Below are 54,673 nucleotides of genomic sequence, written 5' to 3' on the forward strand. Positions count from 1 at the left end.
CATCCTCCCTGTCAGCGTGAGAACGAAGACATTCATCAAAAAATTTTGAAGAAATATCACGTCCAGGTACAGCGTATATTCTGCTGCCAGCCGCCTCACCTCCCGTCTGACACAACCTATTATAAAAACTTTCCCCTTCGTAATTTGTCAAAGTGTGCAGGATAATCCTCTTTTTTTATCGCCATATTTCGGCTGGATTCCCCCCGGATTTTTTCCCTTCTCCGGCCAATGACCTCTCACCTATTCAGGGTCCGTCGGAGTATGCCTCCTGCTTTCCTTCACCCAGAGAGTTCTGTACTTTGTTTCTGATTTTGTCGGATTTGCTCAGATTATATAAATAAATAGAACAAAAAGAATTATATAGAAAATTATTTTTCTGTCCGCCGCGCGGCGTACGCATCCCGCCCGGCAGGGCTTTTTGTATTACAGGAAATTGAGAGGAATTTCCTATAATTATGAAAAAAGAGCCTCCATCTCACTGCGAAATGAAAGCTCTTTCCTGATTTTTTCTCTATTTTACTGCCTTATGCCGGCTTTATCTCTTATGCTTTAAGAAATCCGGAATATTGATCTGTGTCTGTCCCATAGGTCTGTAGGAAGGAGTCGGGGCAGGATTCTGCGCCGGAGCCTGCTGGCCTGCCTGATTCACAGATGTGGGAGCCTTATATCCGGCTGCTGGCTGGTGAAAGCTCTGGGAAGCCGGCTGTGCTGTCGTGGCAGCCTCTCTTCCTGCTCCTGCCGGCTGAACAGGCGCCTGCTTTTTCTGGAACGGGTTCGTTCCGAAGCTGGTCATAGCCTTGGCAACAGGAGTCGCTGCATTCTGATCATTTAATCCTGTGGCGATAACTGTAATTGTGGCCTCGTCCTGAGCGTTCTCATCGTACATGGCGCCGAAAATAATGTTGGCGTCATCGCCTGCAAGTTCCTGAACATAGGAAGCAGCCTCATTTGCCTCAATAAGGCTGATATCGCCGGAAATATTGATGATCACGTGGGATGCATTCTCGATGGTAGTCTCGAGAAGCGGGCTGGAAACTGCCTGCTTCACAGCCTCGATAGCCTTGTCGTCTCCCTTGGCATGTCCGATTCCGATGTGAGCGATTCCCTTGTCAACCATAACAGTCTGTACATCCGCAAAGTCCAGATTGATAAGGCCTGGAATATTGATCAGATCCGTGATTCCCTGTACCGCCTGCTGAAGCACCTCGTCTGCCTTCTTTAATGCATCCGGCATGGTTGTCCTTCTGTCAACAATCTCAAGCAGCTTGTCATTTGGAATGACAATCAGGGTATCCACGCAGCTCTTTAACTTTTCAATGCCCTGAATCGCATTGTTCATACGTGTCTTTGCCTCGAAGCGGAATGGCTTTGTGACAACTCCGACTGTCAGGATTCCCATATCTTTCGCAATCTTTGCCACAACGGGAGCCGCGCCTGTACCTGTGCCGCCGCCCATACCGCAGGTGACAAATACCATATCTGCACCCTTTAACGCCTGGGCTAACTCCTCCTGATTCTCCTCGGCAGCCTTCTCCCCGATCTCAGGTCTTGCGCCTGCTCCAAGTCCCTTGGTCAGCTTCTCTCCGATCTGCATGGCTGTGGAGGCCTTGCAGAACTGAAGCGCCTGTTTGTCTGTATTGATTCCAATAAACTCAACACCTGCGATATTTTCCTCGATCATACGGTTCACTGCGTTGTTTCCTGCTCCGCCTACGCCAACTACAATGATTCTGGCTGCATTCTCTGACTCATTTATCTTAATCTCTAACAAGAAAACTTCCTCCTTCACTCACATCTCTATCGGGTTTTAGCTTATGTTTTGCTCATTCCTGCGCTTATCTGATTCTAGCCTATCTAATACTATATTTTATTTTACCAAAAATATCAACTGTTATTTTGCCAAATTTATAACTTTCTTGGACCAATCAGTCTTTTTGGAAGCGGTACATGGGGTTGGTATTCGTCTCGTCATAGGTATCCAGGTAGAGAGTTCCGTCCAAATCCGGATACTCCTCGATAATGTCATGCAGTTCGGAAATTTTTCCGTTTATTTCCGACTCGCTTCCCAGCTCCACGCGGAGATTCTTGACTGTGAGAACCGCTTCCCCGTTTTCCCGGTAGCGGATTCCGTCGGTCGGTATCTCATAGAGGGACAGCACCTGCGTCAGATTCAGAATATCCTCGAAAATATTCTGGTTCTCCACGGGGAGAGGCTTGTGAAGCACCACATGGCCGAATTTCAGTCCCTGGATTTTCGGTATGCCGGGAAGCGTTTCGCTGGTACTCTCCACGATAATTCCGTCCTTGTCAAAGTACATATTGCTGTTCATATAGGAAACGTATCCGACCAGGCTCTTCTCATATACGATGATTTCCACCTCATTGGGACTTCTGAATACTATTTTATAGTCTTCCACAAAAGGGATGGTCTTATGAGGCCGGAACCTGTACTGGAAATAACAGTAAGCTGTATTTCTGCTCAGTGACGAGTCAAAAATCGTCTGTTCGATCTGCTCCGGCGTATACCTTGTCGTTCCGCTGACAGTCACATCTGTAATGCGCAGAGAAACAGCCGTGATCACCAGAACTGCAAGCACCGCAAGGGCGGCGATCAGGCCTGTTTTTTTTCTGCGTCTGAAATATGTTCTCACCTTTGTACCTCCTGCTGTCCCTTTTTACTTCACTTCCCTGTCTTCCTTTGACGGCTGCTCTTTTCTGCCAGGTGCCGTGATGTCCCTTTCCATATATCTGAGCCGTCCGCCCAGCTGACTCAAGTCGCGGCAGATATTTTCATAACCCCTTTTAATATACTCCGCATCCTCCACCACCGTTATCCCTGAAGCGGTCAGCCCGGCCGTCACCAGGGCAGCCCCTCCTCGCAGATCGCAGGCCTTTACCCGGCATCCGAAGAGCCTTCTGCCTCCGCGCACAAAGGCCCTGTCACCTTCCAGGCGAATGGAAGCTCCCATTTTATTCAGCTCTCCGGCAGTTTTAAAGCGGCTCTCAAATACCGTTTCCCTGATTTCTCCTCCCTTTGATACGCATAAGAGAGTCATAAGAGGAGACTGCAGATCCGTTGGAAAAGCAGGATACGGTCCTGTCACTGTGCGCATCTGTCCGAGGGGCCTTGGAGAACGGAGGAAAATCCGATCTTTCTCTGTGTAGATGAAGGCTCCTGCTTCCTTCAGAAGCTCTGTCACACCTTTCAGTTCCTCCGAGCGAATTCCATTAATCTGAATCTCTCCCATGGAAGCAGCAGCTGCCATCAGGTAGGTTCCCGCCACAATCCGGTCGCCGTCTGCCCGCACCGTACAGCCGTGGAGAGGCAGGCCTCCTGAAATCCGCAGATGGCTGGTTCCCACCCCCAGGATCCTGGCTCCCATCCGGTTCAGCATGTGGCACAGAGCAGTAATTTCCGGCTCTCTGGCGCAGCCGGAAAGAAAACTCTCACCGTCTGCCGCCACTGCCGCAAATATGGCATTTTCCGTAGCGCCGACGCTGGGATAGGGAAACTCCACAAAGGCTCCCCTCAGGCAGGCAGAGCGCCCGCTTACCTTCGCTTTCACTCTCCCCGTCTCCCTGTCCTCCATAATCTCTGCTCCAAACCGGCCCAGGGCGAACAGATGCAGGTCAATGGGCCTTTTCCCGATCATGCAGCCTCCCGGATAATAGATGCAGGCCTCCCCCTGCCTTGCCAGAAGCGGAGCCAGAAGTATGACAGAGGAACGCATTTTTTCCATGTCCTCTTTTCTGATACATGTCCCTGAAGCTCCTGACGAATCCACCGTCAGCCTGTTTTCTTTCAGAGAGCAGACACAGCCCAGAGAATTAAGAATCCCCATCATACAGCAGACATCCTGTATTTTGGGGACATTTTCAATTACCGTAATTCCGTTTCCCAGAACCGCTGCCGCCATCATAGGCAGAACGGCATTTTTAGAACCCTGTACCTCTATTTCACCACTCAGCGGGCCATTGCCCAGAATTTCTATCGCAGACAAGCCAAACCTCCCGTATGCCTTCTATATAATATTTTATGGCATAGAGAGTGTCCCTGTGACTAAAGGCGGCTTTGCTACGTTTCCAGCTTGATCTGGTTGGATACGCTTAACACCAGTCCCATCTCGCACATCAGGAACAGAACCGATGTGCCTCCGTAGCTGATAAAGGGCAGTGTAACTCCGGTGTTCGGGATCGTGTTGGTAACAACCGCCACGTTTAAGATAACCTGGATTCCGATATGGGCCATGACTCCCACCACGAGCAGTGCCCCCATCAGATCCGGAGCGTTTCCGGCAATTACCATAAAGCGGTAAATGACAAACATGAACATGAGAATCAAAAGGACTGCTCCAAAAAGGCCCAGCTCCTCACAGATAACCGAGAAAATCATATCGTTCTGCGCCTCGGGGATAAAGCCCAGCTTCTGGAGACTCTGCCCCAGCCCTCTCCCGAAGAAGCCTCCGGAACCGATGGCGTAAAGCCCCTGAAGGGTCTGATAGCCGGTGTCTGTCGCCGTTGGATCCACCCAGGCGGTGATTCGGTCGAGCTGATAGGGCTTCAGAAGGCGGAGAGCCACCAGGGCGTTTCCTATATAGGGAGAAATAGCAATCAGGCCTACGCCCGCTCCTGCGCAGGCAAAAAACGGCCATTTAATTTTGCAGGCCACAAAGAGAACTACAAACACAATTCCGCAGGTGATGATACCGGAGCTTAAGTTGTTCTCTGTTATCAGAAGAGCCGGGATACCGCACCAGATAATAATCGCCCGCACCTTCTTGAACTCGTTGATTTTTAACCCCAGACGTGAAATCACCACTGCCAGAAACAGGATAAGCGAAATCTTTACCATCTCTGTCGGCTGGAACTGGATCGGTCCAACCTGCAGCCATCTCTTTTTTCCGTGGGATTCCACGCCGAACAGCATGGTGGCAACCATACAGAGCAGGGAAACAAAGTAAGCCGGATAGGCAAACTTCGCAAACCAGTGATAGTCAATCTTTGAGATAAGCAGCATTCCCACGGCGCTGCATGCCGCAATCATCCCCTGCCTTTTTACGAAGTAAGCTGCGTCACCCTGCACCAGCTGTGCCCGGTAAGAACTGGCACTGTAGATCATGATCAGTCCGAACACAGTCAGGAACACTACAGCCAGAAGAAGACTGTAATCATAAAACCGGTGGGGCTTTTTTTTCTTTTTTTTCGGTGTAGTCGGCGCATCGGCCATCGTATCACTCCTCACTTGCCAGCCAGGCCCGGCGCCTCCTTTCAGGAGGCAGCAGCCGGAGCCCGCCGGAAACAGCGTTCAGATTCATTTAGAGGTTTCTCACATACTCCTTGAACATGCGGCCTCTCTCCTCATAGTTTTTAAACATTCCCCAGCTTGCGCAGGCCGGTGAGAGCAGCACATTGTCCCCCGCATTCGCGTAGGAAGCGCAGACCTGAACAGCTTCTTTCAAGTCCTCTGCGTACATAATATCCGTAAAGCCGTGACGCTTTGCGCACTCTGCGATTTTATCCCTGGTCTGTCCGATTAATACCAGGTAGCGCACCTTGCCACCGAAGCTCTCGATCCACTCGTCATACTCAGAGTGCTTGTCATAGCCTCCGGCGATGAGAAGCGTCGGGCCCGGCATGGCCTTGATGGCCTGCATGGCTGCATCCGGGTTCGTTCCCTTAGAGTCGTTGTAATATTTTACACCGAACCGCTCTGTCACGAATTCAATGCGGTGCTCCACCGCCTCAAACCGTTTTACCACCCGTCGGATGGTGTCCATGGGAACATCCATGTTCATGGCAATGGCCACTGCTGCCATGACGTTCTCGTGGTTGTGGCGTCCAAGGAGCTTGAGCTCATGGATGTTTACAATCTCCGTCACTGTCTCGCCGTCCTTGTATACGATCTGATCTCCGTCCAGGAACAGGCCTTTTTTCAGCTTCTCGCGGCTGGAAAAATAGACAACCTTACACTTTAAGGTTTCCCCGAACTCTCTAAGCACCGGATCATCGTAATTTAAGACGCACACATCGTTTTCCTTCTGGTTCTTTGTGATTCCCTCCTTAATCTCGATGTAGCGCTCCATGGTTTTATGCCTGTCTAAGTGATCCGGGGTGATATTTAAGATGGCGCTGACATTCGGTCTGAAATCCATGATGGTTTCAAGCTGGAAGCTGGAAACCTCCGCTACTGTCACCGACTTCTCTGTGGTTTCCAGAGCGTGAGCTGTATAGGGATCTCCGATATTTCCCACCACGAATACGCTGTCATAGTGGGCCTTCATAATCTCTCCCGTCAGCGCTGTCGTCGTCGTCTTTCCGTTGGTTCCCGTGATGGCCGCCAGCCTTCCCTTCGCACAGTGGTAGGCCAGCTGGATCTCGCTCCAGATGGGGATTCCCGCCTGATCAATGACGGACACGAAAGGAGCCTCCAGGGAGATTCCCGGGCTGATAATCGAAAGCTCCACGCCCAGCAGATCCGTGCGTGTCAGCTCACCCAGCACAAAGCTCACCTTTGCATTTTCATCAAATTTCTTTCTCAGATCCTCTTCTCTCAGCTTTTCGTTTCCGTCATAGAGAACTACCTCTCCTCCCATGTCGAGAAGGAGCTTCGCCGCTGCAATTCCGCTGATTCCGCTTCCTGCTACCAATACTTTCTGACTCATTGTCCATTTCCTCCTATAATCCTAAGTACGCAATCAGGCAAAGGATTGCCGTTATAATTGAAAATACTGCCACTACTCTCGTCTCCGACCATCCGCACAGCTCAAAGTGGTGATGGATCGGCGCCATCTTGAAAATCCGCTTTCCCCCTGTACTCTTAAAGTAGGTTACCTGGATAATGACTGACAACACCTCTACCAGATAAATCAGTCCCACCAGAGCGATGAAAATCGGCATCTGCATCATAAATGCGCTGGACGCCACAAAGCCTCCCAGAGCCAGAGAGCCGGTATCTCCCATAAACACCTTGGCCGGATACACATTAAACAGAAGAAAGCCGAGAAGACTTCCCACCACAGCCCCGGTAATGGGACTGATGCCCGTGTTCTCGCCGATGGCCACAATCGTAAAGAAGGTCGCCACCAGAATCGTCACACTGGTGCAGAGGCCGTCAAGGCCGTCTGTGAAATTTACTCCATTGTCCGTACCCAGCACGATAAAAAACAGAGCCGGTATAAACAGAACCGGCGGAAGTTCCAGGAAAAAGCCGTCGTCAAAGCCGCCGGTGAACGGAATCAGCATGGAGGTACCCACCTCCCTGCTGCTGATCAGGTAATAGGCGAAAATGCCTGTAATCACAAACTGTCCGATGAGCTTCTGCTTCGGGTTTAACCCCTCTGACCGCTTCATCACAATCTTAATATAGTCATCCAGAAAACCGATAATGCCAAAGCCCACTGTCACAAACAGAATCGGGATAATTTTCGGATAATCCCTGATATAGAGAAGGGAGGTAATCACAATCGCTCCCAGAATCACCACTCCGCCCATGGTCGGAGTTCCCTGCTTTTTCAGATGGGCCTGCGGGCCGTCCTCCCTGACCTGCTGGCCAAATTTCAGCTTGTGCAGAAACGGTATCACGATCGGGCACATGACTGCGCTGATAATGAATGCCGTAATAACTGCCAGAATTGTTTCGTTTACCATGTCACACCTCAGATTCTTATGTAGTCTTTTGTGATACTGCGGCCACAGCTCCGAAAGGACGCGGCTTATCTGTTTTACACGATCCCAAGACTCCTGATTAGTATACGTCTTTTTCCTGGAATAATCAACTGTTAGTTGACTCCTCCTCCGCCCTTGGAATTCCCAGATACGGCAGGATGTTTTCAAAAATATCTCCCACCACCGGGGCTGCTATGGTTCCTCCATAATAGACTCCCTCCGGCTCGTCGATAGTGATAAGGGCAATCACCTGCGGATCATCCGCCGGGGCAAAGCCCAGAAAGGAGGAAATATACTTTTTTCTGCTTCTGGGCAGCTTTTCCGAGGTGGCCGTCTTTCCGCCGATGCGGTAGCCCTCTATCTTCGCGTTTTTTCCGCTCCCCTCTGCCACCACCTGCTCTAAAATATAGCGCATGGCGGCGCTTGTTTCCTCTGAGAGAATTCTTCCCTTTTCTTTGTACTCAAATTCATGGACAATACCGGTAGACGGATTTTCAGCCCGCAGGGCAAAATGCGGTGTCACCCTGTTTCCCCCATTAATGATGGAGGAAGCTGTGGTGATGAGCTGAAGGGGGGTGATCTGGAAGGACTGCCCAAAAGAAACAGTGGCCAGCTCCACAGCGCCCATATTTTCCTTCCGGTGCATGATCGTGGCCGCCTCCCCGGGCAGATCCACCCCTGTCTTTCCCATCAGACCGAACTGTTCAAAGTACCTGTAATAATTGTCCACCCCCAGCCTCTGTCCCACATCGATGAGCACCGGATTGCAGGAATTCATCATACCCTGAAGGAAGGTTTCACCTCCATGGCCGCCGACCTTGTGGCAGCGGATCTTCCGATCCTCCACAATCCGAAAACCAGGGCAGGAAAAGGTGTCGTCCAGATCCACCACGCCTGCCTCCAGCCCTGCGGCGGCTGTGATAATCTTAAAGGTAGAGCCGGGCTCATAGGTATCGTTAATGCACTTGTTTCTCCACATTTGGTTCAGGAGATCCTGTCTCTTTTTCGCCTCGCCTCCGCCGGCCTCTTCCGGGGGCTCATCTGTCTTTTCCTCTCCCTGGGCTTCGGCAGACGCAGGCAGCCATACAGTCTGTCCCTCCTCCTTATGTTCAGCCTCCATCCCTGCAGTCAGGTTAAATGGCTCATTCAGGTTAAACTCCGGCACATTCACCATAGCGAGAATCTCCCCGTTTTTCGGATTCATGACAATGACGGAAACACTGTTTGCCGATTTTTTCTCCATCACCTGGTAGGCGGCCTGTTCCGCATACTTCTGGATATTCACGTCCAGGCTTACCGTCAGATCATGTCCCGGTATCGGCTCTATGCGATCCTCGGCTGCGTTCTCAATCTCCACCCCGGCCGCATCCGCCAGTGTCAGGATCAAGCCGTTCTCTCCCTTGAGCCAGGATTCATACTGCACCTCCAGTCCTATGATCCCCTGATTGTCCCCGCCTGTAAAACCAAGCACCCTGGATGCCAGGCTGTCATAGGGGTAATACCGCTTGTAGTCCTCATCCACCTTGACGCCCGGAAGAGCCATTTCCCGGATCCTGTCCCCGATTTCCTTGTCCACATTCGTCTTTATGATTTCCCTGGCCGTGTATTTCTCCACCTTCTTTTTCACATCCTCAAGGGGGATGGACAGTTCCCGGCTCAGAACCTCCGCCGTCCGCTCCGGCTCTGTTATCTGATTGTGCACCACAGAAACGGTACATACTGTCCTGTTGTCGGCAATGACCGTTCCGTTTCTGTCCAGAATTCTCCCTCTGGCAGCCTTGATTGACCGCTCCCTCTGGTGGAGATCCTCTGCCATGGCGCTGTACTCCTCTGCCCGAAAGGTCATAAGAAAAAATAGCCGTCCTGTCAGACCAGCCATACAGAGGCATAAGAGTCCGCACAGGAGAGCTATTCTTTCTCTGTGTCGCGTTCTTCTCCGCTCCATACCGCATCCCTTCACCGCCCTGTCCCCTTACGGCAGAGGGCGTCTTTCTCTCTGCTTGGTACAGTATATTGGAAAAAAAACATTTTATGTGTTTGTAATCGCAGGCTTACGGATTCACTTCCGTCCCGCCCGTCTCTCTACGCGCCGGCTTCTCCCTGGGCGCCTGATACCGGTGAAACCGGCTCTTCCCCTTCAGGCGATGCCGCGCCGCCCTCTGACTCCTGATTTTCGTCCACTGTCTGGTCTGCCGCGCTTTCCGCTCCCTGACTCTGACTTTCACCTGTTTCCGAATCTGAGGGCTGCTCTGCGGAAGCTTCGCTTCCTGACGTCTCTCCCGGATCGGCAGCGCTCTGTTCCGGACTGCCCGGCAGTCTTTCCGGGTAGCTTACGCCGTCATCGATAAATTCCTCATCATAGACAGGATAGGTTTCGCCGTCTGCGTTCGTCGGCGCTTCCGTGCTCTCCTCCTCGCCTTCCTCCGGCTCCTGGCTGGTAATTCCCTCCGGAAGCTCTGCCATCTCCTCATCGGCAGGTGCTGCCTCGGAATCCGGAAATACATTCATATAAGGAAGCACCTCTGCCATAATCTTGCTGAAAATCTCGCTGGCGAAGGTGGAATGAGCCTGTTCTGTTCCTTCCAGATGCGGTGTGTCAAGCACCACATAGCAGAGCACCTGAGGATCATGGGCCGGTGCATGCCCGATGAAGGAAACCAGATAGTTCTTGGCGCTTCTCGGATACTTCTCAGCCGTTCCCGTTTTTCCGGCTATCTCGTATCCTGCCACGGCAGCCGCTTTGGCAGTTCCGCCCTCGCCTGAGACGGTCTGGTAGAGGGCCTCATTGATAAAGTCTGAGGTTTCCTGGGAGATCGTCTCTCTCACAAGCAGAGGCTCCCTTTTTTCCACCACTGAGCCCTGTTCATTGAGAATCTGCTTCATCACATGGGGCTCGTAGTAGGAGCCTCCGTTGATCAGGGAGGCATATGCTGCAGCCATCTGTATCATGGTGCAGTTGTAGTTCTGTCCGAAGGAGTTGGTGGCCAAATCGGCAGGGCCCATGTTTTCAGCCGTATAAATCAGTGTCGCCGCATCGGCCTCTCCCGGAAGGTCGATTCCCGTTTTTTGCCCGAAGCCAAAAATACTCTGATACTTGGCAAAAATATCCGTTCCCTCCATCCGGGAAATATTCATCATGACCACGTTGCAGGATTTCATCAGACCCTGCACAACTGTCGTCGGGCCGTGTCCAAACCTGGAAACACAGTGAATATCGTGTCCTCCGATGGAGAGAAAACCTCCGCAGTCAAAGCTCTCATTTCCGTTGATGATATTCTCCTCCAGGGCTCCGGCCACAGTGAAGGCCTTCTGGGGAGAGCCCGGCTCATAGGTGTCATTGACGCAGAAGTTTCTCCACAGCTTGTACCATGCATCTGACTTTGCCTTCTCGTCCATGGCGTCTATTTCTTCCTGGGAATAGTAAGCGCTCAAATCATAGGGATTGTTCAAATCATACCGCGTGCTGGTATCCATGGCCAGAATCTCTCCGCTCTTGGGATCCATCACAATGACTGCCGCCACGTTGCTTCCGATTCCCGCCTGCCACTCGTCAATGTATTTTTCACAGATTTTCTGAATGTTAAGGTCAATGGTGGAAACTACTGTATTTCCGTTCTCTGCAGGCTTAATTACCCGCTCCAGGTTGGAATCGTCGGTCAGATATCCGTATTCGCGGCCATTGTTTCCAATCAGCTCACTGTTATAGTACTGTTCAATTCCTCCTGAACCGGTGCTTCCATCCTTCTGGGCAAAGCCGATCACATTGCAGGCAGTGGCGCCGTTTGGGTACACCCTTCGGTACTCATCCTCAAACCAGACGCCCAGGATTTTCTTTGCCTCATTGTTTTTTTTGAATGCCTCGTTCCTCTCCCTGGAAGCTGTCTCAAACTGTTCCTTTTCCTCAAAGGTCATCTGCTTCCTGTAGCGAATGTAGGAGCTGTCTTTTCTGCCTGTGATAGTTTCCCTCAATTCCGCAGTGTCAAATCCGAAGCACTCGTTTAAAAGCTGAATGGTCGGTTCCACACACTCATTTCTCTCATCAGAGTACATCTGCCTCGGATCCAGAATCAGAGTGTAGACTTTCTCGCTGGTGGCCAGGTAGGAGCCGTTCCGATCCACAATGTCTCCGCGTCTGTAGGGAATGGTTCTGCTCTCATAATCCTGGTGCCCCAACACCACCTGTGTATATTCCTCGTTCTTTTCCTGGACAATCGTGTAAAGAATGACGACAAGAGCAATTAAAGCCAGCATCATTACCAGTACGGTAATTGCCAGCTTCTCCTGCATGTATCTTCTGAACGGCTGCCTGTTATTCGTGTTCTGGGACGTCTTCATACTGTCTTACATACTCGCTTTCTGTTTTATCGTACAAAAGAATCTGATTCTTATTTGCATAGACCATGCCCAGCTCTTTTGTAGCGACATCATAGATATGATCCAGATCCACGTATGTATTGATGCTTGTTTCGAGGGCGTCATTCTCAGCCTTCAGCGCCTCCACGTCCTGTTCCAGGCTCTCGATATTTCCGATTCTCGTGGTGATGGATGACCGGAGCTGAAGGTACTGCATACAGATAGCCAGCGTGACAATCGCTGCCACAGTTAATGCCAGCACGTAAGGTGCATCCATCCTGAGAGCCTTTTCTCTATTCCTTCTTACCATTTGGCTGCGTCTGATCTCTGACTGCAGCTGCCGCCTGCGCTGTTCTTCTTCCTGCCGTCTCTCACGCTCCTGCGGCGCCCGTCTGACCTTTCTAACCGTATTTCCATCCGTATACGTCTCATATACAGTCCGTTTTCTTGCAGCCATGGTTTCTCCTCCTCACATTTCAAAACCCGGAAAGCCTCCGGTTTACTGCTTCTGATCGCCTGCTTTTTCGAACACTCTCAGCTTGGCGCTCTTTGATCTCTTATTTGCCGAGAGTTCTTCATCAGAAGGTAAAATGGGCTTTCGCGTCACCACGCGTCCCCTGCTCTTCTTTCCGCACATACACACCGGAAATTCCGGCGGGCAGGTACAGGGATTTTCATTGATGCGGAATCTGTTTTTTATAATCCGGTCCTCCAGGGAGTGGAAGGTAATGACAGAAAGCCTTCCTCCCGGATTCAGAAGCTCGATCATCGTGTCGATGGAGTTTTCCAGCACCTGCAGCTCCCGGTTCAGCTCTATCCTGATTGCCTGAAACGTCCGCTTTGCCGGATGTCCTCCCGTAGCCCTGATTTTTGCCGGAATCGCTGCCCTGATGATCTCTGTCAGCTCCCCTGCCGTCTCAATCTCCTTTTCCTGTCTGGCTTTAACGATATGCTTTGCAATATTTTTGGCAAACCGGTCTTCCCCGTAATCCCGGATAATCCGGTAAAGCTCCATCTCGCTGTAGCCGTTTACAATATCCTTTGCCGTTTCTGACCTTCTCTGATCCATCCGCATGTCAAGAGGAGCGTCGTCTTCCCTGTACGTGAAGCCTCTCTCAGCCGTATCAAGCTGGTAGGAGGAAACTCCCAAATCCAGGTAAATGCCGTCCACCTTTGCAATTCCCAGAGAGGCCAGGGCCTCCTTGATATTTTCATAGTTTGTCCGGATCACAGTTACCCGGTCCCCGTAGGGCTTCAGCCTCTCTGTCGCCGCCGCGATGGCATCTGCATCCTGATCAAGTCCAATCAGCCTTCCGCCCTCTCCCAGCCGGCTGAGCACCAGGGAGGCATGTCCTCCCCCGCCGAGGGTTCCGTCCACGTAAATTCCGTCCGGCCTGATATTCAGGCTGTCCACCGTTTCGTACAAAAGGACAGATGTGTGTGAAAATGTCATATTCCCAGTCCCTCCATATTTTCGGCAATGTCCTCCATGTCGTCATAGACATTCTTCTCTTCCCAGAGCGCCCGGTTCCAAATCTCAATTCTGCTTCCCACTCCCACCAGAGTCACCTCTTTTTCCAGATGGGCAAACTCCCTGAGCACAGCCGGAATCAGAATCCTTCCCTGCCTGTCCACCTCACAGTCCGAAGCTCCGGCAAGGAAAAATCTCGTAAACTTTCTGGCATTCTGGTTCGTCAGCGGCAGCGCCCGCAGCTTCTCCTCAAAGGCGGTCCACTCAGAATTGTCATACACAAATAAACAGCCGTCGAGTCCCTTTGTTACGACAAATTCATCTCCGAGCTGTTCTCTGAATTTCGATGGCATAATCAGACGCCCCTTGGCATCTATTGTATGACTGTACTCTCCTTTGAACATAAAACCACCTGCTGGCCGAAGCTGCCACTCGGCCTCCATAGCGCCCCACCGGGCCCCACTTTCCGCCACTTTCTACCACTTTGTATTTATAATAGTAGTACATACGAAAAAAAATAGCAAGGAATTTTTCAAAAAAAATTATGTAAATTGCAAAGATCGGGCCGGCAATTTTTTCCATTTGGAAAATTAGCTGAATTTTCATCTCGTTTTCACGTTTTTCCGGCAGGCAGGCATCTTTTCAGGCCCCCTCTTTTCCGGTCAAAAAAGGGCTGTCTTTCTGCGCCGGCCGCCGGATATGCAAAACAGGCGCTGCCATAACGACAGCGCCTGCATGCGGCTTTGTTGCAATATGTGTTTAAGAATCTCTGAGAATTATCCCATTCTAATAGCCGGCCACAATATACTGATTCAGCAGTTCGTCAAGTTCCACGCTGTACTCGTATATCTTCCGGTATTCTTCCCTGCGCTCGATGCAGAGATCCATTTTTTTTCTCACCCTCTCGATTTTCTCCACTAACTCTTCTTTTGCATTTGCCATTTCTATTCTCCTTTTATCCCTGTTTTTAACCGCAATCGTTTCCAGATGATAACGGCTGCTGAGGCAGCCACCAGAATCATCGACAATGCCTGGGATACAGGAATACCCGTGCCAAAGAACAGAAGCTGATCGGTGCGAAGCCCTTCTATCCATGCGCGACCGAGTCCATATCCCAAAAGATACACCCACAGCACCTCTCCATCGAACCTTTTTCTCTTTCGGTACCACAGCAGAAAAATCAGGACTCCTACATTCCAGAGCGATTCATAGAGGAAGGTCGGGTGAACCTGTATATACTCCACCCCGTTTTCCACTATTCTATGTTCGAGAAGCCCCTGTGAAATCATAGAAGGATTTACCAGTGACATTTTAATTCTCATTGCGAACAGATTATCTGTGTAGCCGCCGAAGGCCTCGCAGTTGAAAAAATTACCCCACCGTCCGATAATCTGCCCTGTCACCAGTCCGATACATCCGCTGTCTGCCATCGAAAAGAACGAAGTCTTCTTGATCCTTGAAAATACAATCAACGTCAGGACGGCCCCGATAATTCCTCCGTAGATAGCCAGCCCGCCTCCCCGCAGATTGAAAATCTGGATTGGATCATTCTTATAAAGGTCCCAGTTAAAAATGACATAGTACAGTCTGGCTCCTATGATGGAAAAGATGATCGCATACAGGGCAAAATCCAGATAGATTTCAGGATTCTGTCCTCTCCTGCGCGCATCCCTCTGCGCCATATAAATCCCGGCAAGCATACCGCATCCTATGATAATTCCATAATAGGCAATTTCAAATCCTCCGATAGAAATACTGTTCCTCAGATGCTCGATCGTTATACCGAGATGGACAAAACTTATGTCTGCACCTTCCGTCATACACGTTCTCCTTTCGATGCGATTTTTATTTTAAGTCACGAATCCCCAAAAATCAAACACATTCGCTCGACATTGTATCCTCTTTTTCGACAAACAGGGCTCGGAAACCGCCGTTTTTCTACCCAATTCCCTTATAGATAATTCCCAGAATAAATACCACAACCGTCAGCGGTACATACAGATATCTGGCCACTCCTCCAAACCAGCCGGGAACAGGTGTCTTTCTGCCGGTTTCCAGCTCTTTCCTGATTTTCCTGTATCCGAATACATAGTAAACCGATACGGCTCCCAGCACAGCGCCGAGAGGGGTGACAATAATGGTGATAAAATCCATCCAGCTTCCCACGTATGCCTCCGGTTCCAGGAACACGCCGATGCCCAGGCAGATGATTCCGCAGAGCGCCACAGCCAGGCGGCGCGGTATGTCGAATTTGTGCTGCCAGCTCTCAATGACTGCCTCGAACATATTAATTAAAGAGGTAATCCCTGCAAACACCACGGACAGGAAGAAGATAGCAGAAAAAAACTGTCCCATGGGCATCTGCGAAAAAATCTTCGGGATTGTGATAAACATCAGGGACGGTCCGGAATTCGGCTCGATTCCAAAGGCAAACACAGCGGGCATGATGGCAAGAGCCGAAAGCATGGCTGCTACTGTGTCAAAGCCCACGGTCCTCATGGATGCTCCGATAATGTCTGTATCCTTATTGAGATAGGAGCCGTAAACGATCATGCCGGAGCCTGTGATGGAGAGGGAGAAAAACGCCTGTCCCATAGCCATAACCCAGGTATCCACATTTTTCAGCTGTTCCCACTTCGGCACAAAGAGAAAGCGATAGCCTGCCCCTGCACCGTCCAGGAAGCACACCCGCACAGCCAGCACGGCAAACAGTACAAAAAATACCGGCATCATGATACGGTTGGCCTTCTCAATCTGGGTAACTGAGCCTGTGAGCAGGATCAGCACGGTAATGAGAACTACGGCAATATGCCAGGGCAGGCTTCCGAAGCTGCCTGTAACCTGAGAAAAATATTCTGCAGAATCTGTGTTCAGAATGCTTCCTGTCAGGGAGCCTGCAAATGAGCGCAGCACCCATCCGATGATAATGGAGTAGCCGATCGCAATTCCCAGAGACCCGATAAGCGGAATCCAGCCGATTGCCTTTCCCACCGTCTTTCTGAAGCCGTCTTTCTGTCCGTCTCCCCAGCACAGCTCATAGGAGCCGAGGGTTCCCGTCCTGGCGCGCCTGCCGATGGCGAACTCCGCTGACAGGCCGGTCAAACCGAACAGCACCACAAAGAATATATAGGGGACCAGAAAGGCCGCCCCTCCATACTGCCCCAGGCGGTAGGGAAACATCCAGATATTTCCAAGCCCCACCGCTGAGCCCACACAGGCAAGTACAAAGCCCAGCGAGCTGCTGAAGCTTCCGTTTTTGTGACTCATCCAATTTCCTCCTTCACTATGCCGCTTTAAATTCAAAAAGCAGCAGTTTCCTTATACCTCAATCTCTTATCTTAATATATCGCAGGCAGAAAAGCAAACATTTTTCTCTTTTCTTTCCCCCCATTCTATGCTATTCTTATAAAAGACTATCAGCCGATAAAAAAACAGGGCTTCTGCCGCAGGTATTCTGCCGCGTGCCGTGCCTGAAGCAGCCCTGAAGAATAGAAAGGATACGTATTATGAAATTAGGTATCGTAGGTTTACCAAACGTAGGAAAAAGTACATTATTCAACTCTCTGACAAAGGCCGGCGCCGAGTCCGCCAACTATCCCTTCTGCACCATCGACCCGAATGTGGGCGTCGTTCCCGTTCCCGACGAGAGACTCCAGAAGCTGGCAGCGCTCTATAATTCTGCCAAGATTACCCCGGCTGTCATCGAATTTGTGGACATTGCCGGTCTGGTAAAGGGAGCTTCCAAGGGCGAGGGACTCGGAAACCAGTTTCTCTCCAACATCCGCGAAGTAGACGCTATCGTCCATGTAGTTCGCTGCTTCGATGATCCCAACGTTGTACATGTAGACGGAAGCGTAAACCCCTTAAGAGATATTGAAACCATTGATCTGGAGCTGATTTTCTCTGATATGGAGATTCTGGAGCGCCGCATCGCAAAGACTACAAAGAGCGCCATGGGAAACAAGGCTCTCGCAAAGGAGCTTGAAATCCTGAAAGCCATGTACGCCCATCTGGAGGAAGGAAAGCTGGCCAGAAGCTATGAGACAGAGGATGAGGACGAGCTGGCCTTTATCTCCTCCTTAAATCTCTTAACCTGGAAGCCTGTGATTTTCGCCGCCAATGTAGCCGAGGATGATCTGGCGGATGACGCGGCCGGCAATGCCTATGTCCAGGAAGTCAGAAAATTTGCAGCTGAAAACGGCAGCGAGGTATTTGTCATCTGCGCCCAGATTGAGCAGGAGATTGCAGAACTGGACGAAGATGAGAAAAAGATGTTCCTGGAGGATCTGGGGCTGAAGGAATCCGGGCTCGACAAGCTGATCGCCGCAAGCTACCGCCTTCTTGGCCTCATCAGCTATCTGACCGCCGGAGAGACGGAGACGAGAGCCTGGACCATCAAGGTCGGCACAAAAGCTCCCCAGGCAGCCGGAAAGATTCACTCCGACTTCGAGAGAGGCTTCATCAAGGCCGAGGTTGTCAACTACCAGGATCTTCTGGACTGCGGAACGTACACCGCAGCAAAGGAAAAGGGCCTTGTCCGCATGGAGGGCAAGGAATACGTGGTAAAGGACGGAGATGTAATCCTGTTCCGCTTCAATGTATAGTATGTAGAAAAAAACGAGGATATTTTGTTCCAGCGAAGTCACAAAATATCCTCGTTTTTTTTCTTGGGAGGGAAGAGACACCCCCGTTTCCCTTCCCCCAGGAAAACCCCCATGTTTTTTTGTGACTTTTCTAGAACAAAAAAACATGGGGGTTTTCCACACCTCTTATTCTTCTAACTCGTCCTCGCCGACCAGCTCGTCGTACTCCTGCTCGTCAAGGAGCTCGTCGAAGGCGTCAGCGACGATCTCATACTCATCGTCGTCCTCGATGTTCTCAAGGTTCGGCTCTCCGTTCTCGTCCTCTGTATAGCGGTACAGGTAAACCTCTCCCTCTTCACTGTCCTCATCATCCATGGGAAGCAGGGCAATATACTCCTTCTCACCGGCCGGGAAAATAGTGAGAACTACACATTCCAGTTCTCTTCCGTCATCCAGTGTCAGGGTCACTGTCATCTCTTCCTCATTCTCTGCTGCCGGATTTACATTCTTGTTTTCAGCCATAGATTTTCTTACCTTTCTGTTTTATCTTTCACTGTGAAGCCCCGGACCTCTCTCTGCATGGTCCGCCTTTCGGGCCTTTCTCCTGCGCGGCAGGACAGGGCGTCCTTCTTTTTAAACTTTATCAGAGAAAAGGCGAAAAATCAAGCAGCTTTTCACCTGCTTTTCCTGTGAATTCCTGCATTCTCCGGGAAGACCTGCGGCGGGTCTGAAAATAGCTGCAGGCCGTCTCTATTCCTCCCGCTCTGAACCGGAGGGGGTTCTCCCCTGGTCATCCCCTTTTTCTGCGCAGTCTGCATCCTGAGTCCTCTCCCTGCCGCCGCTTTCTTCGCTTTCCTCGCTTTCCTCGCTTTCCTCCCTGTCCCCTATGCTGTCCTGGGCTTCATTTTTATATCCGGCCATGCGCTCAAGCGTATCCCTCGACACCTGGTTCGTCATAAACCAGGATCCCATCTGGCGGTTCAGCCTGACTGTCATGGCCGCCTTTGGCTCAAAGACTACATAGATACAGAATACCGCCTCTATGAACTGTAAAACCATCCCCGCTGTCATAATGAAAATGGCGGGAAGGGCTGTTAATCCCGGCAGACCCATGACCAGCACCGGAGCGCTGTTTAAGAGGGAGGTTCCTCCCATAACCAGACCGATTCCCCTGGCCGCTATCATCAGCGCCGCCACGGCCCACCCGGAGGTCAAAAGCAGGGTATACCAGAAATAGAATACTGCTGTGCCGAACAGACTGACAAACCCGCTGGACAGGCTGATCCCGCTCGGCACGAGAGTCTGATAAAACAAGATCAGCATGATATAGAGCAGGCTGTATACCAGCCTGACTCCCGTAAAAGTGTAGACGAGCATGTAAAGCTTGTCCCTCTCATAGATGTATCCCGGATGTTTCTTCTCCATCTCGTTTAAGTATCTCAGCCGCATTTCCTTCGTGATCAGGCTCATCTGCGGCTTTTTTGCTCTGTTCATTCTCACTGTCCTTTCCATTCTCTCCTGAGAGTTCTTCCTCCTGTGCGGCCGCCGGATTGATACACTTCTCATGGGGCCGGCAGAGGTTCAGTATTCAATCCCCCGGCGGGCTGTCATCCCCTTCTCAAAGGGATGTCTCCTGCACACAATCTCTGAGATATAGTCCGCCTCTCCCAGAAGTTCTTCTGACGGATTTCTGCCTGTCATGACCACCTCAAGGTTATGAGGCCTCTTTCGCAGAAAATCCACCACTTTCTTCTCCTGCACAAATCCGCCGCTGCAGGCTGCGAAGATCTCGTCAAGGATCAAAAGCGCCCGGCAGTCTCTGTCCGGGACGGCATTCTTTTTCTCCTCCCGCTCTTTTTCCTCCAGCCTATCGCAGAGCTCCAGAGCCCTTTCGCGCGCCCGCTCAAACATGGCTCCATAGTAACCGGACGCTTCCTCCCTCTGGGCATCTGTCATCTGCCAGGTAAACCCGAAGCTTCTGTCGCACGGCAAAAGCTCGATGCCGGGAAGGCTTTTCAAAGCCCCCACTTCCCCCGACTCATCTGTCTTTAAAAAGCGGGCAGCTATCACATATCCCCCGCATCCCTGCATCCGCACAGCCAGCCCGACGGCGGCAGTGGTCTTTCCCTTTCCGTCGCCGCAGTAAATATGCACACAGCCCATCCGGTTCCACCTCTCTTTCCATTTTTCCATCCCCCGGTTTCAGAAACCGCTTCAGCTCTTATCCCGGTTTTCTTTCCATCACAATACCGTCTGCTCTTCCTCCCCGTCCAGATACTCCTCCACAAACCTGGAAACCTCCGCCGGCTTATGGTATCTCTCCTTTACGCTGTACACGTGGAGCCTCTGCTTTGCCCTGGTCATGGCCACATAGAACAGCCGTCTCTCCTCCTCGATATCTGCGTCCAGGACAGCCTTGCTGTGAGGCGTCACTCCCTCATTGGCATCCAGAATATAGACCACCCTGTACTCCAGCCCCTTGGAGCTGTGCATGGTAGACAGGGTCACAGCATCTGCCGTCTGCTCCCTCTCCCTGGCCTGGCGTTTCAGCTCCTCCCCATATTCGCTGATATGGGAAAACCAGACGTCGAAGGTTTTGTAGCGGGCAGCGCTCGCCTTAAGCTGGTCTGCCGTTTCCAGCAATTCATCTGCCTTCATCCGGTGGGCGGCCGCGTACTCGTAAAGCCAGGCATCGTATCCCACGGACTTCCTGATATAATTGACGGCCGCAAGAGGCGACATGCGGCTGATTGCCGTCAGGTCAAATTCCAGGCTTTCGATCCGCTCCACCATCCAGTCCTTGTCCCGGTAATAGCCCTTGACCTCGTCAAAGGAGATCTGCGGCGCCTGAAGGGCATCCCTGCTGATATACCGGGCCGGACGGTTGATCATCTGAAGCACTTCTCCCCTCTCCCTGCTTCCCAGAGCCACCCGGATGTAGGCCAGAATATTTTTTGAGATCCAGTGCTCATAGAGATTCGGGACCACATCCCTGGCTTTAAAGGGCAGGTTGTACTCCATCAGCTTTTCTATAAGCCTGCGGGGGCCTGAATTGGTGCGGTAGAGAACGGCGATGTCCCGGTAGGCACAGCCTGCCTCGCTGTACATCCGGATCTCCTCGGCGATGCGGCTGTTCTCCTCCTCCTCATCCTTCCAGACACGGGTGATCACCTTTCTGCCTCTGCTTCCAGCCGTCCTCAGGGACTTTTTAAAGCGTTTTTCATTGTTTCCGATCAGACGCAGGGACGCGTCCACAATCTCCTTCGTGGAGCGGTAGTTGACATCGAGAAGAACTCTCCCGGCATCTGGATAGTCCCGCTCGAAACCCAGCATAATCTCCGGCCTCGCTCCCCGAAACCGGTAGATGGACTGATCATCGTCCCCCACAATAAACAGATTGTTCCGGGGGGCTGCAAGCATCCGCACAATCTCATACTGCAGCCGGTTAATGTCCTGAAACTCGTCCACCAAAATATAGGCATACTTTTTCTGCCAGGCCCCCAGAATATCCGGCCGCTGCCGGAACAGCTCATAGCACATTACAAGCATGTCATCAAAGTCGATCTTTCTGTTTCTTCTGAGTCTCTCCTCATAGCCTGCATAGATTCGCTTGAAGGCCTCCTCCGAGCAGCTCTTTGCATAATAGTGGTCAAGATCAATCAGCTCTCCCTTCACAGAGCTTATCTCTGAAAGAAGGGAGGCGATCAGCTCATTTTCGTCCTCCGGCTCCAGCTGCTCCTTTGCCACCAGTTCCCGCATAAAGCGAAGCCGCTGATCCTCCCTGATAATATCGGCTGCCTCATAGCCGTAGGCCAGCTTGAGGATCCTGAAAAAAACGGCATGGAAGGTTCCAAAGCTCACCTGCCCCCGCAGGCACCGCCCCTCCATCAGACGCTCAAACCGCTCCTTCATTTCTCTGGCTGCGGCCCTCGTAAATGTGATGACAAGAATCGATGAGGGGTTGACTCCATGCCTCTCAATCAGGCTCTGCACCCTGTGTGTCACCACTGTCGTCTTTCCCGAGCCCGGCCCGGCAAGGACCATCATGGGGCCTTCCCCGTGGTTTACCGCCGCCTCCTGCGCTTTATTAAATGGCATACCTGTCCACTCGCTCCCTCCAACAGACTTCCTGCAGCGCTGCGGCCTGCGCGTCGCTGCCTCATACATCAAAGAAGGATGCCGCGGAACCCACCCGCAAGGCATCCCTCTTTATATTTAAGCATCTCTTCTATTTCTCGAGAAGCTCGATTCCTTTTCTGATTCTCTTTAAGGATTCCTCTTTTCCGAGAACCTCCATAATCTCCGTAGCCCCCGCAGGCGTCATCTGCTTGCCTGAGACAGCTGTACGGATAGGCCACATAACAAAGCCTGTCTTTACCCCTGTTTCAGAAATGTAGGCAGACAGTCTCTCATAGAGAGCGTCATTGGAGAAATCCTCCTGGGCCTCCAGAATCGGCAGCACGTCCTTTAACACCTTTAAGGAAGTCTCCTCTGTGGATTTCATCTTCTTGTGGACGTACATCTGCGGATCGTACTCCGGAAGCTCCTCAAAGAAGTCAATATGTCCCGCAATGTCCGGGAACACCTCAATCCTCGTCTTCACCATGGCTGCAATCTTCTTCAGATCCAGATCCTTTTTGATCACGGCTTTGATATAGGGTTCTGCCATCTCATAGAACCGGTCAAAGTCCATAGCCTTCATATACTCGCCGTTCATCCATCTGAGCTTAACCATATCAAACACTGCCGGCGACTTGCTGATGTGTCTGTAATCAAACTGCTTAATCAGCTCGTCCAGCGTAAAGATTTCCTGGTTGCTCTCCGGAGACCAGCCTAACAGCGCCACGAAGTTCACCACAGCCTCTGAGAGGAAGCCCTGGTCGATGAGATCCTGGTAGGAAGAGTGACCGCTTCTCTTGCTCAGCTTCTTGTGCTCCTCATTTGTGATGGTCGGGCAGTGTACGTACACGGGAACCTCCCAGCCAAACGCCTCATAAAGGCGGTTGTACTTCGGGGAGGAGGAAAGATACTCATTTCCCCTCACCACATGGGTGATTTTCTGTAAATGGTCGTCGACCACGTTGGCAAAATTATAGGTGGGATAGCCGTCGGACTTAATAAGAACCATGTCGTCCAGCTCCGAGTTGTCCACGCTGATGTCACCGTAAATCTCGTCGTGGAAGGTTGTCCTTCCCTCCTGTGGATTGTTCTGGCGGATGACGAAAGGCTTTCCGGCAGCCAGGTTTGCCTCAACCTCCTCCTTGGACAGGTGCAGACAGTGCTTGTCATAGACCATAATTTCCTCGCCGTTTACGGTCTTTCTCAGGCTGTTTAAGCGCTCCTGATCACAGAAGCAGTAGTATGCTTCCCCCTTGTCAATGAGCTTTTTCGCATACTCCATATAGATGCCTGCCTTCTGGCGGTCGCTCTGGACATAAGGACCTACCGGTCCTCCCACGTCCGGGCCCTCATCGTGAATCAGGCCCGTATCCTTTAAGGTATTATAAATAATCTCAGTGGCGCCCTCCACGTAGCGCTCCTGATCCGTATCCTCAATTCTTAAAATATAGTCGCCGCCCTCATGCTTGGCAATCAGGTAAGCGTACAGTGCAGTCCTTAAATTTCCGACATGCATCTTCCCAGTCGGGCTTGGGGCATATCTCGTTCTGATCTTTTCCATAGCTCCACACTCCTCACTTTGATAATTCAGTCCAGTCAGATAACTGAACTGCTGCTAAAGATACTTAATTATATCGCCTTATCTGAAAAAATACAAGCCTGGAGTGGGACTGAAATCCTGCCCTCTGGCATAGCCCCGGAAACTCCTTTATCCTCACAGAGGCAGCCTGAATGATTTCTGATGCTTGCTAAACCGCCATATCCAGCAGGTGGCAGGCAAAATTAAAGTAGATGACAAGACTGCAGGCATCCAGGATCGTGGAAATCATCGGGGATGCCATCAGGGCCGGATCCAGGTGCAGCACCTTTGCGATAATGGGCAGCGTGCATCCGATCGTCTTGGCAATAATGACGATACAGAAAATGCTCAGCACTACAGTCAGGCAGATCATCTCCTGTCCCGGATAGGACAGGCTCAGACGGATGAAGTTTGCCACAGCCAGGCAGAATCCCACTAAAACGCCGACTCTCAGCTCCTTCCACACCACCTTCACAATGTCTGCCGGGCTGATCTCTCCCACCGCCATACCTCGGATAATCATGGTGCTGGCCTGGCTTCCCGAGTTTCCTCCCGTGTTCATCAGCATGGGGATAAAGGTAACAAGCAGAGGGATCGCAGAGAACGCCTCCTCATACTGGGTCAGGATCTCTCCCGTGACCATACTGCTGAACATCAGCACTAACAGCCACACGATCCTGTTTTTGGCGAGCTGGAACACACTCGTTTTCAGGTAGGGCTTCTCGCTGGGGTTCATGGCCGCCATCTTCTCAAAGTCCTCGGTAGCCTCCTGCTCCATGACATCCATAATGTCGTCAACCGTGATAATTCCCACCAGCCGGTTTTCCCCGTCCACAACAGGAAGGCTTAAAAGGGCATACTCATTGAACATGGCCGCCACGGCCTCCTGATCCTCTGTGGTGACAGCCTTCAGCACATGGGTGTCCATGATCTCCTCGATGGTTGTGGTGTAGGGGCTCATGAGAAGATCCTTTACTGTGACGACTCCCTCCAGATGGCGGGCCGCATCCATGACATAGCAGGTGTAGATGGTTTCCTTGTCCACCCCGTATTTTCTGATGTAGGCAAAGGCCTCCTCCACCGTCATGGCCTTTTTCAGTCCCACATATTCGGCTGTCATCACGCTTCCCGCACTGTTCTCAGGATATTTTAAAAACTGGTTGATCAGCGCTCTGGTGTCAGGGCTTGAATTTTTCAGCACCCTTTTTACAATGGTAGCCGGAAGCTCCTCCAGCATATCCACCGCATCATCCACAAACAGATCATCCATGATATACTGAAGCTCTGTATCCGTGATGCTGGTAATAATGTGCTGCTGCTTCTCCACCGGAAGGCAGGCAAACACATCTGTGGCAATCTCCTTAGGGAGCGTTCTGAACACCACCACCGTCTTTTCAGAATCCAGCTCCTCGATAAACGAGGCAATGTCCACCTCATTCATCTCTATCAGTTTTTCCTTCAGGCTCCTGTATTTTTTTTCATCTGCCAGAAGGTGCAGCTCATCGAAATTCATCTCTTCCATGCCAGATTCCTTCCCCCTCATCAATCCTTGGTCCTATATACAGAGACGGCAAAAAGCGGAGCACCCGCGCCGCAGCCACACAGGGCCCGACGGCAGAAACGCCGTCCTTTACGGTATCGGGATGCTCCGCTTCTCCGGGCATCGCGTACTCTTTTTTTATTATAGTCAGAATCCTGTTAAATTTCAATGTGTTTAAGGAGAGTTTTCCAAAATCTGACACAGTCTTTTAAAAGACTTTACAGTCAGACCTGTATCTTCTTTTCCTCCCTGCCGGAGACCGGAGCCTATCCTGGGGCCTGCAGAAGGCGGGACTCTCCAGCCGGCAGAACTCCTACAGAAACGCAGCTGCTTTCAGATAATACCAGGGCAAAAACAGCTTTCCCGCAGTTTTCAAAGCCGGAAGGAACAGGGACAGATCCACAAAAACAGGGCAGAAGACAAGGCTTCCGATAATAAAAAAAGGAATCAGGCAGGCGATGGCCAGAGGATTTCTGATCAGGCGGCAGAGAACCCAGGAAAAGACTGTGCAGCTGCAGCCATAGAGCAGAAGAAGACCTGCTTCCCCGGCTGGGCTCATGAGCACTCCCGCCGCTCCCAGACCTGCAAACCCGCTGAGACAGGCAAGAGATACAGGCGCTGCCAGGCAGGCCATAATGGCCGCCTCCCGCCGCAGACCGGACATGGTCCCGAACAGGCCTTTTTTTATATCCTCGCAGACAGTCACCGCCGCTGCAAGTCCCATGACAAAGATAAACACCGCCGCGATCCCTCTGGCAGGGGGAGAAGTTTTAAGCGTCGGCTCCTCCAGGGCGCTTCCCCCTGAGGTGACATACTGAAAAGCAAAGGTGCTCCCGTTGTTCAGATACCTGTCATAGAGGGGTTCCAGCTGCTCCCAGACGTCCTTCTGTCCGCAAAAGGCTTCTCCCTCACCGGCATATGCCTCAAGGAGCTCCCTTCCCCAGACGGTAAACAAACCGGAAAATACAATCTCCGTAGAAAGTCTTCCCGCTGTGGTTGACGGGGAGGAGACCAGCGCAATGCACCTTTTATAGTCTCCTGTCTCCAGCCTCTCCTTAAGATCCTCCGGAAAAATATAACCGCACTCGGCCCGCCCCGCTTTCACATCTTCCCTGAGCGCTTCCTCAGAGCTGCTCACATAAAAGCCAAAAGATCCTGTGTCCGAAAGAAGCTCCTTTGCCACTTTCCGGTTCCACGCGCTTTCCCCGGCATAGAGAGCTACTTTCACCTGCTCACTCTCCCCCTCTCCGGCTGCCCTGAAGCACCACAGCCCAGCGGGAAGGAAAAAAAGAAGAACCAGAAAAAAGATCCTCTTCACCTGTCTTTTCAGGGACAGAAAAAACCAAAGTCCCGTCTTATTCATAATTCCTCCTTACTGCCGCCGCAAGCAGAAAAGCGGCTGCTCCCAGGACTGTAAGCCTGAGTACAGGAAAGGCCTCCCCTCCCGACACCATCCACTGTACTGCGTCCATCAGAATCGCTGCCGGTGTCACGCTTCCCGCCCGCTGTACAGCCTCCGGGAGAAAGACAGAAGGAATCAGGCCACCCGCCATGAAAACAGAGGCCGCTGCAGTAAGAAACAGCGCACAGATCCCCGCAAATGCGTTCCTGGCCAGCTCATAAATGAGTATCGTCCACATGGCTGCCGCCATGCAAACCATAAGCCACACGGGAATACTGAATCCTCCGCTCTCCATGAATCCCATTCCAAAGCACAGAAAAAACGGCGCAGCCGTCACGGCCGCAAATGCCAGCCACAGGCACACGGCCCTGGCTATAAGTCTTTTTGTCCGTGAAAGACCGATTAAGAACAGCTTTCTCTCCATGATTTCCGAGTAGGGCTTTAAGAAACCGGCCGCCGGAATTCCCAGGAGCAAAAGCACCATCACAGAAGCTGAAATTCCATAAAAAGCGGCCGTTCCCACCTCTCCCACGGCACTTACCTCCTCTGTCCTGAAATAAACGGAGCGGTTCAGTGCGTATTTCAGATACATGGAATTTATATCTGCCTCAGCGCTTGGAATCTGTGTCTCTCTTCCCATTCTGCTGCACAGCTCATCCGCTGCATAGACAGCCGCCTGAGCCGTTTTCAGGATCTGTGTTCCTGCATCGGCAAGCTCCCTGAATACCGCCGCCTCCAACCCTGCATTTTCCGGAAATACGATGGTCACCGGCGTATTGGTGCCGTCCATAATCCCCCTCAAAAGCCCCTCCGGAAGCAGCATCAGGGCATAGAGTTTTCCCTGCCTCATCTGCTCCCGCCCTTCTTTTTCATCCACATAGGAGAATTCACACAGACTGGACACGCTTTCCAGGGAGGAGACCATGGAAATCAGTTTCTCAGACGCAGGATCCTGTTGCGGCAGCACGACTCCCACCCGGATATTCCCAACTGCACGTTCCGAGTAAAGCACCCTTCCCGCCGCAAAGGCAATCAGGCCCACAAGAACTGCCAGCACCGCTGTTCCCGCAAGAAAATATGGGGCGCTCTTGAGCGCCCGTTTCAGCTCCAGTTTCAGATACACTAAAAATGTACGCATCCGTCAACCTCTTTGTCCATGTTTCGTCTGCGCCTGCTGACTCAAGGCGCTCCTCTCATTCTTTACAGAAATCCGGCGCAGACTGTCTTTTTCCATTCATCTGAGCAAGCAGAGCCTGCCTGGGCCTTCGCCCCGGCAGGCTCTGCTCCGGTCATTTAGTATATGCTGCTCGTCAGCTCATTGAGTTTTAAGTACATTTCCGCGATTACCTGATTCCATTCCTCCTCAGTAGCCGCAAGAATGTCAAAGCTCTCTCCCTCCGGCTTGGCCGGGCTCTCTGTCATCGGGCCCATCCCAAAGGAACCGGACAGCTCCAGCAGATCCATATCTGTCGCCTGCTCTGCAGGAACTCCAAGGAGTATCTGGTTCACTGTAAGCTTAATAGAATCAGCCGCTGCCTTAAAGGACTCTCCCGGAACCAGCGTTTCCATGATTCCGTCCACAGTCAGGCTTCCCATCTCCGTTCCGTTGCTCTCCAGAGCTCCCTTCAGAGAGTAGGTTTTGTCCGCTATGTTATAGCTTCCCGCCAGGCTGAGGGCTCCCTTCTCTCCTTCTGACTCCAGGCCGATGACAAGTCCTTCACTGTAGGACTGCTCCTTCTGGTAGTCGCCTGTCTTATTCAGGGTAACTGTCACCGGGGATGAGCCTGGGGCCGTAAGCACAAGGCTTGCATCTACATTGGCCATGCGGTTGTAGCCTCCCTTAAAGGTAACCGTTCCTGAGAGGGTAAGAGTTTCTGCCCCCTGCGCTGCGCCGCCTGCCTCGGAGCCTGCCTCTGCTGCTTTTGTCTCTTCCTCTGAAGCGCCGGAGGTCTCTGCGCTTTCCCCACCGGCCGCCTGGCCGTCCTCCATTTCCTCCGAAATTCCGGTAAGGACTGCACTGTAGTCAAAGGAGGCCAGCTTTCCATCATCTGTCACATAAACTGCCAGGTTCAAATCTCCCATGCTGTTCTGGAACTGGGTCAGAGCTTCATCCAGGCTGCTGTCCACCTCAGTCCAGAGCTCTTCCTGCTGCTCCTGGGGTGTCAGTTCCTCCGCCTGGGCGCCGTCCCCGCCGACCACACTGTCCAGGCTGTAGGCGCCTGAAACGGAGTCATTGAGATCCTTCACAAGCTCCAGATAGGTGACAACGTCCTTCTTTAAGGTTTCATCCTCCAGAAAGAAGTCCTTCGTATCTGTGAAAAACTGAACAAGTGAATCGCTGCTTAAAACCACATCGTATCCGGTGCACTCCTGCTCCTGGCCGTCTACGGTAAAGCTCCTTTTCTCTCCCTTTTCCACGGTCATGGCAGCCTTCAGGTTGTCGATTGCCTCACTTCCCGTCTTATATCTCTCCCAGAGCGCCTCCAGGTCAAACATCGGCGTTTCGGACTTGGAAATCTCGTTGGCTTTTTTCATATAATCTACATATCCCTGAAGATTAAATCCCATATCGGAAAGATTTTTTCCCAGATACGGGGAATTGGCAATCTGGGTCTCCAGATCCTCTGCCAAATTCAGGCTGAATACCTTTCCCGTCAGCTCGGGAAGCGCTACCGCAAGCTCTGCATCGTCCAGATAAATCTGCGCACCTGCAAGATCCATCCCTCCATACTGAATCCCGAAATCCATGTCCATGGCTCCGGTATCGCGATCCTGCACTGCGGCCATATTGAATCCGGCGCCTGCAAGCTCTGTGATTCCCAGCAGGCTCTCCAGCTGAAGGCCCATATCCATCTGATAGGAGCCCTGATACAGCTTGTCATACATGGCATCCCAGCCAAAAATCTCCTCAGCCGGATTGGTCTGTCCATCTGCCACCACTCCCTCGAAGGCCTTGATGACAATATCCTTGGGATCCTCTTTGTTCATCTGCCAGAATGCCAGGCCGGCCACAGCGACAACTGCAGCTGCCGCCACGGCTATGATCGGGCCGCGTCCCTGCTTCTTTTCAGGCACAGCAGGAACTCCCGCCGCTTCCTGGCCTGTAGCTGCTCCCTCCTCTGTGCTGTCCGCCGTTCTGCCGGCCGTATCTGTGCCGGATGACGCTTCTTCTGCAGGTTCTTCAGCAGACTTCTCTTCTATCGGGGCCTCGCTGCCTTCACGGCTGCCGTCCTCCTGGCTCGGTATCAATTCCTTCATACAGACAGGACATACAGAGCTGCCGTCTGGAATTTCCTGATCACAATACGGGCATTTCATACTCATTCCTCCTCTTTTTCTTCTTCACAGACTGACTGATAATTTTGCTGTCAGGGTATGATTGCGTCCTCACTGCCTTTTTAGCAGGCTGCTTGCAATTTTTATACCATCTCGACTAGCGTCTCGATGGACTGCTCGTCAAATGCATGCTCATGCAAGCATGGCATGCGCTTTCCTCGCCATTATACCATATCCTTCGGATATGCTATACTCTCCGAGGGGTGCGCACTCGCCGCAGTAGTGTTTTGGCTCCCTTCGGGCGCCAGCGGCTCGGCGCAGGTATAATGCCTGCTTGTAGCCATTATACCATAGCTTTTCGTTTTCGTCAGCAGATGACTGATTTTTGTAAACATTTTTAAGATTTCTGACGGTTTTTGTCAGAATCTTCTGATCAGTTCCTCCGGCTTTATGCCGCTGTCCGCCTGTGTAAGGACTCCGTCCCTGAGAATATAGAGCTTTTGGCACATGTTCAGCTCCGGCAGCTCATGGGAGGTTAAAATCACCGTTTTTCCGCTTTTTACAAAACCGTCGATATAGTGAAGGATCTCCTCCTTCGCAGCCAGATCCAGGGCGGCTCCCGGCTCATCCATAATCAGAACAGAGGCATGATTGGACAGGGCAGACGCAATGCTCAGTCTCTTTTTCTGGCCGCCTGACAGCTTCCCGGCCGGAATAGAAAGAAACCCGGGAAGTCCCAGGGCTGCGGCCACCCCCTGTCTCAGGTCCTCCTCCATTCTCTTTTTGTCCCCCTTGTACCAGAGGGCAAAATTGTCCCTGGCCGGCAGCTCCGGAATCAGCGGATTTTCCTGGGGAACGTAGGCTGCCTTTTTTTCAAAAATTTTCCGTTTTCCCACTGCTTCCTCGCCGTCAAACCGGATGCTTCCCGCATCCGGCCTGCTCACACCTGCCAGTATGGAGAGAAGCGTCGTCTTTCCGCATCCATTTCCCCCTGCAATTCCCACGCACATCCCTGGTTCTGCCTGAAAGGATACTCCCTTTAAAATCTGCCTGTTTCTGAACTTTTTATAAATTCCCGTTACCTCCAGCATATGTCCTCCTGCGTGCTTTCATACTTCTGCCTGTTTTTCCGCTGCCGATTTTTCCCGGCAGCCCGGTTTTCTGGCCGTCTGCAGTCCGGAAGGGTCCCTGCACAGCAAAGGGCTGCCGTAAAACGGTCCTTCGTCTTACAGCAGCCCTGTCAGGCTGTATCCAGCCTCTGTTTCGATTTTAATTCAGCGCAGAGCGCCGAATGATTGATGTCTTCCCGCGGTTTATTCTCCTTTGGAAGCCTTCGGAGCCAGATCGCCCGGCTTCATGCTCAGGTTGATGCGGCCCATCTTGTCCACCTCGATTACCTTTACGGTAACCTCATCGCCGATGTTTACCACATCCTCCACCTTTGCCACTCTCTTGTCGGAGAGCTTGGAAATGTGGATCATTCCGTCCTTGTTTGGAGCCAGCTCAACGAAAGCTCCGAAATTCATAATGCGCACAACCGTTCCCGTAAGCACCTGTCCCGGCTCAATATCTGTGACAATGCTTCTGATAATGCTGATAGCCTTATCGATCATAGCCTTATCTGTTCCGCACACAGAAACATTTCCGTCGTCGTTGATATCAATCTTCACGCCTGTCTGCTCGATAATCTTGTTGATCACCTTGCCCTGCTTGCCCACAACATCTCCGATCTTCTGAGGATCAATGGTAATCTGCTCAATCTTCGGAGCATACTTGCCTACCTCTTTTCTGGGCTCTGCGATAACAGGCTTCATGATCTCGTCGAGAATGTAGAGCCTTGCCTCTCTTGTCTTGGCAATAGCCTCCTCGATAATCGGCCTTGTCAGTCCGTGAATCTTAATATCCATCTGAATGGATGTGATTCCCTTGTGAGTTCCGCCTACCTTGAAGTCCATATCTCCGAAGAAGTCCTCAAGTCCCTGAATATCAGTCAGAACAATATAATCGTCATCTGTGTCGCCTGTCACCAGACCGCAGGAGATTCCCGCTACCGGAGCCTTGATCGGCACGCCTGCTGCCATCAGGGACAGAGTGGATGCACAGATGCTGGCCTGGGAAGTAGAGCCATTGGACTCCATGGTCTCAGATACCGTGCGGATGGCGTAAGGGAATTCCTCCTCGCTTGGAAGCACCGGAATCAGAGCTCTCTCTGCCAGAGCACCGTGTCCGATCTCGCGGCGTCCCGGGCCTCTGGACGGCTTGGTCTCTCCTACAGAGTAGGACGGGAAGTTATAATGGTGCATATATCTCTTGCTTGTCTCATTCTCATCGAGTCCGTCTAACTTCTGAGCCTCAGACAGCGGAGCCAGCGTACAGATATTTAAGATCTGGGTCTGTCCGCGGGTGAACATACCGGAGCCGTGAACTCTGGGAAGCAGATCGATCTCGGCAGCCAGCGGGCGGATCTCCGTGATGCCGCGGCCGTCAGGACGCTTGTGATCCTTTAAGATCATCTTTCTCACCGTCTTTTTCTCATACTGGTAGATGGCCTCTCCCAGTACAGAAAGCCACTCTTCATTCTCAGCAAAAGCCTCCTCCAGGCGCTCTGTGATAACGCGGATGTTCTCCTCACGCTTCTGCTTCTCATCTGTGAAGACAGCTTCCTCCATCTCCTCCTGAGGCACGATCTCCCTGATGGCTGCAAAGAGCTCCTCCGGAACAGCGCAGCTTTCATAGCTGTGCTTTGCCTTGCCGCACTCGGCGACAATGGTATCGATAAATTTGATAATTTCCTGGTTTACCTCATGTGCCTTGAAAATAGCCTGGATCATCACATCCTCCGGCACCTCGTTGGCCCCGGCCTCGATCATGATAACCTTCTCCCTTGTGGAAGCGACAGTCAGAGCCATATCGGAAACCTTTCTCTGGGCGGAGGTAGGATTTACGATAAACTCCCCGTCGATCATGCCGATCTGTGTCGTCGCACAGGGACCGTCAAATGGAATGTCTGAGATGCAGGTGGCAATGGCGGAGCCAAGCATGGCAGTGTACTCCGGGCTGCAGTCCGGATCCACAGACAGAACCAGGTTGTTTAAGGTCACGTCATTTCTGTAATCCTTCGGGAACAGGGGACGCATAGGACGGTCAATCACGCGGGCCGTCAGCACTGCATTTTCAGAAGCCTTGCCCTCTCTCTTATTGAAGCCTCCCGGAATCTTTCCCACGGCGTACATCTTTTCTTCAAACTCAACGCTCAGGGGGAAGAAATCGATTCCCTCTCTCGGCTTATCGGAAGCTGTCGCTGTGGACAGTACTGTCGTATCTCCATAGTGCATAAACGCAGCGCCGTTTGCCTGTGCTGCCACTCTGCCGACATCTACTGTCAGTGTTCTGCCGGCCAGTTCCATTGAAAAACTCTTATACATAAAACTGTAATCTCCTTTTTCTTTTCTTCATTCTTCATTTTTCATTCTTGTCCGTTCTGATGTTTCCTGAGTCCTTGACTCTCATCCTGCCCTGTCAGGCAGCTTATGCAGAAGTGTCCGAAACTACTGATCTGGGCGCAGAAAACTCCGGAAAAGCTCCTGAGTGCTTTCCCGGATCCCATCTCTGTGCCTACATCAGCGGTCTCGGATAACTCCTTCTACATAAAGCAGGTCCTTCTTGAGAAGCTGCAAAAGTTTTCTATGATATAAACAACTAGGGTGGATTGCTCCACCCTAATTTCGTCTCTTACTTTCTGATGCCTAACTTCTCAATTAAAGCACGGTAGCCTTCCAGATCTGTCTTCTTTAAGTAGTCCAGCAGACCACGTCTCTGACCAACCATCTTTAACAGACCACGTCTGGAATGGTGATCCTTCTGGTTTGTCTTTAAATGCTCTGTGAGCTCTGTGATTCTCGCTGTTAAGATAGCGATCTGAACCTCCGGTGAACCTGTATCTCCAGGCTTTCTTCCATACTCTGCGATGATAGCAGACTTCTTCTCCTTTGAAATCATGACGATTTCCTCCTTATAAAATAAATTCTTACCGCACACTAAGCTCCTGTCAGGAACTCAAAAAGCTGAGTGTCGGCGCGTTAGTACGATGTAGAGTATAGCACAAGAACTTCTACTTGTAAACAGAGATTTTTATGAATATGGCGGCTGGCTCCGGCAGCTTCCTCCTGTCTCTGCAGGGGCGGGTGTCAGACAGCTTAAGCGGGACAGAAGTTAACAGCACCTTCTCTCCCACAGCTTTCCAACTCCCCACAGTCCGATCACGGCTATGATCTCTCCTGCCACCGTCAGGGAAATCACAGGCATAACCTGGCAGAGCTCTTCCAGTTCTCCCATCAGGATATAAAATCTTGTCAGCCCCATGGCTCCGGCAGAAGCTACCAGGACAGCCAGCATGGCCACAGTGAGAGCCCTGCGCCAGAACCGTTTTTTTCTCACAAGAAAAATAAAAGAAGCTGCAGAGGCTGTGGCGGCACCGAACACTCCGGCCATCAGCACAATAAATAAGATCTCTCTCATTGCTCCTCTCCCTGGCTCTCCGCGAGCTCAAACTCTGCGTTTATGGCAAACCGCAGCTCCGGTTCCGGCGAAACCTGAATTTCCAGGCGGTAGATCCCCGATCCCGACGGCTGAAAGCTCCCGCTCCAAGGCACGGCCAGTTCCTTTTCCTCTCCCTCCATCCCGGTGAGGAAACCGCAGAAGCCGGCAATGCTCTCCACCTGTATCCAGCTCTCCTCCCCGTCTTCCTCTGTCCGCTTTTCAATGATGGGAGACAGGATGTACTGAATTGGAGCGCCGGTCTCATTGTGCAGGATAAAGGTCAGCTCCCCGTCATCCGGAGAATACTGTTCCTCTTTCATCTCCATCCAGATCTGATTTCCGTACCTTCTGTAGCCGTCAACTGTTCCGAACAGGCGCCAGAGGCTCTCTGCCGTCTCCCGGCTGAGCCTGTAAAAGGATGCGTTTCCCACTGCCAGCTCTGTATCCTCAGCCCCGCTGACATCTGAGAGCCACAGATTCAGTTCTTTGCCGGAGGAGAGCTTCAGCACAAGCCTTCCGGGGAATCTCCCGTTCATGGGAGAATCCTCCAAAACGGCTTCCCCCAGCAGTTCCCGAAGCCTCTCCATCTCGGCCCGGCCGCTGAGAGTCTCTGTCCGGGTCCCGGTTTCAAAATTCCCTGTCAGGCCTGCACTTTCAATTTCTGAAATCCCGTCCAGACTGTCTGCCTGAAAACCGCAGGTCTCTTTGACAAACTCCATCGCCTCCCGGGTGATCTCCTGCTCCGGATGGCCCATAAAATTCTTTTCCATGTCCTCTCTGTTCTCAAACAGATCAACTGCCCCCGTATTCTCCATCCCCGGAGTCTCTGCTTCTTCTGCTGCCTGCACAGCCTGAACTTCCTTCTGAACCTGGTCCTGGTCTCCCACCGGGGATTTTTGCAGGCCTTCTGCTCCGTACTGTTCCGGAAACAGTTCCTGCCTCTTCTCCTTTGAGAGGGGAAGATATTCTGTCCTCAGCACCCCGTCCTTTACCATCCTCACTCTCAGGAACGGCTCCTCTGCCGGCGGCACAAGGAAAACGTCTCTCTCCCTGGCGTCCTCCATATAGGCAATGCCCTCCATTCCTTCATTCAGGCAGTCGTAAAGGCCGGAAATTCCGTAGGCGGCGGCACCCTTCTCCAGCAGGAGAAAGGTGCCGTCGGCAAACTGGCTGGCACTGTAATCCGAGTCCTGTCCCCCATTGCCGCAGCTCAAATCCTCCAGGGGATTTTCCTCAGCTGTGCGAAGTCCCAGGATATAGCTGTATCCATTGTCTGCCTTCCTGCCCTCAAATATGTAGCTGTCCTTAAAGAAGGAAACAGCCGCTTCCACCTCCCCGGCAGGAATATCCTCAAATGTCAGTTCCGGCAGCTGCCCCTCTATGGCAGCCGCGGCCCGTCTGAGCTCCTGATGCTGCTGATCTGACAAAACATTGGCTTCTGTCTCCTTATTTACCTCCTCCTGCTGCTGTCCCTGAAAAGGGGCAGAGTTCCCCTTCCCACAGCCGGACAGCAGCAGGACGAAGACAGCGGCGGCTACTGCCAGTTTCCATTTTTTTCTCATTCCGTCTTTCTCACTTTCTTTCCGTCATGCCGGCTAAAGCCAGCTGTCCCTTACATTCCCGGTCCGCTGGCTCCTCCGCTGCCTCCATCGTCAGAGGCAGGGCCATCCGGCTCCTGGGCAGACGGCTGGGTCGGTGCCTGGGTGGACGGTTCAGTCGGTGCCGGGGCTGTCGATTCTGCCGGCGGCTGGGTGGACGGTTCAGTCGGTGCCGGAGCTGTCGACTCTGCCGGTGCCTGGGTGGACGGCTGGGTCTCCTTCGGTTTCTCGGGCTCAGACGCCTTCTCAGTTCCCTCCAGGTTGTAGCAGAGCACCGGCATTCCCGCCGAAATATTTTCGTAAATTTTCTTCGCTACGCTGTGAGGCAGATTGATGCAGCCGTGAGATCCCCCTGTCTTATAGATGGTTCCTCCAAAGGAGGATCTCCATTTGGCGTCATGCATCCCGATTCCGCCGTTGAACGGCATCCAGTAATCTACAGGAGTGCGGTAGTTCTCTCCTTTTAAAACAGCGTCCCTCTGCTTGTATGTCAGCGGATATGAGCCTGCCGGAGTGCCCCAGCCCTTGGACAGATTTCCTGACACGAAGTCTGACTCCACAAGCAGCTTGCCATTTTTATAGAAGAACAGGTGCTGAGCAGTCAGATTGATCTCTACATAGGTATCTCCATAGTCATTTGCTCCATGGCTGGCCGCCTTCTGAGAGTAAACCGGCTCACGCCCGCTCTGGCTCTGGCCTGAGCGGATCAGAGCTGCCAGCTCATCTGCCTCCGCCGACTGGTTTATTTTCCAGCCGTATGTGCCTCCTCGGATCGTCACTGTCTTTCCATAGGAAGTTTTCAGATTCTTTGCCTTATTATTTGTATTGTACTTGTCTGCCAGCTCCTTTACATAGGCGTTCACCTTTCCAGAATCTACTCCGACAGTTCCATCCGCGTTTGGAACCAGCCATTCGTGGATTCTGTCTCCGCTCAGGGTCTCTGTGGCATCCCCAAACTGGTATGTAATCACAACGCCGGCAGCTTTGTTCATACTGTCGCAGAGCTTTATTAAAGTTTCATCCTCAGAGGTCACCTCCGGCTCCTCATAGCCGCCGATTTCCTCCAGGGAGACGCTTGGCTGCAGATTGAGGATAGCATCAGAAATTCCCTTTTCCACCACCTCATAGACTGCCTTGGCCCCTTTTTCCTCCGGGACAATGGAGTATCCTTCGCCCTCTGTATACTCTGACAGATGGGCATCTTCCGGAGCCGGAGCGTCCTCGTCGAAGCACTCCAGACCTTCCACCGCCTTCTGAAAGGCCTCCTCGTCATAGGCCATCATGGTCTTAATCTTGTAGCTGGCGGGGCTGAATACGTATTCTCCCCAGGCGAGGGGGTTCTGGGAGGCAATAATCTTTTCCATCGTGCCGTCAAACTCAGCGCGAAGCCCTATATCTGCCTGGGAGAGCTGTTCTGTCTTATCTCCTCTCTCCTCGATAGTCAGCGTGTACCCGCTGATGCCGTCAGAGATCATCTGCTCTGCCTCAGCTACCGTTTTTCCGGAAACGTCAAGCCCGTTGATCTCTGTTCCCGGGAAAAATACATTTCTGTACTTCTGTCCCAGGCCGACATAGACTGCTCCTCCGATCAGGAGGACGGCGGCTGCCGCTCCGGCTGCCACCGCCGCCTGCCTTCTTCCAAAACGGCGTTCTCCCTGTCCCGGCCTCCTGCCCCGGACTTTCCTCACACTGGGCTCATCTGATTGGATGTCTTTGCTTGCCCGTCTGAGGGACTCCGGCGGCACGCTTCCTTTCCTCCTGCTTCTTCCCCGGGAGCGGTTTGCATCTCCCCCGCCGGCTCTCTCCTCAGAGGGACGGTTCTTTTCCCTTATTCTGTCTGCCTCCGGGGGGGCAGTCTGCGTCTGAGCTCTCCTCTCCTTCCTGGGCGGCTCCGTAAAACTGCTTCCGGCAGCGCGGAGAATCTCTTCTTCTGTAGGCATAATATCCCCCTGCCTGTTTTCCTTTTCCTCCGGTTCTTCCTCCTCTGCCAGCTCCTCCAGAACGCCTTCCTCCATCCCGTCCAGCGCTGTGTCTCCGGACATATCTGCCCCGGAATCTTCCGTGATTTCTACCTCACTTCTGAATTTTTCCGGCATTCCATCTGTCTGCGGCGCCTCTTCTGTTTCTTCTATCCACTCCAGTCCATCTTCGATTTCGTCTGTCTGCCCGGCTGACCGGACTTCCATGTTCTGATCCGGTTCATCCTTTCTGCTGAAATCTGACATTCATTTAACTCCTTTTCAATCATTTTGCCCTCTGCGGCCTGACGGCTGCCTGAGGACGCTTGTTTGTTCCGGCCGCCGAAATACCCGCTCAGCGGCCATTGTATAATTCTATATGACTTTATTTCGCAAGTCAATGCACGAAACCTTACAGTTCCTAAAATTTTTATTAACAGTCTGCGCCCGGCTCTGCCGGAAATTTTCTGCAGATGTACCGAAAAAAAAGAGGGAAAAACCGGCCCTGCTGCTGCAGAGGGAGGGGCCTGTGCAGTACAGGTCCCTCCCTCTGTGCTCGCTTTGTCCGGGCGGATTTTCTCCCCCATAAGCGATACTCTGTCTTTTTTCTGTTTCTGCCTTTTTCTGTCTCTGTCTTTCCTGGCAGTGTCCTGTGTCAGCCCGGGCTGTCCTGAGCCTACAGTCTGCCTCCAAACAGTCCCTTCTTCTTGTGCTTTTCGCTGCCTTCTGCCGAGACTCCGTTCATGGCGTCGTCGAAGCGGCGAAGGGCCTCCTTCTGCTCCTCGTTCAGCTTCTCCGGAACCTGAACCACAAGGGTTACGAAGTGATCGCCGCGCACATTCTTGTTCCGCAGGGACGGAACTCCCTTTCCCTTCAGACGCACTCTCGTGTCGGTCTGGGTGCCCGGCTTAACCTCATACTCTACCTCGCCGTCCACGGTCTTGATGCGGATCGGTCCGCCGAGGGCGGCCTTTGCAAAGGAAATCGGAACCGTAGAATAGATGCTGGTATCCTGGCGCTTAAATACCGGATGATTGGAAACGATCACCTCAACCAGAAGATCGCCTCTCTCTCCTCCGTTTACGCCCGGCTCGCCGTTTCCGCGATCCCTCAGCATCTGCCCGTTGTCAATTCCGGCAGGGATTGTCACCTTGATTTTCTTTCTCCTTGTCACATATCCCGTTCCATAACAGTCAGGACACTTCTCTCTGATAATCTTTCCGGTTCCCCGGCAGTCCGGACAGGTCTGCACGTTCTGCACCTGGCCGAAGAAGGACTGCTGGGTGTACATAATTTTTCCCTTGCCATTGCACTTCGGGCAGGTCTGAGGCTGGGTTCCCGGCTTTGCCCCTGTTCCGTGGCATTTCTCACAGGTTTCCTTCAGATCCAGCTCGATCTCCTTCTCGCAGCCGAAGATAGCCTCCTCAAAGGTAATGCGGATGCTGGTTCTCACATTGGCGCCCTTCATCGGACCGTTGCTTCTGCCGCCCCTGCTTCTGCCGCCGCCGAAGAGATCTCCGAAAATGTCTCCGAAAATATCTCCCATATCAGCGCCTGAGAAATCAAAGCCGCCGAAACCTCCGGCTCCTGCACCTGCGCCTCCGTCGAAAGCGGCATGGCCGAACTGGTCGTACTGCTGGCGTTTCTGCGGATCGCTTAATACGCTGTAGGCCTCAGATGCCTCCTTGAACTTCTTCTCAGCCTCCTTGTCGCCCGGGTTGGCATCAGGATGGTACTTTTTGGCAAGGGTTCTGTATGCTTTTTTGAGGGCGGCGTCATCCGCATCCCTCGGAACGCCTAAGACCTCATAGTAATCTCTCTTATTCTCTGCCATGTCAGCTCTTCCTCTCCAAACCCCGCAAAGGGGATTGAGCGTTCCCGCCCCATCCCCGTCACGGTTTCTCTATGTCTATGTTCCGGACAGCCTGCCGGCCGTCCTGCGGAAATCTTTCAGGGTGGCGCCGTTTTTCAGGCATTTCCCGCCCCGTTTCGCCGGGGCTTGAAAATTTATACCTCCTTGAAATCTCCGTCTACTACGTTGTCATCAGCCCCCTGGGAACCTCCCATATCAGGAGCCGGTCCTGCCTGGCCTGCTGCTCCTGCTGCCTGAGCCTGCTCATAAACCTTTGCGAACAGAGCCTGGGCGCTAGCCATTAATTTCTCCTTGCCGGCCTTGATATCCTCTACCTGGGCATCTGTCATCTGGTCAACCGGAGCGCGGTTGATGGCCTCTTTCAGGGCATTTAAGTCTGCCTCTACGGCTGCCTTGTCGTTGGCATCGATCTTGTCGCCTACCTCCTCAAGGGCCTTCTCTGTCTGGAATACCATGGAGTCTGCATCATTTCTTGCATCAATGGCTTCCTTTCTCTTCTTGTCCTGAGCCTCATACTCAGCTGCCTCTTTCACAGCCTTCTCGATATCAGCCTCAGACATGTTGGAGCCGGAAGTGATGGTGATATGCTGCTCTTTTCCTGTTCCCAGATCCTTTGCGGATACATTTACAATACCATTTGCATCGATATCGAAGGTAACCTCGATCTGCGGAACACCTCTTCTTGCCGGCGGGATTCCGTCCAGACGGAACTGGCCCAGAGTCTTGTTGTCCCTTGCGAACTGTCTCTCACCCTGTACTACGTGGATATCAACAGCTGTCTGGTTATCTGCGGCTGTGGAGAAAATCTGGCTCTTCTTGGTCGGAATAGTCGTATTTCTCTCGATCAGCTTTGTAGCGATTCCGCCCATGGTCTCAATAGACAGGGACAGCGGAGTAACGTCCAGAAGAAGGATGTCGCCTGCGCCTGCATCGCCTGCCAGCTTTCCGCCCTGGATTGCCGCACCGATGGCAACGCACTCATCCGGGTTTAAGGTCTTGCTTGGCTCATGGCCTGTGAGCTGCTTTACCTTCTCCTGAGCAGCCGGCATACGTGTGGAACCGCCGACTAACAGAACTTTTCCTAACTCGGAAGCGGTCAGACCTGCATCCTTTAATGCGTTCTGAACCGGGATCGCTGTTCTCTCGATTAAATCGTGGGTCAGCTCGTCGAATTTTGCCCTTGTCAGGTTCATGTCAAGGTGCTTCGGTCCCTCGCTGGTCGCTGTGATGAAGGGAAGGTTGATGTTGGTTGTGGAAGCTGTGGACAGCTCCTTCTTTGCCTTCTCAGCGGCCTCCTTTAATCTCTGGAGAGCCATCTTATCTGTGGAGAGGTCTACGCCCTCTGCCTTCTTAAACTCATCGATCATCCACTGTGTAATCCGGTTGTCGAAATCGTCGCCGCCCAGATGTGTATCACCGTTTGTGGAGAGAACCTCGATTACGCCGTCACCGATCTCGATGATGGAGACATCGAAGGTACCGCCTCCCAGGTCGTATACCATGATCTTCTGCTCTTTTTCATTGTCCAGTCCGTATGCAAGAGCTGCGGCTGTCGGCTCGTTGATGATACGCTTTACTTCAAGACCTGCGATCTTTCCTGCATCCTTGGTAGCCTGACGCTGTGCGTCGTTAAAGTAAGCCGGAACTGTGATAACGGCCTCTGTTACCTTCTCTCCCAGATATGCCTCTGCATCTGCCTTCAGCTTCTGAAGAATCATGGCAGAAATCTCCTGAGGAGAGTATTTCTTGTCATCGATGGATACCTTGTAGTCCGTACCCATATGTCTCTTGATGGAGGAGATGGTCTTCTCTGCGTTTGTGACTGCCTGACGCTTTGCAGGCTCACCCACTAATCTCTCCCCTGTCTTTGTGAATGCCACTACGGACGGAGTCGTTCTCACGCCCTCTGTATTGGCGATTACAACCGGCTTTCCGCCCTCCATAACCGCCACGCAGCTATTTGTTGTACCTAAGTCAATACCAATAATCTTGCTCATAGCTTTTTCCTCCTGATTGATTTCCTCTATTTCCATTCAACCTGCCATCTTACCTGCTGCCGGAAACTCTGCTGTCCAAGTTTCCTGCTGTCCGGGGCGTCCTGCGCCGGCCCGGACTGGCTTCTTTAGTTGGCCACCTTCACCATGCTGTGTCTTACCACGCTGTCCCGGTAAAGGTATCCCTTCTGGAACTCCTCTGCCACCACGTTTTCTCCAAGGCTCTCGTCCTCGATGTGCATCACTGCATTGTGGAAGTTCGGATCAAACGGCTGTCCCACCGCCTCGATAGGCTTTACGCCCAGCTCCTCCAGCGTCTTTAAAAGCTGCCGGTAAATCATATTCATGCCCTCAGCGAAAGCATCGCCGCCTTCGGGCACGGCACTTAAGCCTCTCTCAAAATTGTCGACGATCGGAAGGATTTTTTCAATCACATCCTTGGCTCCGATCTCGTACATGGCTGATTTTTCCTTTTCTGTCCTCTTCCTGAAGTTGTCGAACTCTGCCATGGTACGCTTTAAGCGGTCTGTCAGCTCTTCAATCTGCTGATCCCGCTTATCTTTTTTTCTGGCGAAGAAGCCTTTTTTCTCCGGCTGGGATTCCTCCCCGCCCTCCTCTGCCTGTTCGCCATCCGCGCCTGTCTTTTCCTCGGCCCCGCTCTCCTCTGCCTGACTTCCTTCAGCGCCCTCTGCAGTCTCAGATGACGCATTTTTCCCGGCAGCTTCGCCGCAGTCCCTGTTCTCCTGTTCGGACTCGGGCTGCATGTTCTCTTTATCCTTTAATTCTTCGCTCACTTGGCTTCACCTTTCTTTATCTGAATTCACCTGTTCGGAACTCCTTATCTGTATCAGAACCGTCCTCCCAGATTCCTCTCTGTTTTGCTGTAAACCGGACCAAACCCTTTCTTCCAGCACGCCCGAAGGCTACTGGTCATGGTTGAAGGTCGCTTCCAGCTGGCTCATCAGGGAGCGCAGAGTGTTTACCACCTTCTCATAGTCCATACGCTTGGGACCGATAATTCCTATGGTTCCCCGCAGTCCGTCGCCCAATACATAATTGGCTGTCACGACGCTGCAGTCCTTCATAGACTGAACTGGAGTCTCATCTCCGATATAAACCTGAATGCCTGTATTCTCCTGGCCGTCTCCTTCATCTGTAAACAGATTTTTAAGAAGCTCTTTCTGCTCCAGAGTTCCCAGAAGCTCACTGGCCTTCTGTCCGTCGCTCAGCTCAGGGTACTTGAAAATATTCGTGGTTCCTCCGGTATAAATCTGAAGATCCTCCTCATTTGCCCTGATAGCCTCTGCAACCTCATTGAGCACCAGATCCACGATCTGCCTTCTGCTTCCCGCCTGTTCCTTCATCTTCGTGATGACGCCCAGATTAATCTGATCGGACGTCAGCCCGTTTAACGAGTTATTCAGCAGAATGTTCAGGTTCAGAAGCTCTTCCTCACTCAGCTCTCCATCCAGATCCACCATGGAATTCTTAATGATATTTCCCTCAAGAACTGTCACAATCAAAAGCTTTCCTGCCTCCATCCGCGACAGCTGGATAAATTTGATCTTGGTCTGATGGTACTGCGGCCCGCTGATCATCGTGGCATAATTGGTATTCGCCGCCAGGATAGTGGCAAGCTGCTTGAGCAGCAGTTCCACCCGGTCAACCCGCTGTATCATCAAGTCCTTAATCTCCGTCACCTCGTCGTCCTTTTCCCTGATAATCTGATCCACATAGAAGCGGTATCCCTTATCTGAGGGAATCCTTCCGGCCGAGGTATGAGGCTGTATGATATAGCCCAGCTCTTCCAGGTCTGACATCTCATTCCGAATGGTGGCAGAACTCAGGTTCAAGTCAGAGTATTTTGAAATTGTCCGGGAACCTACCGGTTCTCCGGTCTCCAGATAGGTCTGGATAATCGCTTTTAATATCTTTTCTTTTCTCTCACCCAGCTCCAACTGCCTCATTCCTTTCTGTCAGTTTCCTGTTCTGTTAGCACTCAACACTAAGGAGTGCTAACATCTACAGTTGATACTATATTACTTCTATAGTATTTTGTCAACAGATTTTGGAAAAATTTTTTATAATTGCACCTTAATCTGATCTTAGCTTGACATTTAACATTTTTGTAATATAATAATAAACAGATTGTAACAAACCATAATCTCTATGAAATAATTCTGATTGTGAGGAAAAATATGAAAAAAAGATTAAGCCACGGATTGTCCGCCGCAGTTTTTTCTGTCGCTCTTATGGCAGGCGCAGCTTTTACCTCTTACGCTGAAGAGACAGCAGAGGCCAGCGGTCCCGCCGCAGAGGTTTCCGCATTTTCTGAGGAGACATCTGATCCTGTTAAGACAGCAGAGGGCAGTTTTCTGGGAGAGTTTGACATCACCGCCTACTGCGGATGCCAGAAATGCTCCAAGGGAAATTTACTTACCTACTCTGGCACAGCCCCTCAGGCTGATCACACGATATCGGCAAACTTAAGCGTCTTTCCTATCGGGACACAGCTTCGGATCGGAGATACCGTCTACACAGTAGAAGATACGGGATCCGGTGTGGGCAGAAATCACCTTGATATTTATTTTGATTCACATGAGGATGCCCTGGATTATGGGCGCCAGACAGAAAAGGTCTATGCCGTTGAATAAAAAACTGAATAATGAGAAATAAGAACGGATGTCCGGTATTTTCCCTGGGAAGGTACCGGACTTTTTTCGCTTTGAGGGAAAGACCCCGCTGCGTTAAAGCATAAGCATACTGGTTCCTGATGTTTCTTTCTAATATAGAACATAAACGTTCCGCTATGGATGCGCTCTCCGAAAACAGCGGGCGCTCTCCCCTTGACAAATGGAAAAATCTATGTATAATGTTTTCTTACGGCCATAAATATTACAGAATTATTACATTTTGTCACTTTTTGTAACATTTTTTATTTTTTCTGTAACATTTCTCCGCGGCACTGCTGCCGCTATTCCGGCCGCAAGAAAGGAGCGCTCTATGTTAAAGACGCTGAAACTTTTTTTACTTACGATTACCTTTGCCCTTCTGGGTGCCTTTTCGGCTTTTGCCGGAGAGGACTCCTGCGGGCATCTCGATTTTCTCAACGAAACTGGTGTGTCAGGCTGGTGTTATCAGAACAGCCAGCCCTCCTCTCCGGCTGATTTCACCCTGCGCATTGCCAATGTGCTGACAGGAGAAACCGTCCAGGAGATCCCGGCCACCACTTCCCTGTCCCGCCCCGATCTGGAATCCAGAACAGGCGCAGAGAGCACGCCCGGCTTTTTCGTTTCCATCGACTGGGAATCCCTCGGCAGCGGTCTGTACACCGCTTCAATTGTGAGCAATGGAAAAACCGTGGGAAACTCACTCTCCTACCACGTCTCCGGAGCAGACGGGCAGAGCGGGCTTTTGGAGGGCATCTCCTCTGTCCAGAACCTGGGAAATTTCCGCATTACCGGATACTGCTCCTGCCGAAGCTGCAGCGCCGGTTGGGGCGGGCGCACCAGCTCCGGCACCATCGCCGCCTCCGGCCGCACTGTAGCCGTAGACCCGCGGGTAATTCCCATGGGAAGCCGCCTGCTTATCAACGGGCAGGTCTACACAGCCGAGGACACAGGCGGCGGAGTAAAGGGCAGCCATATCGACATCTACTGTGACTCCCACGCTCAGGCCAGAAGCCTCCCCTTCCAGAATGCCCAGGTATTTCTGCTCAGCTAAAATTTCTGCAGAACACAGCCGGCCTTCTCAGTCTTCTCAGTCGTTTGTCAGGTGCAGCCTGTCCAGGATATAGAAAATCAGGCTCAGGATCATTCCCGTAACACAGGCCAGAACCATTCCCGTGAGCTGAATATTTCCGATATTGACTGCGATGCCGGAGAGACCTGTCACAAAGATCACAGAGGTCAGAGCCAGATTCCTGGATTTTCCATAGTCCACCTGGGAATCCACGAGAATGCGCAGACCCGAGGTTCCAATCATTCCATAGAGAAGGAAGGAGATTCCCCCGATCACGGGGCCCGGAATGCTGCTGATCAGCATGGACAGCTTTCCTATAAAGGAGCAGATAATGGAGAGCACTGCAGCGCCTGCGATCACACGGACACTGTAGACTCTCGTGACAGCCATAACGCCGATGTTTTCTCCATAGGTTGTAGTTGGAACTGAACCGATCAGTCCTGAGATCATGGTAGAGAGATTGTCTCCTAAAAGGGAGCGGTGAAGCCCCGGATCCTTCAGAAGGTCGCGGCCTACAATCTTTCCTGTCACTACCTGGTGGCCGATGTGCTCCGAGGTGATGACCAGAATCACCGGCAGAAGAATCATAATTGCCTCTGCATTAAATTTGGGAGCTGAAAAGTTCGGAAGGGCAAACAGCGGAGCGCTTACTACCTGCGAAAAATCCACCAGCCCCATGCAGAGGGACGCTGCATAGCCTGCGATAATGGCAATCAGAATAGGGATAACCGATAAGAATCCCCGAAACAGTATGGAGCCAAATACGGCAACTGCCAGAGTCAGCAGGAATACAATCACCTTCTTTGGATCCAGGACTTCGTCGAGAAGGCCTGCGTTGCCGGCAGCCGTTCCGGACAATTCCAGACCGATAAGTGCTACCACAGGTCCCATGGCTGCCGGCGGGAGCACCACGTCAATCCACCGGGAACCGAATTTGCAGATCACAAAAGCCAGGATACATCCCAGAAATCCCACGGCCACGAAGCCTCCCAGAGCATAGGAATAGCCGAACTTTTCAATCACAAGGCCGGCCGGCGCCAGGAATGCGAAGCTGGAGCCCAGGTAGGCGGGAGCCTTTCCCTTAGTTAAAAAAATGAAGAGAAGCGTTCCCACTCCATTCATAAACAGTACAATCGCCGGATTAATGCCAAACATAAAAGGAACCAGCACCGACGCTCCGAACATGGCAAACATGTGCTGGATACTTAGCGGGATGAGAAGATTAACCGGCACCTTCTCCTCCACCTGAATAATACGATGATTTTCCATCTTTCCCTCCTGTCTCTTTCAGGATAATTTTTTCTTTTATCCTGTATTTTCTGCTTGTTCCGAATAATCATACAACATTTTTCCCCTTCATTCAACTTTATCATATTTCAGGCGGCATAAATTTTACACCGCAAGAATCCCCCCGGGAAATTCCCGGGGGGATTCTCGCAGAAAATACTTATGAAAATACATTTATCTCACCAAATGCTGAGCAGGCTGGGGCTAGGCTCTCGCCATACAGGAGCGGATCAGTTCCGCCGTTCCCTCGATTCCAAAGCGGGAGCTGGTGATAATGAGATCGTAATCCACCCGGTCGCCGCACTCGGTAACAGAATAAATATCCCTTATTTTGCTTCTCTTCTCATCCATCTCGGCAATCTTCTTTTCCGCTTCCTCGCGGCTGTTCTTTTCGCTGGCCATGGCCCAGCGGATCTTGCTCTCCATATCAGCCTTGACAAACACATTGATATTTCTGTCACGCCCCTGGAGCACGCCTGCTGCGCAGGTTCCCACAAATATGCAGGATCCTCTGTCAGCCAGGAATTTGATCGCCTCCCTGTGCATCTGATGCCTCTTCTCATCCTCTGTCATACCGTCCCCTGTCACCAGATGATTTTCCTCTGCCACCTTTATCAGAGCTTCCCTGTCATAGAGTTCAATGCCGGTATTCCTGGACAGCCATTCTGCAATCTTTCGGCCGTTGCTCCCATACTCTCTCTCAATACAGACTGTTTTTCTTGCCATAATTTCTATCCTCCTGATTTTTCTGCTTTTGCCTGCCGTCCTGATCAGGCCATTCTGTTTCATTCTTCAGCGCTCTTCTTTCGCTTTTCCTTCTCTCTCAACTATCTGGCCTTATTATACGTTATTTTTTTAACGATTTCCAATATTTTATTTTTATCAATTAATAACTTTTATGTTATGATTTATCCTTTTATGCCTAAAATTTTTCTTTTGTTTTTTCTTTTTTTCAGCTATAATAGAAAAAAATCCAGTGTTTTTTACCGGTGACAAACAGTTAATGAAAAGTAACTTTGATATGATTTTTAACAATTTCCCGCTGTCACTTCTGCCTTATTTCTGCAGACATTTCTGCAGAGCGGATGACGAAGCGGCGAGACAGAAAAGAGGATGATCTATGGAACTTCTACAGCTGCGCTATTTTCTGGTGGCGGCAAAATACCAGCACATGACGAAGGCCGCCGAGGTTCTCCAGATTGCCCAGCCCGCCCTGTCCCAGTCCATCAAGAGGCTGGAACAGGAGCTTGGAGTTTCCCTCTTTGAAAGAGAGAAAAGGAATATCCGGCTCAATGACGCCGGGCGCTTTCTGGAACAGAAGCTCCTTCCCATAATGGCTGCCCTGGATGAAATCCCCTCGGAAATACAGAAAAAGGAGCGGATGAACCAGCGCACGATTCACTTAAATCTTCTGGCGGCTACCCGTCTGGTGACAGACTGCATTATCGCCTATAAGGAGCTTCACCCGGAGATCATGTTCCGCCTGGTCCAGAATCCGGATCGGGAGCATGATGATATCTGTATCTCCACAGCCTTTCCCGGAACTCCCCTCCGATACGGCGAACAGCTGCTTTTGCAGGAACGGTTTTTTATGGCTGTTCCGGCAGGCTCCCCCTACGCAGGGCTGGACGGCGTTGATCTGGCCTGTCTGAAGGACGAGGGATTCATCAGCCTGTCCAACAACCGGCCCATCCGTAGAATCTGCGAGCGCTTCTGTCTGGAGGCAGGCTTTGCATGCCACACGGTCTGCGAGACGGATAACCCGGAATCGGTCCGGAACCTGATTGCGGCAGGCCTGGGCGTCGGCTTCTGGCCGGAATATTCCTGGGGGCTGCTCTCCACTCCCAAAATCCGGCTTCTTCCTATTATAAACATGCACTGCAGCAGAGATATTGTCCTGACACGCCGTTCCCACGGCACATCCGAGAAAGCCGCAGATGATTTCTGCCGTTTTCTCGTAAATTACGCTCATGCGGAGGGAAGCAGTGCTGACGGAAAAGTAAGTCTCAGCAAAGACATGGACAGTCGCTGAAAAGAAACTGCTTTTCACATTTTTTTGTTTTTTTCTTGACACCTGCTTTTGGTTGTGTTACAACTAATCTGTAAAAAGAACATTCGGTAGGTGAGGCTACCACAGGGATAAGGGTTACTGCCGGTTAAAGGTGGAGACACCTCTAATCAGGTCAGCAGTCTGTGTCGCTGTAAGGCGCAGAATAATGTAATTTCACGCCCTGTGAAGCTAAAGCTTGAACGGATCGGATACGCAGTATGAGTCCATATCATTCGCTCAGGCTTTGATATGGGCTTTTTTATTTGTGAACAGTTCTGTGAAAATCCTGTCACAGCAGGCTCTGCCTGTATCTGTTCCAATCCTGCCTCTGTTCTTCAGACGTACCCGAAAGGAAGTGAATGTATGGACGGCGACGGTCATCCTGATACCGCAAAACTGAATATCCGGCTTTCTGTGGCTGTCCCTGCTCAGAGCATACAGACCTGATGCAGCGGCCTTTTTGCGCCCTGCGTCTGCTTTCAGCGCCTGTCAGGCTGCTGATATTCTGCAAATCTGATGATTTCTCTGTTCTCACAGCCAGAAGTATTCCGGCATATTCACCCAAATGACAACTGAATAAAAGGAGGATATGAATGTGAGAAGACATGAATTCATCAACGAAGAGATTGTAAAAGAGATCATCCAGTTTATCCGGGGAGAGCATGACAGAGAAGCACTCCTCTCACGTCTGGACGATTATCACGACTACGACATTGCACAGGCTCTGGAGGAGATGACTCCTCAGGAGAGAAAAGAGCTGTACTCCAAGATGGGCGAGGAGTGGACGGCCGAAATCTTTTCCTACTATGATGAGCCTGAGACTCTGCTCACAGAGCTTGCCCCCAAGGAGGCGGCAGGCGTTATTGAGCACATGGATTCTGACGACGCTGCCGAGCTTCTCGAGCAGCTTCCTGAGTCCTTCCACGACAGCATTGAGGCAAATTTAAGTGAGGAAACCTCCGGCGATATCCGCCTTCTCTCCTCCTATGGAGATGATGAGATCGGAAGCCTGATGAGCACAAATTATATCTCTATCTGCTACAGACTGTCTGTGAAGGAGGCCATGCGGGAGCTGATCCGCCAGAGCGCCGACAATGACAATATCACGACGCTCTATGCGGTAGATGAAAACGGCTGCTTTTACGGGGCCATTGACTTAAAGGATCTGATTCTCGCCAGAGAGTACACGCCCCTTGAGAGCATTATTGTCAACTCCTACCCCTTTGTCCACGACCATGACGATCTGGAAGAATGTATGGACTGGATCCGGGACTATGAGGAGGACTCTCTCCCTGTTCTCAATTCTGAGGATCACCTGGTGGGCGTCATCACCGTTCAGGATATTGTAGACTACATGGAGGCTGAATCCAAGGAGGTTTACAACAAGCTGGCCGGTATTGCTGAGGGCGACGGCGACAGCGAGGATATGAAGGAGACCCTGCTCACCAGCATGAAGAAGCGCCTTCCATGGCTGGTGGCCCTGCTCTTCCTGGGAATGTTTGTTTCCAGTGTGGTTGGCATGTTTGAGGGGATTGTGGCCAAGATTGCCATTCTCATCTGCTTCCAGTCGCTGATCCTGGATATGGCAGGCAATGTGGGAACCCAGTCCCTGGCTGTAACCATCCGTGTTCTCATGGATGATGACATCACCTTCAAAAAGAGGCTTGCTCTTGTGTGGAAGGAGGTAAAGATCGGAATCGCCAACGGCGGGCTGCTGGGCATCGTGGCTTTTGTCTTTATCGGCATCTACGTATGTATCTTTAAGGACAAATCCCTGCTTTACGGCTTCTCTGTTTCTGCCTGTGTGGGAGTCTCCCTGGTTCTCGCCATGGCAATTTCCAGCTTCGCCGGCACGGTAATCCCGCTGTTTTTCCACAAAATCAAGGTGGATCCGGCGGTAGCCTCCGGCCCCCTTATCACAACGGTCAACGATCTGGTTGCCGTTGTCACCTACTATGGAATGGCCTGGCTGATGCTGATCCAGATCTTTCATCTGGCATAGGCGGACAGAACACAGGCTGGAAAGTTTGTTCTAATGGTACAAAGAATCCTGCCTCGCAGGATTCTCCGCCTGCGGCGGGGCTGCAAAGCAGCCGTATTCCTCTCCAACCCAGTGCGATCCCCGCGAAGCGTTTTTATATAACAGGGAACGAAGTTTCCTGTTATGTAAAAAAAGCTCCGGTTCCTGCCGTAAAAGGCGGGAGCCGGAGCTTTTTTGCTCCCAGCGTCGCTCTTAAGCTGCCTCAATCTCTGCCTGAGCTGCCCTAATATGTCCCATCTCTCTCCGAATGAGAATCATGGTAGTGATAAAGGCGGCAAAGTCGGCTATCGGGCCTGCAAACATAATTCCCTCAATGCCCCAGACCAGAGGAAGAATCAGAATCAGGGGCACCAGGAAGAATACCTGGCGGGTAAGGGATAACACAACCCCCTTCACCGGCTTTCCGATGGCTGCAAAAAAGTTGGCCGAAATCAGCTGAACCCCATTTATGATAACCATAAAAAGGAAAATTCTTAAAAATTTGATGGCAAACTTAAAGTAGAGGGCATCTCCCGTTCCAAAGAGAGCGATAATCTGTCTTGGGAATAGCTGGAACAGCAGAAATCCGATACCGGAAATAATCAGGTTGCAGGTGATGGCAAGGCGGTAAATCCCGAGCACCCTCTCATACTGTCTGGCCCCGTAGTTAAATCCGATAATCGGCTGGGAGCCCTGGGAAATCCCGATGATGACAGCCAGCAAAATGGCATTGGTTTTCATGACAATTCCGCAGCTGGCGAGGGGAATCTCACTTCCGTAAACGGAATGGGCCCCATAATAGGTCAGAGAGTTGTTCAGCACAATCTGGACAAAGGTGATGGCAAGCTGGTTTAAGCTGTTGCTCATTCCCAGGGAAGCAATTTTCAGGCACACGGGAAGCCTGAGCCTGAAATGGCTGCGCCGAAGCTCCACATGGCTGAAGCGTCTCAGATAATTCAGAGCCATCAGGCAGGAGAATACCTGTCCAATCACCGTGGCGAGAGCGGCTCCCGCTACCCCCTGGTGCAGCACAAAAATGAAAATCGGGTCCAAAATGGTGTTGATCACTGCTCCCACCAGCATGCAGGTCATGGAATACTTGGGGCTTCCGTCCGCCCTGGCCAGGTTGCTTATACCGTTTGTCAGAATCAGGAGAGGCATTCCCACTGCAGTGATTCTGGTATAGCTCTCTGCGTAGGGCATGACATCCTTGGTGGCTCCGAATACGGTGAGAAGGGGATGGAGGAATAATTCGATCAGCACCACGTAGATGACGCCAAACAGCACCATCATGCAGACGGCCGTTCCCACTGCCTGGGCGGCGCTTTCCTTTCTCCCCGCCCCCAGCTCCAGGGAAAAACGGGATGCGCTTCCAATTCCGATTAAAAGAGCAATCGACAGACAAATGGTGGTCAGGGGATAGGCCACATTGGTGGCTGCATTTCCCAGATAGCCGACACCCTGTCCGATAAAAATCTGGTCTACAATGTTGTAAAGTGAGCTGACCAGCATGGCGATCACGCTGGGTACTGCATAGCTTTTAAGGAGCCTGGGCAGCCGCTCATAGCCCAGAGGATTTCCCTCTCTCGTGTGTTTTACTGCTTCTGTCATTGGTATATATCTGCCTTTCTTTTCATAGGGTTTCACGATTCACGTCTGATGATTATAATATAAAACGCCTGCAGGTGCAAGGCGTTTTTGAGGGTGAAGGCAGATGATAATTCTGAAAAAACAGACCGTTCCCTGTCAGAGGCCAGCTGCTTCTGAATAAACCAGCGATGATAATCTCACCCAAAAAAGCAGGAAGATATGAACGCTGTCAGTCCGGCGCCGAGGCGAAATTGACCGGCTGCGAGCCGTCAGAGGCAGAGTTCGCCATAGGTTCTCTCAAAGTAAGTTTCTGTCTGGCCGAATACCCCATCTCCAGAAACTCTCCAAACACGCCCTCTATCCGCTCGGGATGGATTACCAGAAGATAGAGTCCCTGCGGCAGAGCGGCTACCGAACCTCCTTCTTCACTCCTGTGCGCCCGATATTCTTCAAATTCCCCATTTCCCGGCTCTGCCACCTGAGCAGTTCCGGTTATCTGAATCCCTTTCACTGAATCAAAATCTGTGTATGGCTCGTAAACCGCCACACTGACCCGATCATTATCTCTCAGCGCCGCGAATTTCAGGCCACCCTCTGTGATAATCCACAGACGGCCTCTGAAGTATTCGTATTCTAACGGGGTGCACCGCACGAAATTTCCGCATCCTGTTGCCAGAGCACAGGTGTTGTGGGATGTAAGAAATTCTTCTATTTTTGATAGGAGCTGTTTCGGCTCCATTTGTTTTATTTCTGATTCGCGGCTTATCCAGAATTTGGCCGCCCGGTCATACTCCTGTCGATTCATAGCTCTCCTTCCTTTCCCCCAGAAGATCCCGTCTTGTTTTTGCGCCGGTCTTACGCTGGTCTTTCACTGTGCAGGCGTCTTCGGATACGCGTTTCAGCTATCTGAGCTGGGGTATGGCTGTCATTTTGCACCTCTGTGAAAGAGGACAACGAGAATTGTCTGGAAAATTACTTCTGTGTACTGCAGCATTTATCATCCCTCTACCTGCCCATCCTTCTTTTTCTTAATGATATAAGCCAGATTTTCCAGACTATCCAGTACAGCCTGCTCCGTGTACAGTTTGGGCTCAGCCAGCTGAATGCTTTCTTTATATCTAGTTTTCTCTGATTGATATGGTACATATCACTTCTCAGCAGATACACGTTTCCATCTAAAACCATCTTCCAGCACCACCTGATATTTTTATGAAGGGGATTTTCCTGAAGGCTGAAGAAATTCATCTGTGTAAACTTCCCCAACTGAATCAGATACCGCTTCATATTGGCTATGGCAGGAGGATATCCTGTCATCTTCGGCTGTCTGAGGCGCCGGCACATATGGCTGGCGGAAGCTCCAGGCTGAAATTCTATTAGTATGTATCTGCTCCCGCCCATGGTAAAGTCCCTTCCTTCTTTCAGTTCTTCCAGAAGCTCCTCTGAATCCATAAGCTACTGCCCTAAATATGTTTTAAAATTGGAGTCTATTTTCTCTGACTCTTTTTGAAGTTCCTGTGCCAGCTCTCTGAGCTGCACTGTATGCTATCCCCGAGGTAGTGGAGGCGATGATACGACGGAGCCCCTGGTTATATATCATCTGAAGCATCTGTATGGCTTCCTCCAGACTTTCATCACCATCATTGACATCTGAAATAGTATGAGCATGCACATCTGCAAGTTTCGCTTTTACCTCTCTCTTCTTCCTTTCAGTCCGCCATCTTCCACTTTTTACCACATAATAAGAATAATGTAGTAATAATGATAGTTACATTTCAGATAATTTAGCATTATTTTCTATAATTATAGCACGAAAACTAGGTAAGTCAATTGTTTTGAGCAGGGAAAAATGACTCCTGGAAAACAAAATGTTCGTTTTGTGTATTAACCGTTTAGCAAATCAACTTTTGAAGCTGCAATCTGACTTCTAATTAACAACATAATTCTTATTTTGTCATATTTTGCTGTATTTTCTCGACTTTTTCTTCATCTGACAATTTTTTAGATAATCAGCTCCATATCTTCAAGAACTTTTTCA

44 protein-coding genes and 1 riboswitch (1 of these 45 running past the window's edge) are annotated in these 54,673 nt (G+C 51.4%); of the genes, 5 read left to right on the forward strand and 39 right to left on the reverse strand.

Going from position 1 to position 54,673, the window contains the following annotated elements:
• From DW757_RS05470 to DW757_RS05540, 15 genes are all read right to left on the reverse strand, one after another.
• Window positions 1-99: the 5' end (the start) of a sigma-E processing peptidase SpoIIGA gene (locus DW757_RS05470; protein WP_118751202.1), read on the reverse strand. 1,080 nt of this gene lie to the left of the window's left edge; only the first 99 of its 1,179 coding nucleotides appear in the window; the start codon lies at window positions 97-99; its stop codon lies off the left edge, out of view.
• 436 nt (window positions 100-535) lie between these two features.
• Window positions 536-1,771 carry a cell division protein FtsZ gene (gene ftsZ / locus DW757_RS05475; protein ID WP_021966008.1) on the reverse strand — a complete coding sequence of 412 codons (1,236 nt, stop codon included), beginning with the start codon at window positions 1,769-1,771 and terminating at the stop codon, window positions 536-538.
• Between the two features lie 154 nt (window positions 1,772-1,925).
• Window positions 1,926-2,651 (reverse strand): cell division protein FtsQ, encoded by a 726-nt coding sequence (locus DW757_RS05480; protein WP_008398746.1) that lies wholly within the window; start codon window positions 2,649-2,651, stop codon window positions 1,926-1,928.
• Window positions 2,652-2,675: 24 nt separating this feature from the next.
• A complete protein-coding gene (gene murA, locus DW757_RS05485) occupies window positions 2,676-4,001 on the reverse strand; it encodes a UDP-N-acetylglucosamine 1-carboxyvinyltransferase (RefSeq protein ID WP_118751203.1) in 1,326 nt (441 codons plus the stop codon).
• Window positions 4,002-4,075: 74 nt separating this feature from the next.
• The gene (locus DW757_RS05490) at window positions 4,076-5,227 is read right to left on the reverse strand and encodes an FtsW/RodA/SpoVE family cell cycle protein (RefSeq protein WP_118751204.1); all 1,152 of its coding nucleotides are present in this window, start codon (window positions 5,225-5,227) and stop codon (window positions 4,076-4,078) included.
• An 88-nt stretch (window positions 5,228-5,315) separates the two neighbouring features.
• Window positions 5,316-6,662, reverse strand: coding sequence for a UDP-N-acetylmuramoyl-L-alanine--D-glutamate ligase (gene murD, locus DW757_RS05495; protein ID WP_118751205.1), 1,347 nt, complete (start codon window positions 6,660-6,662; stop codon window positions 5,316-5,318).
• 13 nt (window positions 6,663-6,675) lie between these two features.
• Window positions 6,676-7,647: a phospho-N-acetylmuramoyl-pentapeptide-transferase gene (mraY, locus tag DW757_RS05500; protein ID WP_008398741.1), complete on the reverse strand. Its 972-nt coding sequence runs from the start codon at window positions 7,645-7,647 to the stop codon at window positions 6,676-6,678.
• A gap of 124 nt (window positions 7,648-7,771) precedes the next feature.
• Window positions 7,772-9,544, reverse strand: coding sequence for a penicillin-binding transpeptidase domain-containing protein (locus DW757_RS05505; RefSeq protein WP_347559966.1), 1,773 nt, complete (start codon window positions 9,542-9,544; stop codon window positions 7,772-7,774).
• A 203-nt stretch (window positions 9,545-9,747) separates the two neighbouring features.
• The gene (locus DW757_RS05510; RefSeq protein WP_118751206.1) at window positions 9,748-12,000 is read right to left on the reverse strand and encodes a penicillin-binding protein 2; all 2,253 of its coding nucleotides are present in this window, start codon (window positions 11,998-12,000) and stop codon (window positions 9,748-9,750) included.
• Entirely contained in the window at window positions 11,975-12,475 is a 501-nt protein-coding gene (locus tag DW757_RS05515) for a cell division protein FtsL (RefSeq protein WP_008398738.1), read from the reverse strand. Before DW757_RS05515 ends, DW757_RS05510 begins: the two co-directional genes overlap by 26 nt.
• Before the next feature lie 42 nt (window positions 12,476-12,517).
• On the reverse strand, window positions 12,518-13,471 hold the full coding sequence (gene rsmH / locus DW757_RS05520) for a 16S rRNA (cytosine(1402)-N(4))-methyltransferase RsmH (RefSeq protein WP_118751207.1): 954 nt from the start codon (window positions 13,469-13,471) through the stop codon (window positions 12,518-12,520).
• Window positions 13,468-13,893: a division/cell wall cluster transcriptional repressor MraZ gene (gene mraZ, locus DW757_RS05525; protein WP_015574810.1), complete on the reverse strand. Its 426-nt coding sequence runs from the start codon at window positions 13,891-13,893 to the stop codon at window positions 13,468-13,470. Before mraZ ends, rsmH begins: the two co-directional genes overlap by 4 nt.
• 382 nt (window positions 13,894-14,275) lie before the next feature.
• Complete coding sequence (locus tag DW757_RS05530; RefSeq protein WP_008398733.1) at window positions 14,276-14,431, reverse strand: aspartyl-phosphate phosphatase Spo0E family protein; 156 nt, start codon at window positions 14,429-14,431, stop codon at window positions 14,276-14,278.
• 2 nt (window positions 14,432-14,433) lie between these two features.
• A complete protein-coding gene (gene lgt / locus DW757_RS05535; RefSeq protein ID WP_008398732.1) occupies window positions 14,434-15,309 on the reverse strand; it encodes a prolipoprotein diacylglyceryl transferase in 876 nt (291 codons plus the stop codon).
• A gap of 118 nt (window positions 15,310-15,427) precedes the next feature.
• On the reverse strand, window positions 15,428-16,756 hold the full coding sequence (locus tag DW757_RS05540) for a sodium-dependent transporter (protein WP_087382883.1): 1,329 nt from the start codon (window positions 16,754-16,756) through the stop codon (window positions 15,428-15,430).
• A gap of 239 nt (window positions 16,757-16,995) precedes the next feature.
• On the opposite strand from DW757_RS05540, the gene ychF reads away from it, so the two are divergent.
• Window positions 16,996-18,093 carry a redox-regulated ATPase YchF gene (ychF, locus tag DW757_RS05545; RefSeq protein ID WP_087382880.1) on the forward strand — a complete coding sequence of 366 codons (1,098 nt, stop codon included), beginning with the start codon at window positions 16,996-16,998 and terminating at the stop codon, window positions 18,091-18,093.
• 165 nt (window positions 18,094-18,258) lie between these two features.
• Here ychF and DW757_RS05550 read toward each other — a convergent pair whose 3' ends face one another.
• The 19 genes from DW757_RS05550 to hrcA all read right to left on the reverse strand — a co-directional run bounded on the left by DW757_RS05550 (window position 18,259) and on the right by hrcA (window position 43,917).
• Window positions 18,259-18,594 (reverse strand): DUF1292 domain-containing protein, encoded by a 336-nt coding sequence (locus DW757_RS05550; RefSeq protein WP_008398727.1) that lies wholly within the window; start codon window positions 18,592-18,594, stop codon window positions 18,259-18,261.
• A 228-nt stretch (window positions 18,595-18,822) separates the two neighbouring features.
• Window positions 18,823-19,566 carry an energy-coupling factor transporter transmembrane protein EcfT gene (locus tag DW757_RS05555; RefSeq protein ID WP_243033405.1) on the reverse strand — a complete coding sequence of 248 codons (744 nt, stop codon included), beginning with the start codon at window positions 19,564-19,566 and terminating at the stop codon, window positions 18,823-18,825.
• Between the two features lie 87 nt (window positions 19,567-19,653).
• Window positions 19,654-20,265: a cob(I)yrinic acid a,c-diamide adenosyltransferase gene (locus DW757_RS05560; RefSeq protein ID WP_008398725.1), complete on the reverse strand. Its 612-nt coding sequence runs from the start codon at window positions 20,263-20,265 to the stop codon at window positions 19,654-19,656.
• Window positions 20,266-20,313: 48 nt separating this feature from the next.
• Window positions 20,314-22,170 carry an ATP-dependent helicase gene (locus tag DW757_RS05565; RefSeq protein ID WP_118751208.1) on the reverse strand — a complete coding sequence of 619 codons (1,857 nt, stop codon included), beginning with the start codon at window positions 22,168-22,170 and terminating at the stop codon, window positions 20,314-20,316.
• Window positions 22,171-22,300: 130 nt separating this feature from the next.
• Window positions 22,301-23,752, reverse strand: coding sequence for a glutamate--tRNA ligase (gene gltX, locus DW757_RS05570; RefSeq protein WP_008398723.1), 1,452 nt, complete (start codon window positions 23,750-23,752; stop codon window positions 22,301-22,303).
• A 187-nt stretch (window positions 23,753-23,939) separates the two neighbouring features.
• Complete coding sequence (gene mgtE, locus DW757_RS05575) at window positions 23,940-25,292, reverse strand: magnesium transporter (protein WP_021965396.1); 1,353 nt, start codon at window positions 25,290-25,292, stop codon at window positions 23,940-23,942.
• A 331-nt stretch (window positions 25,293-25,623) separates the two neighbouring features.
• On the reverse strand, window positions 25,624-26,673 hold the full coding sequence (locus DW757_RS05585; RefSeq protein ID WP_118751209.1) for a hypothetical protein: 1,050 nt from the start codon (window positions 26,671-26,673) through the stop codon (window positions 25,624-25,626).
• Window positions 26,666-27,850 carry an ABC transporter permease gene (locus tag DW757_RS05590; RefSeq protein ID WP_118751210.1) on the reverse strand — a complete coding sequence of 395 codons (1,185 nt, stop codon included), beginning with the start codon at window positions 27,848-27,850 and terminating at the stop codon, window positions 26,666-26,668. The genes DW757_RS05585 and DW757_RS05590 overlap by 8 nt, the downstream gene beginning before the upstream one ends.
• A 155-nt stretch (window positions 27,851-28,005) precedes the next feature.
• Entirely contained in the window at window positions 28,006-30,030 is a 2,025-nt protein-coding gene (locus DW757_RS05595; protein WP_118751211.1) for a hypothetical protein, read from the reverse strand.
• Window positions 30,031-30,407: 377 nt separating this feature from the next.
• The gene (locus tag DW757_RS05600) at window positions 30,408-31,079 is read right to left on the reverse strand and encodes an ABC transporter ATP-binding protein (RefSeq protein ID WP_021965730.1); all 672 of its coding nucleotides are present in this window, start codon (window positions 31,077-31,079) and stop codon (window positions 30,408-30,410) included.
• A gap of 222 nt (window positions 31,080-31,301) precedes the next feature.
• Entirely contained in the window at window positions 31,302-33,413 is a 2,112-nt protein-coding gene (locus DW757_RS05605; RefSeq protein ID WP_008398711.1) for a polyribonucleotide nucleotidyltransferase, read from the reverse strand.
• A 307-nt stretch (window positions 33,414-33,720) separates the two neighbouring features.
• Complete coding sequence (rpsO, locus tag DW757_RS05610) at window positions 33,721-33,987, reverse strand: 30S ribosomal protein S15 (protein ID WP_015545211.1); 267 nt, start codon at window positions 33,985-33,987, stop codon at window positions 33,721-33,723.
• Window positions 33,988-34,200: 213 nt separating this feature from the next.
• Window positions 34,201-34,506 carry a hypothetical protein gene (locus DW757_RS05615; RefSeq protein WP_008398708.1) on the reverse strand — a complete coding sequence of 102 codons (306 nt, stop codon included), beginning with the start codon at window positions 34,504-34,506 and terminating at the stop codon, window positions 34,201-34,203.
• Window positions 34,503-36,089: a hypothetical protein gene (locus DW757_RS05620; RefSeq protein ID WP_118751212.1), complete on the reverse strand. Its 1,587-nt coding sequence runs from the start codon at window positions 36,087-36,089 to the stop codon at window positions 34,503-34,505. Before DW757_RS05620 ends, DW757_RS05615 begins: the two co-directional genes overlap by 4 nt.
• Window positions 36,090-36,139: 50 nt before the next feature.
• The gene (locus tag DW757_RS05625) at window positions 36,140-38,350 is read right to left on the reverse strand and encodes a L,D-transpeptidase family protein (RefSeq protein ID WP_118751213.1); all 2,211 of its coding nucleotides are present in this window, start codon (window positions 38,348-38,350) and stop codon (window positions 36,140-36,142) included.
• Window positions 38,351-38,759: 409 nt separating this feature from the next.
• Complete coding sequence (gene dnaJ / locus DW757_RS05630; RefSeq protein WP_008398704.1) at window positions 38,760-39,917, reverse strand: molecular chaperone DnaJ; 1,158 nt, start codon at window positions 39,915-39,917, stop codon at window positions 38,760-38,762.
• A gap of 173 nt (window positions 39,918-40,090) precedes the next feature.
• Window positions 40,091-41,953 (reverse strand): molecular chaperone DnaK, encoded by a 1,863-nt coding sequence (gene dnaK / locus DW757_RS05635; RefSeq protein WP_118751281.1) that lies wholly within the window; start codon window positions 41,951-41,953, stop codon window positions 40,091-40,093.
• Window positions 41,954-42,078: 125 nt separating this feature from the next.
• Window positions 42,079-42,744, reverse strand: coding sequence for a nucleotide exchange factor GrpE (gene grpE, locus DW757_RS05640; RefSeq protein WP_008398701.1), 666 nt, complete (start codon window positions 42,742-42,744; stop codon window positions 42,079-42,081).
• Window positions 42,745-42,873: 129 nt separating this feature from the next.
• Entirely contained in the window at window positions 42,874-43,917 is a 1,044-nt protein-coding gene (gene hrcA / locus DW757_RS05645; RefSeq protein ID WP_008398700.1) for a heat-inducible transcriptional repressor HrcA, read from the reverse strand.
• Between the two features lie 231 nt (window positions 43,918-44,148).
• On the opposite strand from hrcA, the gene DW757_RS05650 reads away from it, so the two are divergent.
• Together DW757_RS05650 and DW757_RS05655 are read left to right on the forward strand one after the other, a co-directional pair.
• Window positions 44,149-44,604 (forward strand): 3D domain-containing protein, encoded by a 456-nt coding sequence (locus tag DW757_RS05650; protein ID WP_015574794.1) that lies wholly within the window; start codon window positions 44,149-44,151, stop codon window positions 44,602-44,604.
• Between the two features lie 349 nt (window positions 44,605-44,953).
• Complete coding sequence (locus DW757_RS05655; RefSeq protein ID WP_008398698.1) at window positions 44,954-45,673, forward strand: 3D domain-containing protein; 720 nt, start codon at window positions 44,954-44,956, stop codon at window positions 45,671-45,673.
• Window positions 45,674-45,709: 36 nt separating this feature from the next.
• Here DW757_RS05655 and uraA read toward each other — a convergent pair whose 3' ends face one another.
• Both uraA and DW757_RS05665 read right to left on the reverse strand, forming a co-directional pair.
• Window positions 45,710-46,960, reverse strand: a complete 1,251-nt coding sequence (uraA, locus tag DW757_RS05660; protein WP_008398697.1) for a uracil permease — start codon at window positions 46,958-46,960, stop codon at window positions 45,710-45,712.
• A gap of 222 nt (window positions 46,961-47,182) precedes the next feature.
• Window positions 47,183-47,704, reverse strand: a complete 522-nt coding sequence (locus DW757_RS05665; protein ID WP_243033409.1) for a cytidylate kinase-like family protein — start codon at window positions 47,702-47,704, stop codon at window positions 47,183-47,185.
• 394 nt (window positions 47,705-48,098) lie between these two features.
• On the opposite strand from DW757_RS05665, the gene DW757_RS05670 reads away from it, so the two are divergent.
• Both DW757_RS05670 and mgtE (DW757_RS05680) read left to right on the forward strand, forming a co-directional pair.
• Window positions 48,099-49,010, forward strand: coding sequence for a LysR family transcriptional regulator (locus DW757_RS05670; RefSeq protein ID WP_118751215.1), 912 nt, complete (start codon window positions 48,099-48,101; stop codon window positions 49,008-49,010).
• A 75-nt stretch (window positions 49,011-49,085) separates the two neighbouring features.
• Window positions 49,086-49,241: riboswitch (M-box (ykoK) riboswitch) on the forward strand.
• Window positions 49,242-49,617: 376 nt separating this feature from the next.
• Window positions 49,618-51,030 (forward strand): magnesium transporter, encoded by a 1,413-nt coding sequence (gene mgtE / locus DW757_RS05680; RefSeq protein ID WP_015574792.1) that lies wholly within the window; start codon window positions 49,618-49,620, stop codon window positions 51,028-51,030.
• A 231-nt stretch (window positions 51,031-51,261) separates the two neighbouring features.
• Here mgtE (DW757_RS05680) and DW757_RS05690 read toward each other — a convergent pair whose 3' ends face one another.
• The 3 genes from DW757_RS05690 to DW757_RS17905 form a co-directional block, all read right to left on the reverse strand.
• Window positions 51,262-52,659, reverse strand: coding sequence for an MATE family efflux transporter (locus tag DW757_RS05690; RefSeq protein ID WP_118751217.1), 1,398 nt, complete (start codon window positions 52,657-52,659; stop codon window positions 51,262-51,264).
• A 208-nt stretch (window positions 52,660-52,867) separates the two neighbouring features.
• A complete protein-coding gene (locus DW757_RS05695) occupies window positions 52,868-53,443 on the reverse strand; it encodes a pyridoxamine 5'-phosphate oxidase family protein (protein ID WP_118751218.1) in 576 nt (191 codons plus the stop codon).
• Window positions 53,444-53,643: 200 nt separating this feature from the next.
• Window positions 53,644-54,087, reverse strand: a complete 444-nt coding sequence (locus DW757_RS17905) for a CpsB/CapC family capsule biosynthesis tyrosine phosphatase (protein ID WP_347559967.1) — start codon at window positions 54,085-54,087, stop codon at window positions 53,644-53,646.
• Window positions 54,088-54,673: the final 586 nt, after the last annotated feature.

It is taken from the genome of Clostridium sp. AM29-11AC (assembly GCF_003480545.1).
Lineage (GTDB): Bacteria > Bacillota > Clostridia > Lachnospirales > Lachnospiraceae > Otoolea > Otoolea saccharolyticum_A.

Bases quoted from the DNA above. Each gene is read 5' to 3' on its own strand.
- DW757_RS05490 (WP_118751204.1), bottom strand. From the start codon at position 5,227: ATGGCCGATGCGCCGACTACACCGAAAAAAAAGAAAAAAAAGCCCCAC.
- murD (WP_118751205.1), bottom strand. From the start codon at position 6,662: ATGAGTCAGAAAGTATTGGTAGCAGGAAGCGGAATCAGCGGAATTGCA.
- mraY (WP_008398741.1), bottom strand. From the start codon at position 7,647: ATGGTAAACGAAACAATTCTGGCAGTTATTACGGCATTCATTATCAGC.
- DW757_RS05505 (WP_347559966.1), bottom strand. From the start codon at position 9,544: ATGGCTGGTCTGACAGGACGGCTATTTTTTCTTATGACCTTTCGGGCA.
- DW757_RS05510 (WP_118751206.1), bottom strand. From the start codon at position 12,000: ATGAAGACGTCCCAGAACACGAATAACAGGCAGCCGTTCAGAAGATAC.
- DW757_RS05515 (WP_008398738.1), bottom strand. From the start codon at position 12,475: ATGGCTGCAAGAAAACGGACTGTATATGAGACGTATACGGATGGAAAT.
- rsmH (WP_118751207.1), bottom strand. From the start codon at position 13,471: ATGACATTTTCACACACATCTGTCCTTTTGTACGAAACGGTGGACAGC.
- mraZ (WP_015574810.1), bottom strand. From the start codon at position 13,893: ATGTTCAAAGGAGAGTACAGTCATACAATAGATGCCAAGGGGCGTCTG.
- DW757_RS05530 (WP_008398733.1), bottom strand. From the start codon at position 14,431: ATGGCAAATGCAAAAGAAGAGTTAGTGGAGAAAATCGAGAGGGTGAGA.
- lgt (WP_008398732.1), bottom strand. From the start codon at position 15,309: ATGACGGAAGGTGCAGACATAAGTTTTGTCCATCTCGGTATAACGATC.
- DW757_RS05540 (WP_087382883.1), bottom strand. From the start codon at position 16,756: ATGAGTCACAAAAACGGAAGCTTCAGCAGCTCGCTGGGCTTTGTACTT.
- ychF (WP_087382880.1), top strand. From the start codon at position 16,996: ATGAAATTAGGTATCGTAGGTTTACCAAACGTAGGAAAAAGTACATTA.
- DW757_RS05550 (WP_008398727.1), bottom strand. From the start codon at position 18,594: ATGGCTGAAAACAAGAATGTAAATCCGGCAGCAGAGAATGAGGAAGAG.
- DW757_RS05555 (WP_243033405.1), bottom strand. From the start codon at position 19,566: ATGAACAGAGCAAAAAAGCCGCAGATGAGCCTGATCACGAAGGAAATG.
- DW757_RS05560 (WP_008398725.1), bottom strand. From the start codon at position 20,265: ATGGAAAAATGGAAAGAGAGGTGGAACCGGATGGGCTGTGTGCATATT.
- DW757_RS05565 (WP_118751208.1), bottom strand. From the start codon at position 22,170: ATGCCATTTAATAAAGCGCAGGAGGCGGCGGTAAACCACGGGGAAGGC.
- gltX (WP_008398723.1), bottom strand. From the start codon at position 23,752: ATGGAAAAGATCAGAACGAGATATGCCCCAAGCCCGACTGGGAAGATG.
- mgtE (WP_021965396.1), bottom strand. From the start codon at position 25,292: ATGGAAGAGATGAATTTCGATGAGCTGCACCTTCTGGCAGATGAAAAA.
- DW757_RS05585 (WP_118751209.1), bottom strand. From the start codon at position 26,673: ATGAATAAGACGGGACTTTGGTTTTTTCTGTCCCTGAAAAGACAGGTG.
- DW757_RS05590 (WP_118751210.1), bottom strand. From the start codon at position 27,850: ATGCGTACATTTTTAGTGTATCTGAAACTGGAGCTGAAACGGGCGCTC.
- DW757_RS05595 (WP_118751211.1), bottom strand. From the start codon at position 30,030: ATGAAATGCCCGTATTGTGATCAGGAAATTCCAGACGGCAGCTCTGTA.
- DW757_RS05600 (WP_021965730.1), bottom strand. From the start codon at position 31,079: ATGCTGGAGGTAACGGGAATTTATAAAAAGTTCAGAAACAGGCAGATT.
- DW757_RS05605 (WP_008398711.1), bottom strand. From the start codon at position 33,413: ATGTATAAGAGTTTTTCAATGGAACTGGCCGGCAGAACACTGACAGTA.
- rpsO (WP_015545211.1), bottom strand. From the start codon at position 33,987: ATGATTTCAAAGGAGAAGAAGTCTGCTATCATCGCAGAGTATGGAAGA.
- DW757_RS05615 (WP_008398708.1), bottom strand. From the start codon at position 34,506: ATGAGAGAGATCTTATTTATTGTGCTGATGGCCGGAGTGTTCGGTGCC.
- DW757_RS05620 (WP_118751212.1), bottom strand. From the start codon at position 36,089: ATGAGAAAAAAATGGAAACTGGCAGTAGCCGCCGCTGTCTTCGTCCTG.
- DW757_RS05625 (WP_118751213.1), bottom strand. From the start codon at position 38,350: ATGTCAGATTTCAGCAGAAAGGATGAACCGGATCAGAACATGGAAGTC.
- dnaJ (WP_008398704.1), bottom strand. From the start codon at position 39,917: ATGGCAGAGAATAAGAGAGATTACTATGAGGTCTTAGGCGTTCCGAGG.
- dnaK (WP_118751281.1), bottom strand. From the start codon at position 41,953: ATGAGCAAGATTATTGGTATTGACTTAGGTACAACAAATAGCTGCGTG.
- hrcA (WP_008398700.1), bottom strand. From the start codon at position 43,917: ATGAGGCAGTTGGAGCTGGGTGAGAGAAAAGAAAAGATATTAAAAGCG.
- DW757_RS05650 (WP_015574794.1), top strand. From the start codon at position 44,149: ATGAAAAAAAGATTAAGCCACGGATTGTCCGCCGCAGTTTTTTCTGTC.
- DW757_RS05655 (WP_008398698.1), top strand. From the start codon at position 44,954: ATGTTAAAGACGCTGAAACTTTTTTTACTTACGATTACCTTTGCCCTT.
- uraA (WP_008398697.1), bottom strand. From the start codon at position 46,960: ATGGAAAATCATCGTATTATTCAGGTGGAGGAGAAGGTGCCGGTTAAT.
- DW757_RS05665 (WP_243033409.1), bottom strand. From the start codon at position 47,704: ATGGCAAGAAAAACAGTCTGTATTGAGAGAGAGTATGGGAGCAACGGC.
- DW757_RS05670 (WP_118751215.1), top strand. From the start codon at position 48,099: ATGGAACTTCTACAGCTGCGCTATTTTCTGGTGGCGGCAAAATACCAG.
- mgtE (WP_015574792.1), top strand. From the start codon at position 49,618: ATGAATGTGAGAAGACATGAATTCATCAACGAAGAGATTGTAAAAGAG.
- DW757_RS05690 (WP_118751217.1), bottom strand. From the start codon at position 52,659: ATGACAGAAGCAGTAAAACACACGAGAGAGGGAAATCCTCTGGGCTAT.
- DW757_RS05695 (WP_118751218.1), bottom strand. From the start codon at position 53,443: ATGAATCGACAGGAGTATGACCGGGCGGCCAAATTCTGGATAAGCCGC.
- DW757_RS17905 (WP_347559967.1), bottom strand. From the start codon at position 54,087: ATGGATTCAGAGGAGCTTCTGGAAGAACTGAAAGAAGGAAGGGACTTT.